Source organism: Dorea phocaeensis (assembly GCF_900240315.1).
In the GTDB taxonomy this organism is placed as follows: Bacteria; Bacillota; Clostridia; order Lachnospirales; family Lachnospiraceae; genus Dorea_B; species Dorea_B phocaeensis.
In genome coordinates, this window is sequence record NZ_OEPZ01000006.1 from 1 (window position 1) to 57,671 (window position 57,671).

Below are 57,671 nucleotides of genomic sequence, written 5' to 3' on the forward strand. Positions count from 1 at the left end.
AAACTCTCGTTAAAAATCTCTTCCTGCTTCAAGCAGGTTAAGTTCAAGTTCGTTCCAGGTCCAAGAAAACTACTAGCTTTCTTATCCCTTTTACTGTTTTAAGGTTGACATTTTAAAATGTCTGTTCCGAATAATTCTCTGAAAGAATTTTCAGGGTTGTTGTCTATTGTTTAATTATCAAGGTTCGTTTTTGTTGTTTGCTCTCTTGCGACAGCCATATTAGATTATCACATTCAGTCGAGCTTGTCAACAACTTTTTTAAACTTTTTAAATTTCTTTGTCTTTCTTATTTAAAAAGCCCACTCGCTTTCCGCGGTGGACTTTTATATTAGCACCTTTATTTTACAGTGTCAAGCACTTTTTTACAAAAAAACTACTTTTCTTTACATTTTCTACACAACTTCTTTTCACATTCTTTTCTATCGTTTTCACACCTATCGAATCAGCATCGCCAGCTTCATAATCGGGTTATACTCATATAATGTTTTCAGGATGTGATTCGTCTCTATCATCTGATACATTCCTCTTCCTGCCGGCGTTGTATAAAGTAATGTAATAATCACAAATGCAGTCCACACAAAAAACAGTGCCCCCACAATTCCTACCGCGCCTCCAGCCAGCCTGTTCAGAAAGCCAAGAACCGGAAGTGACGACACAATATCAAGCGCAAATACAATTGCTCGAAACACAATCGTAATCAACACAAATGTGCAGAGAAATGCAATCAGGTGAATGATGAGTTTCGCCAAATACTTTCCCACATACTGGGCAAACGTCTCCGCCCCTAATTCCTGATACACTTCGCCGTTGTTATTTGCCGACAACAGCTCCTTAAATATCTCCGGAAGCTCCGCCTGTTCAATTGCCTGCATCTGCAATTCTCTTGGAATTTCGGCGTTATTTATCGCTTCTTCCATTTCTTTTGAAGCTTCTCCGCTAAGACCATCTAAGATACTGCCGGATACCCCAAATTTTTCCAAATCTTCACTGGTAATATTTCCATTTAGAATATCATCAACGCTCACTCCATACTGAGCCAGCATGTCCTCTGTAACTCCAGCAGCCTCCAACACCCGCTTAACATTCTCTGCAGTAACGCTTTCTCCTTCCGGATCTGCCGCCATAGATGCCGCCTCATCTGCCATTACGCTGACTACCTCTTTTTGAATCATCTCATCCAGCGGTGTATACTCTGCAATCGCCCCCGCCACATACGGTGTCGCGAAAAACACACACACCAACGTAACCAGTGTCGTCACCAAGGACACTGCAATGCGAATGGCTCCGCGCCAGACTCCGATTATCATTCCGATCACTAATACCGAGCTTACCATTACAAACAACCAGTTCATAGCTTCTCCTTATTTTACAAGCCGTACTTTTTCCATTCCATTTGCATTCATCACAATGTACTTATTCACTCCGGCAATCGGAAAAATTTCCAAAATATTATTGTTCATTTCCCCTTCAAACTTCTGGATTCCATTTTTCATAAAAATACTGCATTTCTTGCCGTCATACATAATCACCTGATTACCGCAGATTTTTACGTGGTTATAGTCTCCTGTGAAATCTTTTGACATAACCATCTTTCCATTGGTATTGTAAAGCCGCAGCTCATATCCTTCTTTCCCTGCATTTTTCAAAACCAGTCCAATATATTTTTCACTATGAAAGACGCTTTTGATCTCTTTCTTTATCGAAACTTTCACCCGTTCTTTCGGTTTGTCGCCCCCTTGATAAATAACCAGACAGTTATCGCCTACCGCCACAGACACAGAATCATTCATATAAAATCCCGCTGCCATAATCGTATTCTCATATGTTTCCACAGCCACCTGGTGATCTGCCTTGTCCTCTCCCGCTTTTCCAAAGTTATAATATACGACCTTGGACGTTATGCTGCCTGCCTGCGTATACAAATACAGCACCTGCATTGTCTCTCCATCCGAAGACAAGGTCACATCCAGTGGATAACCCGTTCCCGAAAGAGACGTTTTGTGTTCCACCAATACATTTCCTGCCGTATCATAGCACATAATTTTGGTTATCCCATCACCTTTTAAAATCGCACTGACAATTCCCTGCTTAGAAACGTTGATCTTCTCAATCGGCATGGTGGTATGAATCTCGCCTTTGGTTCCTTCTTCCTGGAACACAACAATATCATTTCCACCTTTATCTGCTACAGCCGCCGCCTCTTCGCACACGTCAATAACCGGCGTTTTAATCTGATACGACTGGTTCCACTCTTCTTCTCCTTTTTGATTCAGATAAGCAATACCATCACGGCTGTATTTCAACACCCCATCTCCAAACTGAGCATACCCGTTATTTGCCGTTTTGCCATTTCCATAAGTATCTACCGTACGCACTTCGCTGTACGTCTGCAAATTAATCAGCAGATAAACTCCCACAACTGCTGCGATAACCGCTGCTGCAATCAGGATAACCTTCCTTCTGAATTTTATTTTACGTTTTCTGATTTCTTCCTCCATGTCTGGAAGCCTGCCATCCTCACTGTTAAGTTCATCCATAATTCTATCGATAATCTCATCCGTTGGATCTTCTGGTTCCCGTACTACATGGAAATTCCTATTCTTCCGGTGTAACATCTGTATTCCCTCTCAAAGTTTCAAGCCGTAGCTTGGATTGCATATAGCGCAATCATTATACCACAATGCGCAGAAAAGGAAGCACCCGCAAGGGTATTTACTTTTCAAGCTGTGGCTTGCCTGGTATAATCTGTCACGAATGTGGCAGCAAGCCGAGGAATCGGCTTGGATTGCATGTAGTGCAATCATTATACCACACTTCTTTTTATGGTAATAGTAATTTTTGCCCGATATAAATCAGGTTTCCATCTGACAATCCGTTCATCCTGCAGATTGCATCTACATGGGATGCATCCCCGTACACTTTTTCACTGATTCGATCCAGTGTATCTCCTTTGACCACCTCATAATACTCTTCGTCTCCCAGTTGCTCCTGCACCGTCGAAATTTCCGGCACCGTTCCTGTTTTCTGCACACTCTGAGTGTCTTTCTTGCTTTCTTTCCCGGAGAGCGTTTCCGCTTTTTGCTTTGGCTCTGTCACTGTCTGCGACAACGTTTCCAGTGACGTCTGAACCGCTTCCATTTTATCGTAATTGTTCATGGTTGAGATACCCATCGCCAATACTACTACAATCAGCAGTATGCTCGCAGCATATACAAATCTGGAATTTTGATGATGCTCTTTTGCTTCCAGCTGCTCCCTTATGGCACTGCGAAAATCCTTTGCAGCTCGATCCTCAACCACTTCACTGGGTGTCACGCCGATCTGTCGTCTTGCATGAATCATATAATTTTGCATATCGGGATTCTTTTCATAATAAATATAATGTCCGCCCATCTGCATTAGTTCCCCGAACTTATAGGCGTAGAATACTTCCTCATTCTCCACAGCATCCTTGTGAATGAAAATGCTGTTTGCTTTTGCAAAGAAACGCTCGTGAATTCTCGCCGCCTCCTGCTCCTGCCCCATCAGATTACCGCTCTCAATCAGGCACCATCCAATCGTCTGACAGGTTGGAAAATGCTCTTTCCGAAGTTCTTCCGCTCGATCTGACGCTTCAATATCAAACTCCAACTTCCCATTTTCTGTTTTCACTTCTTCCACCCGAACCGCCCCGGATATGTAAACGACTTCCTGCCCTTCCTGCGTCACAATCTCCCCGGCAAGTACCGCCATCACCGGCTCTTTTGCCGCTTTTTCTTTTAGCTGGTTCAGATAGGTATCTACATAATCTTCCACATAGATCTTGGGTTCATCGCTCACATTTCCTATCTGCCTTACATTTTTCGGAAATTGTCTTTCCATATACTATCACCTCATCTGCATATTTTTGCTTATGATAGCATATGACTTTTGCGGAATTTAGCGGTTGATGGAGCCTGTCCATTGGAAATTTACGGCAGAGTCTCTCTATTTTCGACGGCTTGTCTCACAGGCGCCGCAATACTTGTCTGTCAGCGTCGTAATCCATCCTTCTTTTGTCCTCGGCACCCCAAAAAGTGTCACCGGCCACATGTGATTCCGAATAATATCTATTTCTACCGGATTCAAATCAAAAAATTTGCGCGCATTCTGATACGCTTTCTCCGGATGTGTTATGCCATGAAACCGATCGCCCGTCTTCGCCGCATGGGTATGCCAATCATACAAGAACAGATCATGGAGCATCCCGCCTCTTGCCGCCGACTTAGCATCTAATTTCAGGAAGCGGCACCATTGATAATTATAGTACGCTACGTTCATGCAATGCTGATAGCAGTTCGTACTCCCATGATGGGGATAAAGCTTCATCCGAAGCACAACCGGATGCCGTGCAATATCCTTTACTTCCTGATAAAATTCATTCTTCCACGCCTGACGCTTCCGTTTTAACCTTCGCGCCGCAGATAACCGAAATTCTCTTAACATCTTTTCTCTCTTCCCACCTTTGATGCCCCTATTTTACCATTTGATCTCCACTATTGCAAATAGCTGCACCATCCAGCGCATGATTTCGCCGAATGGTGCAGCTATTTTTACACGGATTCCTTGTGGAACCTTAAATTATTTTACGAATGCTTTTACTTTTTCATAAATGCTGTCGCTGTCAAGTCCGTACTTCTTAATCAGCTCTGCTGCTGGTCCAGACTCTCCATATACGTCGTTTACTCCGATTTTCAATACTTTCGCCGGAGCTTTTTCTGCAACCACATCACAAACAGCGCTTCCCAGTCCGCCGATTACAGAATGCTCTTCTGCTGTTACGATCTTGCCTGTCTTTGCTGCTGCTTTGATGACTGCTTCTTCATCTAATGGTTTGATGGTGTGCATATTGATCACTTCTGCACTGATTCCATCTGCTTCCAGCTTCTCTGCTGCTGCTAAGGATTCAGATACGGTAAGACCAGTTGCAATGATTGTTACATCTGTTCCTTCCCGGAGTGTAATTGCTTTTCCAATCTCGAATTTATAATCTGGATGATCATTAATTACCGGAACTGCTGCTCTTCCAAAACGCATATAAACCGGTCCTACATGCTCGTAAGCTACTTTTACTGCCGCTTTTGCTTCGATATCATCACTTGGATTCAGTACTACCATTCCAGGAATCGTACGCATCAGTGCAATATCTTCGTTACACTGGTGAGTTGCTCCGTCTTCTCCTACGGAAATACTTGCGTGTGTTGCACCGATCTTTACATTCAACTTCGGATATCCAATAGAGTTACGTACCTGCTCAAATGCACGTCCTGCTGCAAACATTGCAAAAGAACTTGCAAATGGAACTTTTCCGGTTGCAGCGATTCCTGCTGCCACTCCCATCATATTACACTCTGCGATTCCACAGTCAATGTGACGCTCCGGAAATGCCTTCTTGAACATTCCTGTCTTTGTTGCTGCTGCAAGGTCTGCATCTAATACTACTACATCGTCATGCTCTTTTCCCAGTTCAACCAGAGCATTTCCGTAGCTTTCTCTTGTTGCGATCTTCTTTACTTCTGACATAATGCTTCCCCCACTTTCTCTAAATCTGCCATTGCAGTCTCATACTGCTCGTCGTTTGGAGCAGCTCCATGCCAGGATGCCTGGTTTTCCATGAAGGAAACACCTTTTCCTTTGACTGTCTTCGCAATAATTGCAGTTGGACATCCCTTGGTTGCTTTTGCTTCTTTAAATGCAGCGTCAAGTGCATCAAAGTCATGTCCGTCAACATTGATTACATGGAAGTTAAATGCCTCGAATTTCTGATCAATCGGGTATGGAGAGTTTACTTCATCAATTGCTCCGTCAATCTGAAGATTGTTGTTATCTACGATGACAACCAGGTTGTCCAGTTTACGGTGAGCTGCCAGCATTGCTGCCTCCCATACCTGTCCTTCCTGAATTTCTCCATCACCAAGCAGGGTATATACTCGGTAGCTGTCTCCGGAAAGTTTTGCAGACAGAGCCATTCCTACTGCTGCAGAGATTCCCTGTCCCAGAGAACCACTGGACATATCCACACCTGGAATATGTTTCATATCCGGATGTCCCTGCAGATAAGATCCTACTTTTCTTAAGGTAGTCAGATCTTCTACTGGGAAAAATCCACGGTTCGCTAATGTCGCATAGTATCCCGGCGCAGTATGTCCTTTGGATAATACGAAACGGTCACGATCCGCTTTCTTTGGATCCTTCGGATCAATATTCATTTCTTCAAAATAAAGATATGTATAAATATCTGCTGCAGACAAAGATCCGCCCGGATGACCGGATTTTGCACTGTGAACTGCTGTCACGGCACCCTTGCGGACTTCATTTGCCGCCTTCATCAACTCTAACTTGTTCATGGTGTTCCTCCTAGTTTTATAATTCTATCTCTTTAATATATAGCATAACTTAGCTTTCGTGGCAACTATTCACCAAAAACAGCCTTGTAGTCTGCCTGGAATTTTTCAATTCCTGCATCTGTCAGCGGATGCTCTGTCATTTTCTCGATTACTGCATATGGTACTGTTGCAATATCAGCGCCTGCCAGTGCGCAGTCTGTTACATGCATTGGGTGACGAACGCTTGCTGCAATAATCTCTGTCTTAATTCCTGCAATCTTGAAGATCTCTGCGATCTCTGCAATCAGATCTGTACCTCTTACAGAAATGTCATCCAGACGTCCCAGGAATGGAGATACATAAGTTGCTCCTGCTCTTGCAGCAAGAAGTGCCTGATTTGCAGTAAAGATCAATGTTACGTTTGTCTTGATTCCTTCAGATGTCAGCTGTTTGCAGGCTTTCAGTCCTTCTACGGTCATTGGAATCTTTACAACCATGTTTGGATGAATCTTAGCGATTTCTCTTCCTTCTTTGATCATGCCTTCTGCATCTGTTGTAGTTGCCTTTACCTCTCCGCTGATTGGTCCATCTACGATAGATGCGATCTCTGCGATTACTTCTTCAAATACTCTTCCTTCTTTTGCAATCAGAGACGGGTTAGTGGTTACTCCACAGATTACACCCATATCATTTGCTTTTTTAATATCCTCTACCTTTGCTGTGTCAATAAAAAATTTCATTTTTGACTTCCTCCTCTTATCTTATCTTTTTACGATTTTTTTCAGACATTCCTGTGCAGTCTTCTATGTCTAAAATTATAGTCGTGTAATAAGATTCGGTCAATAGCACCTTGTTTTTATTAGTAATTTTATTTATTAATTTTTCGTATTTATTAATAATTTTCATACCCGTTTTTCAATTTTACTATGGTTTTTTGATTGGTTGAGCATTATTATTAGTAATAATTTTTCAAAACAAATTAATTTTATTTTTTCTTCCTGGTATTTGCCGGTCCCGTAGTCCCCCGTACAATCAGCTTCGGCTCATACTCAACGTGATAGGTACTGATCGGTTCCAGCTCTGAGTATCGGCTGTTCTGGGATGCCATTTTCTTCATAATAATGTCACAGGCATCTCGCCCTTTGAAGATCACGAAATGTTCAATGGTCGTTAGTTCCACCTTATGCATCCGCGCAAACAATGTGTTATCACATCCCATCACCGACACCTCTGACGGCACCTTGATCTTCGCCTCGTGGAGCGCGTCCAGCACGCCAAATGCAATCATGTCGTTTAGTCCTGCGATCGCTGTCACATTCTTGTTTTCCGAAAGCAATTCCTTCGTCAGATCATATCCAATCTTGTACTCAGAATCAATGTGGGCCACATCTAAATCAATTTCCTCATCGGCCGCCTTGATAATCACCTGTTCCTTCAGGCCTGCTTTCTCAAACTCTTTTAAGAATCCTTCTACCCGTTTGGAACGCTGTTTCTGCCGAATGGTAAGAGGCGGAGCTATATAGGCCACCTTCCGGTGTCCCAGCTCCAGAAGATGTCTGGCCATAATTCTTCCAAGCTTGGAATTATCAAGCTCCACAGCATCGACATTCATCTTTTCATTCTGATTATTAACGACGGCTACCGGAATCTGTTCTGCAAGTTCTTCCACCATCCCCATAAAACAATGACTGGGATTACAGGTATAGATAATTCCAAGCGGACGAAGCTCCCACATCATCTTCAGATAGCGTTCTTCCATCTTCAGATCTCTCTGGGTATTGCATACAAAAAGTCCAAAGCCCTGCTCTTTCGCCCTGGACTCAATTCCCTGCAAAAGCATTACATAATATGGGTTTGTAAGATTGGAACAAAATACCACCAGAAGCTTTTCCCGTTTTGCGCCCTTCCTAGTCTTGCGCCCCGGCGGAACGTAGCCCAGTTCTTTGGCGGCTCGTTCCACTTTTTCCACGGTTTCTCTGGAAAATGATACATTATGCCGTTTGTTAAGCACCATGGAAACGGTAGCCTGAGATACCCCTGCCGCCTTCGCAATATCGGTAGATGTCACCTTGTTCTTCTTCATTATAATTCCGTTCTCCCCTCCAGGGCACGCAGAAGCGTCACTTCATCAATATACTCCAAATCGCCGCCCACCGGCACGCCGCTTGCGATTCTGCTGACTTTAATTCCAGTCGGCTTAATCAGCTTGCTGATATACATTGCCGTAGTCTCTCCTTCCAAGCTGGAATTGGTGGCAATGATCACTTCTTCTACATCTCCCTGCAGCCTTGCAATCAATTCCTTCAGTTTAATATCCTCAGGACCGATTCCCACCATCGGGGAAATAGCTCCATGCAGCACATGGTAAACACCATTGTACTGCCCTGTCTTTTCGTAAGCCGCTAAATCTCTCGTATTTTCCACTACCATAATCGTCTTGTGATCCCGAGAAGCATTCTGACAGATCGGGCACAATTCCTGATCTGTCAGGGTATAACATTCTGCACAGTAACGCACATTTTCCCGCGCCTCTACCATCGTCGAAGCAAGACGCTTTACCTCTTCAATCGGCATATGGATCAGATGAAATGCAAGCCTTGCCGCCGATTTTGAGCCAATCCCCGGAAGGCAGGAAAGTTCTTCAATCAGTTTGGTAATCTGATTACTGTAATAATCCATTCCTGTCCACTCCTAAGCTAAAATAATCCCGGCATTCCGCCGCCCATTCCGCCTGTGAATTTAGACATTGCCGAAGCGGAAACTTCATCTACTTTACCCATTGCCTCATTAACTGCTGCCACAATCAGGTCTTCCAGCATTTCTACATCATCCGGATCTACCACTTCTTCATCTAGTTTCACTTTCAGAACCTGCTTGGTTCCGGAGACCGTTACTTCCACTGCTCCGCCGCCTGCGGTTGCAGAGAATTCTTTCGTCTCCATTTCTTTTGCCTGTTCTTCCATCTGACGCTGCATCTTCTGCGCCTGTTTCATCAGATTTGCCATATTTCCCGGCATTCCACCGCCTGGAAATCCACCTCTTTTTGCCATATTTCTTTCCTCCTGTTATTCATCCTCTACGGTAATCTCCATATGAATGAGATTTTCAATATCTACAAAATTATCCTCAAATCTTCTTCCTTCTTCCACCTGCCGCACGTCAATCTCCACTGACTTGCCGATCTTCTCTGCAATCAGCTGCGCGATCTCCGCCTTATGCTCCGGCGAAGCTACAACGCTCGCACTCAGTTCATCCGGCAGCACTACCAGAAGACGGTTTCCCTCGCCCGCACTTAGGCGCGCCCGCTTTAGATACATCCGAAGCATCGGGGAAGCATCATTCGCAATCATACGAAAATCCTTTGCCACTGCTTTGACATCCTCGTTCAGCGCCTGGGGAAGTTCCGGTTTGCTCTGCGGCTTAGCCTCTTCCATTTCATACCCGGCGTCCCCCGCGTATGCGACGGGCTCCATTCTGGCCACATTTTGAAGACCTTCTTCTAACTGCTTTTCAATTGCCCGGATTCGATCAAACAGCGCATCCTGATTCTGATCCATTGCCGGACGGCACAGCTTAATTAAGGTTACCTCCAGAATCACCCGCTTCTGTGCAGCATATTTCAGCTGGCTGGTAAGATCCGAGAAAATTCTAATATAACGGATCAGCGTGTCATTGTCAATCATCTGCGCCTCTTCACGAAGCTGCGCCAAATTCTCACTCGATACGTCCAGCACATCCTCCATATCATCTGAGCTCTTTATCAGCAAAAGATTCCTGAGATACCAGGTAAAATCCGCTGAAAGCTGAGATAACTCCCGGCCCTGCATCACCAGCTCTTCCACCGTCTCAATGACCTTGCGCACATCCATCGAAAGCAGCTCCCGAAGAAGTCTGCTAAACACCGACGTATCTACCGCACCAAGCACTTCCAGCACATGGTCATACGTCAGCCGCTCTCCAATATAAAATGCCACACACTGATCCAGAAGGCTTAACGAATCACGCATAGAACCATCCGCCACCTTCGCAATGTAACGGATCGCCTTGTCTTCTACGTCCCAGCCTTCCTTCTCAATCAATTCTCTTAACCTGGCTGAAATCGTCTCAATGGAAATACGCTTAAAATCATACCGCTGACAACGACTCAAAATCGTAATCGGTATCTTATGAACTTCCGTTGTCGCCAGAATAAAAATCACATATTCCGGCGGTTCCTCCAACGTCTTTAACAGCGCATTAAATGCGCCGATGGACAGCATATGCACCTCGTCGATGATATATACTTTATACCTTCCTTCCGTCGGACGGTATGCGACCTCTTCCCGAATTTCCCTGATATTGTCCACACCATTATTGGACGCCGCATCGATTTCAATCACGTTCATGGACGTCCCCGACGCAATGGAACGGCACATTTTACATTCCCCACAAGGGCTTCCGTCCACCGGGTGCTCGCAATTAACTGCCTTTGCAAAAATTTTTGCCACCGTCGTTTTACCGGTCCCTCTTGTTCCGCAGAACAGGTAGGCATGTCCAATCCGCTCCCCTTTGATCTGATTCTTCAATGTTTTTACTATAGCATCCTGCCCTTTTACGTCCTCAAATTCATCGGGACGAAATTTACGGTATAACGCCGTATATGACATGTTTTACACTCCTATCTGTTACTCCATCTCGGAATCTCCGAAACTGATTCCGGTCCATTTAGCTTCCTTAATAATCTCAGAAGCCGGATTTACATATTTTAGCTTTCCTGCAACTTCTGAAAGCGGAACTCGGACGATATCTCCTCTTCGAACCGCCATCATACAGCCGAATTCTCCATCCAGAATTGCTTCCGCCGCAGCCGCTCCAAGCCGAGTAGCCAGTACGCGGTCATATGCGCACGGAGACCCGCCCCTCTGGGTGTGTCCCGGCACCGTAATCCGGACTTCCTGATCCGTCTTGCTTTGAATCTTCTCTGCCACCTCATATGCCACAGACGGATATTTCTTCTTCGCTTTCTTTTCCTTTAGCGCCTTCTTGGAAAGCGCTGCATCTTCCTTAGAAATCGCGCCTTCTGCAACTGCAATAATCGTAAATCGCTTTCCGGCTGCTTTGCGCCGGTCAATCGCATTCACCACCACATCAATATCGTACGGAATCTCCGGAAGCAGAATGATGTCCGCTCCGCCCGCAATTCCGGCATGAAGCGTTACCCAGCCTACCTTATGCCCCATGACTTCTACAATAAATACCCGACTGTGGGAAGTCGCTGTTGTATGAATCTTGTCGATGGTATCCGTCGCAATATCCACAGCGCTTTGGAATCCGAACGTCATATCCGTTCCCCACAGATCATTGTCGATGGTTTTCGGAAGCGTTACCACGTTCAATCCTTCTTCTCTCAGAAGATTCGCCGTTTTGTGTGTTCCATTTCCTCCCAGCACCACCAGACAGTCAAGATTCAGTTTATGATAAGTATGCTTCATTGCCTCTACCTTATCCAAACCATTTGCATCTGGTACACGCATCAACTTAAACGGCTGTCTGGATGTCCCCAGAATCGTGCCGCCAAGAGTGAGTATACCAGAGAAATCCTTCGCTGTCAGCATCGTAAAGTTTGAATAGATCAATCCTTTATAGCCCTCTTGGAATCCGTAAATTTCTACATCTTCTCGTTTGGAACATAAACCTTTGACAACACCGCGCATCGCCGCATTTAATGCCTGGCAGTCCCCGCCGCTTGTCAGCATACCAATTCTCAGCATAAGTTTCTCCTTTCTTTGCCATCGTTTTCCACGTAGAAATTATAACTTATTTTAGAGAATCCTACAACGGGGGACAGGGGAAATGTCAATCGGGGACGGAGGTTTTTTCATTTGTACACGTCCCAAATGTAATCGGGGACGGAGGTTTTTTCATTTGTACACGTCCCCACTTGACATTCGGTGTATAATATTATCAGAACAATTCAGAAAGCAGGTAAAAATGTGGATAAGTTAGATATAAAATTATGGACTCTGGCCGCCAAAGGCCAAATCGTTCCCGACCGTTCTCTTCTAAAGACGCCGGAACAGATCGCTGCAATCAAGAAAAGTGCCGATCTTAACACAGCCGTGCTAGATCACGTGGCCGCTCACATCCGTCCGGGAATGAGCACCGCCGAGATCGATCAACTGGTATACGACTATACCACGACGCATGGTGGAATCCCCGCGCCGTTAAATTACTGTGGTTTTCCTAAAAGTGTATGCACTTCTATTAATAATGTCGTATGTCACGGAATCCCGGATGAGCATGAAATTCTAGAAGAGGGGGATATCATCAACGTCGATGTCTCTACCATTCTTGATGGATACTATTCCGACGCATCACGTATGTTCGCAATCGGAACACTCTCACCAGAAGCTGAGAAACTAATGCGCGTCACGAAAGAATGTGTAGAACTTGGTCTTGCAGCAGCCAAACCCTGGGGACACTTAGGCGACATCGCTCATGCTATTAATTCCCATGCACAGAAAAACGGCTACTCTGTAGTGGAGGAAATCGGCGGGCACGGAATCGGTCTTGAATTCCACGAAGATCCTTTCGTTAGTTACGTAACACCAAAGGGGTCTGAGATGGTTCTGGTTCCGGGAATGATTTTTACCATCGAGCCAATGATCAACGAAGGCAGCCCGGACTTTTTTATTGATGAAGAAAATGATTGGACCGTCTACACCATCGACGATGGGCTTTCTGCTCAGATTGAGTACATGGTTTTGATCACCGAGACAGGGGTTGAAGTTTTAACAAAATAAATCCCTTTGAAAACGAATGCATATACAAAAAGAGTCGTACGGGATCGACGCATTTGAATAAATGCCCTTTCCTCACGACTCTTTCCTTTTTATAAATATAAATTTTTCTGCATTTAACTTTCATCTATCACCTTCAGCACCAGCGCAGAATGCGCTCCCATATTTACCACAAGATCGCCATTTCTCACCAGATATTCCTCATACTCCATCGTATACCCATCCAGATAAGAATACATCAGACGAACCATGCGGCAGCGCTGCGCAACTTCGGCGCACCATACCGGAACCGTCACCTCTGCCAGCTCACTGCGGTTATTGATAATCACAATAATCGGCTCCTCCAAAAATCTTCCGTAAGCCAGAATATTTTCATCCCAGCAAAGAAGTTTCAAGGATCCCGTCCGAAGCGCGGGGAATTCTTTATGAATGCGGATCATCTCTTTGTGAAACGAAAGCATTTCCTGATCTTCGTGTCCCCACGGATAAGTTCTTCGGTTATCCGGATCTGTAAATCCACACACACCGGCCTCATCGCCGTAATACACCGTCGGCGCTCCGGGCCATGTCATCTGCATCACCACAGCTTCACGCATAACTGCCGGATTCACATATGCCTCTGCCGCTTCCGGGCCAAGGTGTTCCACTCGTCCCACGATGTGGTTTGTCCGGGTCAGGAACCTGGAATGATCATGGTTGGACAACTCATTCATCGCTACCTGCAGAGACGGCGTCAGCATATTCGCCATATGATGCTGGATACTTCCCACAAAATTATCTGCATTTCCAAGAAGCTCCTCTCTTGCTTCATCGCTGTGCTTCTCCATTCCAGTCAAAAACCAGGTGACCGGCTCCATAAATGCATCATAATTCATCACTGTATCCCATTCATCTCCCTGCAGCCATTCTCCCGGATCCCCGTAATGCTCAGCAAGAATCAGCGCATTGGGATTTGCATCCTTCACTGCCTGCCGGAATTTCTTCCAGAAATAATGATTATACTCATTGCTGCGTCCCAAATCTGCCGCCACGTCTAGGCGCCAGCCATCCACATTGTACGGCGGCGACACCCATTTGCGTCCGATCTGCAAAATATAATTTTCCAGCTTCGTAGAATCTTCATAATTTAATTTCGGAAGGGTATCATGCCCCCACCATCCATCATAATTCCCATTGTACGGCCAAGCCCCCGGCTCCTCCTGAAAGAATCGGAAATAGCTCCTGTAAGGACTGTCTGCCGACACATAGGCGCCTGGCTCATATGTGTCCTGCCCTTCGTAAATCCTTTCCCGATCCATCCACTTATTAAAAGAACCACAGTGATTGAATACACCGTCCAGGATAATTTTCATGCCGCGCCGATGGAGTTCCTCTACCAATTGGATAAACAACTCATTACTAGCTTCCAAGTTTTTAAAGCTGCCTGTTCGCCGCTGATATTTTGTCGCCTGTCTATTTTCCGTCACTCCCTCCGGCAGAACCCCTCCGCCATCGTCTACAATCGCGCCGTAGTGCGGATCAATATAATCATAATCCTGAATATCGTATTTGTGGTTGGATGGCGATACGAACAGCGGGTTAAAATACAACACTTCCACGCCCAAATCCTGCAGGTAGTCCAGCTTTTCTATCACGCCCTGTAGATCACCGCCGTAAAATTCCCGAACGCCCATAGCCGCCGGATATTTGTTCCAATCCTTCACCCTGCTGCTATAGCCGCCTATATAATAATACTCTCTGTCTTCTACATCATTGGAAGGATCTCCATTATAAAAGCGGTCTGTAAAAATTTGATACATCACCGCGCCTTTTGCCCAGTCCGGCGTAGAAAAGCCAGGAACAATCCTGAAATCATAAAAGATTTTCCTTTCCTTCGATACGCCGCATCTGCCATAATAACAAAGCTCTTCTCCTTTTTCCACCTGAAAACAATAGGAAAATGGCTCTTCGCCAAGCTTCCAGTTAATTGTATAATAGTCAAATAATCCCCGGGAACTTTCTTTTTCCATATCATACCCCACATTCCCGGTAATTAGACGGACGCAGTCTATATCATCCTTCGCCGTTCGGAACCGGAGACGTACCATCTCCCGCTCCTTTGGCTCTGCCGGAATGACATAGGCTGCGGTTCCATCACAGAATAACGCTTGTTCATTCATGCGCTCTGATTCCTCTCTATTCTTCCTGTATCCGGTCTCCTGCCGCTAAATTAGCAGGATTCTTCCGGAAACAGAGCTTCAAATTCTTCTCTGGAAATTTTTTCTTTTTCCAGCAAAAGTTCTGCACATTCATGCAGCACACCATCATACTTCTGAATAATGGTTTTTGCTTTCTCGTAACATTCATCGATGATCCGCTTTACTTCCTGATCAATCGTTGTCGCCACATTTTCTCCATAACCTCTGGAAGCATGAGCCAGATCTCGCCCGATGAACACTTCATCACTATCGTCATCGTAGTTAATCAGACCAACCGTCTCAGACATTCCAAACTTCATTACCATGGAACGCGCAAGCCCCGTCGCCTGCTTGATATCCTGGGATGCTCCTGTCGTAATATCATCAAGCACTAGCTCTTCTGCTACGCGCCCGCCAAGAGACACGGTAATATCCTGCAGCATCTTCCCTTTGGTATTGAACATGTCATCCTGCTCCGGCAGCGGCATCGTATACCCGCCGGCGCCTCCCGTCGGAATAATGGATACGCTGTAGACCGGACCCACATCCGGAAGGACATGGAACAAAATCGCGTGCCCCGCTTCATGGAACGCAGTGATTCGTTTCTCCTTATCGGAAATAACCCGGCTCTTCTTTTCAGTACCAATTCCCACCTTCACAAATGCCTGGCGGATATCCTGCTGTTTCAGATATACCCGGTCTTCTTTCGCTGCAATAATTGCTGCCTCATTCAAAAGGTTCTCCAGATCCGCCCCGGTAAATCCGGCCGTCGTCTGCGCAATCTGTTTTAGATCAATCTCCTCACTCAAAGGTTTGCCTTTGGCATGTACTTTCAGAATCTCTTCTCTTCCCTGGACATCCGGACGTCCTACCATAACCTTCCGGTCAAATCTTCCCGGACGTAAGATTGCCGGATCCAGAATATCCACCCGGTTTGTCGCCGCCATCACGATGATCCCTTCATTAACTCCGAAGCCATCCATCTCAACCAACAGCTGGTTCAATGTCTGTTCCCGTTCATCATGGCCGCCGCCCATACCGGTGCCACGGCGTCTTGCCACGGCATCAATCTCATCAATAAATATAATGCAAGGCGCATTCTTTTTTGCATCTTCAAATAAATCACGAACACGAGACGCACCTACACCAACAAACATTTCCACAAAGTCAGATCCTGAGATGGTAAAGAACGGAACTCCTGCCTCACCGGCCACTGCCTTTGCAAGCAAAGTCTTTCCGGTTCCCGGAGGTCCCACAAGGAGAACTCCTTTCGGGATTCTCGCCCCTACCTGAATATACTTTTTCGGAGACCGAAGGAAATCAACAATTTCCTCCAAATCTTCTTTCTCTTCTCTCAAGCCCGCCACCTGGGCAAATGTAATCTTCTTGTCCTGCTCCGTGCTCAGACGCGCACGGCTCTTCCCAAAGTTCATCGCCTTTGAATTAGCTCCCGCGCCATTCTGCCGATTCATCAGCATAAAGATTACCATCACACCGCCAAACATCAAAAGCATCGGCATGATCGTCGTCGCAAACCAGTTATCCTGCGGAATATCCGGCATCTGATAATCGACGTCCTTCTTCTTTAAATAATCCTGAATCTCATTGACATCCGATACATACAGATAACGGACATCTCCGTTTTTCGCATCGCCGACTTGAATCTCCAATCGACCAGTCGGAACATTCTTGTTCTGTCTGACAACCACCTCTGTTACGTCTTCGCTTACAATCAGCTTTTCAAACGTATTCCAGGACAGCTGTTTTTCTTTCTGCTCAAACTGATTCGTAAACCAGAGTGCCGCAAACACAAAGATGACGAACATCAACAGCGTCACTCCACTCAGTCCTCTTGTTTTTTTGTCGCCCAATGTCTAGCCCCTTTCTATTTCGCTCCCTATTCTACGCCTTCTACCACTCCGATATATGGAAGATTTCTATATTTCTGTGCATAGTCAAGTCCATAGCCAACTACAAACTCATCTGGAATCTCAAATCCAACATAATCTACCTTTACGTCTCTGACACGTCTGTCCGGTTTGTCAAGAAGGGTACACAGCTTCATGCTCTTCGGATTTCTCTTTGCCAGGATGTCAAGCAGATAATACAAAGTTCTTCCGGAATCGATGATATCTTCGACAACCAGTACATCTTTTCCTTCCAACGTCTCATCTAAATCTTTTGCGATCTTCACAACACCACTTGACGCCGTTCCGTCTCCGTAGCTGCTAACACTCATAAAATCCATAGATACCGGCACGCTGATTCTCTTAGCCAGCTCGCACATAAAGAATACGCCGCCCTTTAATACACAGATCAGATGCACCTGTTTGCCGGCATAATCCTCACTGATCTTCTTTCCAAGATACTCAATTCTCTTCGCAACCTCTGCCTCATCAACCAATACTCTAACGCTCTCTGCCATCTTCTTTTCCTCCGTAAAATGTAATTTCTAAAATATTTTTTGTGTGTTCTGTAATCTGATAATCCTGACTCTGCCGGTATCCTACCACCCACATAATCTTAGAGCCGTCCGCCACAAGCCAGACCCGATCCCTCTCTTCTTTGGGAATCTTCTCATTGATAAAATACTGTTTCAGCTTCTGCCTTCCTCCCATGCGATTCACCGCCAGGGAATCTCCCGGCTTCCTGCGCCTTATTTTTACAGTATTTTTTATTATATCATAATCGAACCATTTCGTGTACTCTTTTTCAGGAAATCTTGTCATATCCGGCGTTCTTTCAAAAACTCGCATAGATACTCTCTTTGCCATCAAAGATTCCGGCATTTCCTCATACACATCAAGCTGTGCTTCTTCGCCCTGTATTTTTTTGCCCCATTTTTCCACTCGAATTCCTTCGTAGCACCGAATCGCTTCCAACTGATACGGAAGCAAAACCCTTCTTCCTACCTGTTTCTCCATCAATTCCTGTACCATTTCCACATGAACCACTTCTATATCTCTGCTCTTTCCCGCCATCCGGCAAAGCACTTGATATACCACCCTCGACTTCAGCGCCTCAGGAACACATTCGTAAATGGATTTGTGCAGGCAGCCTTCCTGGAAACAATTTTCTAAATGTTTTTCCGTCTCTGCCTCAAGATATTCCTCTGCAGCACGAAACTGTTCCATTGCCTTTGCCATGTGCTCCACCGTCTGCCGATTAACCGCATGTTCCAAGTACGGAATTACATGGCTTCTGATCCGGTTTCTGGTATAGGTGTCCTCCTTATTTGTTTCATCCGTACAATAAGATATTCCCCGTTTTTCCAAATATGATTCAATCTCCAGCCGACTAACCGCAAGAAGTGGACGAATCCACACTCCTTCAGCCGGAGCAATCCCTCCTGCCCCCTTTAGTCCGCACCCCCTGCAAAGGTTCCAAAGCAGTGTCTCTGCATTGTCATTTTTGTGGTGAGCAAGTGCAATCTTACTTCCTTCTCTCTCCTTTAAAAGTTCCGTGAACACCTGGCGGCGCACCTCTCTGCCTGCCTCCTCTTCCCCAACGCCCCGCTCCAGCGCATAAGCTCGAATGTCTGCCCGGTGAACATGAAGCACTACGTTCTGCTGCCGGCACAGATTGCGCACATAGGCTTCATCCTCATCTGCTGATTCCCCTCTTAATCCATGATGAACATGAACCGCCTCAAGCTCAATTCCAAGTTCAGCGCGTAAGTTTAACAGCACGAAAAGAAGGCACACCGAATCTGCACCTCCTGACAAGCCCACCAGCACCTTATCGCCCCGGTCAATCATATGATATTTTTCTATATATGCTTTTATCTGCTGTTCCATCTTCCGACTCTTTTTGCCTTTCTCTTCCTCTCTATTCTCTCTGAACTCCTTCTGAGCTCTCTGAACTCCTTCTGAGCTCTCTGAACTTGGTACTTCTTCAGATTCTGCTTTACTAATTTATAACTATATAGAAATTCAGACAAAAAAGCAAGTTTACAGGTTCCAGATTCCCACTGCGATCACCGTCATATCATCCGAAGGCACCTCTCCCGACACTTCCAGAACCCGCCCCAAAATATGATGTGCAAATTCTTTTGGATTCACCATACCGGCTTCCCAAATAAACTGCTTCATTAATTCTTCCTGTTCTCCTACCGGAAGTGCATCCATCACACCGTCCGTCACCATAATCACAAAATCTCCCGATTCCAGCTTAAGTGTCTGACTGTCAATTTCCAATTCCTGTAAAACGCCGATCGGGAGCGTTGATGAGGTAATCTTCTCCACCCCTTCTGCCCGCTTTACAAAAGTAACCGATGCACCGGCTTTCACAAATTCACAGGTTCCCGTATAAAGATCAAACATACTAACGTCAATCGTTGAGAACCGAACTTCCTCCCTCCCAATGGCAAGCGCTGTATTCATCATCTGAATCGCTGTTTTTACCGGAAAGCCCGCTTCTAAAAGTTCCTCCAGCATCTCCACAACCATTTTACTCTCCTGAAGCGCTGCTTCCCCAGAACCCATGCCATCCGAGAGCGCAATCCCTTTCTTCCCGCCTGGCAGATCGGTCATCAAAAAAGTATCTCCCGAAATTTTATCGCACCCCTTCCCAATCTTCGCCACTCCTTGAAGCGTATGAAACCTTGCACTCTCCACACAGGCGATACTGCAGTATTCTTCCCCCACTACCGGACGCTCCCCCTGCTCCGGAACCATGGTTCGTCCTACGCATCTCCCTACAAGAGCCGCCATTTCTTTGGTTGCAATCAATTGGCCTTTCCCTGCCTTTACCGTTAAGTGAATCTCATATTTCCCCTGGGACGTCATATAAAACACCACCGACAGCATCCGCACGCCGGACTTTCGCAGCTGACTCTTGATCCGCTTTTCCAGATGATCATCTGTAAATATTCCCGCATCCAGTTCTCTCGTTGCCCCTTTTATCATCCCTGCCAGACTCATAAGCTGCCCTGCATATCCTTCCCTGTTGCGGACGATTTTCTGGTTCCACATCAGTACCTGCTTACCGCCCTCGAATACTTCCAGTGCCTCTCGAAGAAATCTTGGCGCCAGCAGACATTGACGTTTCAGTTTCCGCTTCAATTCCACATTCAATTCCGCCCCGTATTCTTCTACCTTGCACAAGATCTCATAAAAAATCTGATAGGTATCGATCTTTTTCTCTCCCAAACACTCTTCCCGCCGCTCACACTCACAGCCTCTGCACACCCGATCTGTTGTCCGCTGAAACATTTCTTCGATCTCCTCTTTTGAAAATGTCCCTCGATACGGCTCCAGCTGTACAAAGGTGTTCGACAAATGTACCAATGAATCCGCAAACTTGTCCATCTGAATGACATATGGATTCAAAAACGTCTCTTTTTCTTTTACTGCTTCCATTCTTTTCCCCTTTTCCTGCGGTTTCTTTGACAAATTTTGCCCAGACATTGAAAAAAGCTTTAGGAATCTCTTCCTAAAGCTTATCATCTGTTCTTTATTCCGCCTTAAATATAATCTCATTTTCATGTACAAGACCTAGCTTCTCCTTCGCCACATCCTCTACATATTCATCTGTACCTACATATTCTTCCAGCTCTTCAATCTCTTTCGCACGTGCTTTTTCGTCCTCAATCTTCTCTTTCAGTTCCTCTTCCTGTGCCCGATAATCCCGGTCTTTGGCTTTCAGCGATACGCTATTAACCGACACTACCGCCATAAGAAGAAGGATAACTGCGCTGATTCCGAGAACACTTCTCCGATGGCGCTGCATGCGCTTCCTCTGCCGCTGCATACGGCTTTTCTGCTTCATTTTATTCATTATACTCACCCTTACGCCGGCACCCCTGCCGACTTTTATTATCCCTTATTGTTTTTTATCTTATCTTTTTTTCCTCCCTGAATCAAGTCTTTTGGAGCAAATCCGTTCCCGATAAGTGTAGATTTTTTTATACAGTTTTTCTTCCTGTTTCAAAAACCCCGTCATAAAAAGCGCCCCAACTACAACACCTAGTATAAAATGCCATCGAACGCTACCATCACTGGTATGGTAAATTTGCACAAACACATAAACAGCCGTCCCCATCCAGAAAATCAGGTCCTCAATTCCTATCACTGTCAGATTATGACGTACAATCTGACGGAAACAGGAAATGCATCGGTATACCAAACGGATGATTCCCCCTGAAAGCACTGCCGCCAAAAACACCATAAATTCTTCTCGGATCCCTGTCATTCCATTACCTGAACAATTTAGAAAACAGATTTTCCGACTGCTTTCCAACCGCCTTCATATCTGAATACGCCACACTGTCAATATTTCCCGACAGATCGACTTCCCCTTTTTCCAGACTTAACCGATTCACGTGAAGATCGGACCCTTTCACCATGAGCATTCCTTGCTCTGTCTCCAGCAGGATCTCATTTAAGTCAAAAGACAACACATCATTCACTCCGGTTACCAGACTGGTTTTCCGATTATTAATGACCAGTTTATGATTTTTTGATACTGTTCTTTCTTCCATATCTGCCACACAACCTTTCTTCCTAATCCTATGAAAGGTTGTTCGCGAATATTACAAATATTTGAACAATTCTTTTGCCTCTTCCTTTTTGGTTGTATCCTGAATATCCAGCACCTCCACTTTCACGGTGCGGGTACCAAACTGAATTTCTATGACGTCTCCCGGTTTTACCTTCACGGATGCCTTGGCAACCGTTCCGTTAACCTGTACTCTTCCTGCGTCGCAGGCTTCATTTGCCACTGTCCTTCTTTTAATCAGACGGGACACTTTCAAAAATTTATCCAATCTCATCTCTGAAATCCTCCTGTTTTCAATAATAAAAGTAGGGAGCCAAAAAGCTCCCTATCCTTACACGAACCTTACTATTCTATTCGCATCCACAATTATGCATTTACCGCATCTTTTAAAGCTTTTCCTGCTTTGAACTTTGGTGCACTGCAAGCTTCGATCTTCATAGTCTTTCCTGTCTGAGGATTTCTTCCCTCTCTTGCAGCTCTCTTGCTTACTTCAAAAGTTCCAAAGCCTACTAACTGTACTTTATGATCTTTCTTTAATTCATCTGTTACTACGTCAACAAATGCTTTTAAAGCCTTCTCAGCGTCCTTCTTAGATAATTCTGCCTGGTCAGCAATTGCTGCGATTAATTCTGTCTTGTTCATGGATTTTTCCTCCTCTTGTCTTCGCATAGAATCCTGTATTTATTCTACTCTCTTCTATTATCCTTGACATCTTGCATCAGTCCCCTCTGCAAATGCCTTTAGTTACTGTTATACCGTTTTTCCCTATGTTTGTCAAGGTAATTTTCCCGGTTTTCGCCGTATTTACGGGCTTTTTCCGCATTTTTGCATACGGCTGAAACCTTATTTTCCATTTCTTTACATCATAACATCAATCATTTCCAGAACTTCTTTTCCAAGTGCTTCTGATTTTGCATCTGCGTCTGCAAGAGATTCTCCTTTTACTCCATAATAGAATTTCACTTTCGGCTCTGTTCCTGATGGTCTTACACACAGCCACGCATCATCCGTCAGATCATAATACAGTACATTGGAAGATGGAAGGCCTGTCCCTGTCACTTCTCCCGTCTCAATATCTTTGATCGTATCTGCCTGGTAATCTCTTGCTTTGAGTACCTTATATCCGCCTACTTCTGCCGGCGGATTCTTACGCAGAGTCTCCAGGATCTCCTGAATCTTCTGCAAGCCTTCAATTCCTTTTAACGTAATCGCCTGAATACCATCTTTGTAATAGCCAAAACGTTCATATAAATCAACCATAGCATCCCACAGAGTCTTGCCCTGTGTCTTATAGTAAGCAGCCGCTTCACAAAGCGCCATCGTTGCTACAATCGCATCTTTATCTCTTGCATGGGTTCCAATCAGACATCCATAGCTTTCCTCAAATCCGAAAAGATATGTACCATTTCCTGTCGTTTCAAATCCCAAAATCTGCTGTCCGATAAACTTAAATCCTGTCAGCACCTCGATCAGCCCAACTCCGTAACCTTTTGCGATCGCATCTGCAAGGTTGGAGGTTACAATCGTCTTAATCAGATATCCGTCATCAGGAAGTCCCTTTAATGCTTTTCTCTGACCGATCTCATAATCTGCAAGAAGACATCCGGACATATTACCTGTCAACTCACGGTATTCGCCGGACGCATTATCTTTCACATAAACACCAAGGCGGTCTGCATCCGGATCCGTAGCCAGCACAAGATCTGCATCCACTTCTTCTGCCAGTTTCAGACCCAGCTCAAACGCTTCTTTCGCCTCTGGATTCGGATAGGAAACGGTCGGGAATTCTCCGTCTGGGAGTTCCTGTTCTTTGACCACGTATACATTTTCAAAACCAAGCTCTTTCAGAATTCGTCTTGCCGGAATATTTCCGGTTCCATGAAGCGGACTGTAAACGATCTTTAAGTCTTTTCCAACTGCGTCAATGGCATCCTGATGAATCACCTGCTTTTTCAATTCTGCAATATATCCATCATCCACATCTTCGCCAATTACTTCATAAAGACCTTTGTCTTTTGCTTCCTCAAGCCCCATGGTTTTTACAGTACTGTAATCTGTCACAGCCTTTACTTCATCCATAATTCCTTTATCATGGGGCGGCGTAATCTGCGCTCCATCTTCCCAGTAAACCTTGTAACCATTATACTCCGGCGGATTGTGACTTGCTGTAATATTAATACCTGCGATACAGCCCAGTCTGCGCACTGCATAAGATAACTCCGGTGTTGGACGCAGGGACTCAAATACATATGCTTTGATTCCATTTGCAGCCAAACAAAGCGCTGCTTCATCTGCGAACTCCGGAGACATCCGGCGAGAATCATACGCAATGGCAACACCTTTTGCCTGTTCCTCTTTCTTTATAATATAGTTTGCAAGCCCCTGAGTTGCCTTTCTGACGGTATAGAGATTCATGCGGTTCGTACCAGCTCCGATGATTCCTCTAAGTCCTGCCGTTCCAAACTCAAGATCTTTGTAAAAACGCTCTTTGATTTCCTTATCATCTTCTGCAATCCCCTGCAGTTCCTTCTTTATAGCCTCATCAAAATATGGGTTATTCAACCATTCTTCATATCTTTCACGATATTCCATAATTGCACCTCCTGTCATTAATATCATTATTATACAACAGGATGCTACAAATGAAAAGAAAATATCTCCTCTAAAAACCGGCGTTTTTCTTCCGTCTGCCGAATTGCCGTGGAAAGCTTTTCGATATTTTTCACCGAAACCCATGCTTTGTTGGAATGATAATAGGAATTGGCGATCTTCCAGATTTTCTCCGGATAGGACAAACGATTTCTCAAGTATTCCATCTCCACATCCGATATTGGGCGGACGGCTGAATAGGCATTGATCATATTATCACCAAGCCTGGTTTTCCAGCCGGTCTTTTCCATTACTTTTCTCAGAAAATAATACAAGTCTTCTACCTGTACATCATACTTGAATTTTTCAAAGTTGGTCACTGCAATCTCCGGCATTTCCACCCGCGCAGGGCGCGCTGTCGGAAGCATCAGAATATTGTGGTAATTGTATTCTCCATGAACGAGGCAGTGCCCTTCCACACTTTCTTTATAAAGTGTATCATAGCCTGACTGTTCCAATTCCTGAAGCGAAGCGGATGCCCACTGATACATTTGATCAAAACATTTTAAAAAGGCAATTTCAAATTCTCCTTTGGGCGAAAGCTTTCTCATATATTTCCGCACCTTTCTCAATTCCCGATTGTGACGTGCGTACTCTTCCTTCAAATCAGTCCCTGTCCCCGCCGGAAGTTCCAGCTGATGCTGCATCAGTAAATGTAATTTTGCAAGGCTGGCTGTTGCCTCCAGAAGTTCCGCCGGTCGGTGCAGATCACATTCCCGTCCGGGGAACCAGCGCTTCAGTATGTATCTTCCTTCCCCCTCTAATGCGGACACACTGTCCCCCTCTTGATTCAAAATGATTTCATCCGTATTCTCTACTCCTTGCTGCCGGAGGTAATCGTGCAGCTCCCACACAACCGGTATTCGCTTCTCCTGCCCGGTGACGTCTTTTAGCAGAAGAAGTCCCTGGTCCGTATCACATAGCACGGCGCCCCTGGTTTTCCGCGTACTGATCACTTTTATATTGTACTGTTCTAATACTTTCAACTCATATTCCTGCATATCCATCCCCTACATTTTCCGTTATTCTCTCTAACGTATGTCCGATGGGGAGAAAATATGAATGGGGACGGAGGTTTTTGAAAAAACCTCCGTCCCCATTCATATTTTTCCCTGTCCCAAATTGACTTTCCCCCGTCCCAATTTGTCTTTCACGTTCTAACGAATTATATGTGCAGAGTTTTCAACAATGCTTCTTTCGTGTTCTTTTCTGGGTTTATGAGTACTATCCCCAACATTTCCTCTAACTTATCCCCAATTTCCTTGCCAGGCTTCATCCCGGCTTCTATCAAATCCTTGCCAGTCACTGCAAGATCTTTCAATGACACACATTGTTTTTTTTCTAAGATTTCACAATATAATTTTTCAATTGCATCTAAATTAGATAACTTTTCTTCTCTTTGATACAGACTCTGCGCTAAAACATCCGCCCGACGCACTTCCATATAATATGGGAATAGATCTTCCCCTATTTTATTCATCGCCTTACGAACATTAGCTGCCTCTGCCGGCATACGATAGTCATGATAACAAACAAGTTTGCACACTTTATGCAGTGTATCATTATCAAATTTCAACCTGCGCAGCACATTTTTCGCAATACTCTCACTCTCTACTGCATGTTTTTTAAAATGCGCCCGACCGTTTGCATCTATCGTTTTCATCTTCGGCTTGCCCATATCATGCATTAACATAGTTAAACGCAAAATTTTATCTGCTCTTATATTTTCCATTGCATGTAGTGTGTGTTCTCCCACATTATACATATGATGCGGCGTTTCCTGATCCGTTTCCATCATTTGATCAAATTCCGGCAAAAATTGCTTTGTAATTCCCAAATCATAGGCATCCTTCAACAATCCTGGCCGTTTCGAAGTCAGCATTTTTATTAACTCTATCTGAATTCTTTCAGCACTGATATTTTGAAGTGTATCCGCAAGCTCGCGCATCCCGCTTCTTGTATCCTCCTCAATCTCAAATCCCAATTGTGCCGCAAATCTTACTCCTCGCAGAATTCTAAGGGCATCTTCCGAAAATCGCTGTCTTGCATTGCCCACACATCGTATTACTCCTGCCTCTAGATCGTGCATTCCTCCAAAAACATCGACCAGCCCATCTTTTTCGTTATACGCCATCGCATTAATGGTAAAATCACGCCTCAATAAATCTTCTCTCAAATTTCTAGTAAATGTAACTTCTTTTGGGTGCCTGTTATCTTCATAGTCTCCATCTACCCGATATGTCGTAACTTCAAACCCTTCATGGTCCAGCAAAACCGTTACTGTTCCATGCTCAATCCCCGTATCAAATGTCCGATGAAACAGCGCCTTTGTTTCTTCTGGTGTTGCAGATGTTGTGATATCCCAATCCTCTGGCTTTCTCCCCAAAGCTGAATCCCTCACACAACCACCAACAGCATATGCCTCATATCCATGTTCCTGCAAAACTTTTATAATTTCATTTACCTGCTTCGGCAAATTAATTTTTAACTTATCCATATCTTTTTCCTCCATTTACTAACACCATGGTTATAATATCATATTTTCATTCGGGACGGAGGTTTTTTCAAAAAACTCCGTCCCGAATGAAAATATCCCTGTCCCTTTTGGTTATCTCATTCTCATTTCTTCCCTTAATAGTTTCTGAAGCTTTTTTGCCGCACGTTTTGAAATTTCAAACTGATTTGCAATAATACTTTCAAACAAATTTCTCATGTCACACCAATCCAAAATCTCTTCCTTGGAAAGTTCAAAATCTTTCGAAATATTCTCGAGAAACATCCTTGCAATTTCTTTTTGCTGCATCAATTCCTCCTCTGGAATATCCGCAAAAACCTTTGAACTTTCAATCCGATGAAACTCTTCAAAGGCTTTCGTGCCATCCAGTAATCCCACGTTCATATCATATCCTTCACTACTTAAAATACCCTTCTTGTATTTTGCCGGATCAAAATATTCTTGTGCACTACTATAACGATAACTTTGTACATTCTTACACATTTTTGCTTTTAATGGATTTAAATGAATATATCGTAGACAATTCCAGAAATGTTCTTCACTTTCGATACATTGGCTATGAAATCGTCCCTGAAAGACGTAACCAACTCTTTTATGTTTATAATTATAATATTTTGCGTATTCAGCCAGAATCTTGGCCATGAAAGATGATAAATCCTCTTTTTCTGATTTCACCAACAAGTGAATATGATTTTGCATGATACAATATGCAAATATTTTGACATTGAATTTTTGATAGTTTTCTCGAATGATATTAAGAATTCTAGATTTTTCTCGATTTTCATTAAAAATCAGCTCTTTATTCAACCCTCGTGTCGTTACATGATAATATCCTGTTAGACTTTCCTGTCTCGGTTTTCTTGGCATATAATTCCCCCTTTGACGGAGAATGAGCTTCTTAAAATTTAGGAACAGGGTATTTTCAATTTCAATTTGGGACGGAGGTTTTTTCAAAAAACTCCGTCCCAAATGAATTGCAAAAATTAGTAGGATTTTCCCCAATATGCCATATGTTTTGCAGGTTTTCCACACCAGATACATTTATCTGAAATCATTTCTTCATCCTCGATCAGACATCTGGTTGCTGCTCCTCCTGTTGCATACTTCACTTCGCCTTCACACTCCGGATCTCCACACCAGCATGCTTTTACAAATCCACGATTTGCTTTAAACTTCTCAACCATTTCATCCATCGTCACGGCTGTATCGATATGGCTGTCCAAGAATTCTTTCGCTCTGTCGTACATATCCTGCTGCTCCTGCTCTAAGATTTCACGCAGTTTTGTAGCAATTTCATCCAGAGATACCACAATTTTCTCACGTGTATCACGGCGAACAACAATAACCTGATTGTTCTCAATGTCTTTTGGTCCAATCTCAATACGAGTTGGAATACCAAGAATCTCCTGTTCAGAGAACTTCCATCCCGGACTCTTATCGGAGTCGTCAATCTTCACTCTATATCCAGCTTTTTTCAGCTCATCTAACAATGCATACGCTCTGTCAAGCACGCCCTCTTTATGCTGTGCAATCGGAATAATTTTACATTCAACAGGTGCAACATGCGGTGGCAGAACAAGTCCGTCATCATCACCATGAACCATGATCAATGCTCCGATACTTCTGGTAGACCATCCCCAGGAAGTCTCGTATACACTGTGAGGCTCATTGTTTTTATCAATATACTTGATACCAAATGCATCTGGGAATCCGCTTCCAAAGAAATGGCTTGTTGCAGACTGAAGTGCCTTTCCGTCATGCATCAGCGCCTCTACTGTGTAAGTATCCTGCGCTCCAGCAAATTTCTCATGCTCTGCCTTTCTTCCAGACACATATGGAATCGCCATCGTTTCTCTATAGCAATCCTCGTATACATGGAACATCTGAATCGTACGTGCTTCCGCCTCTTCATATGTTGCGTGAATTGTATGTCCTTCCTGCCACAGGAACTCTCTAGAGCGAAGGAACGGTCTTGTAGTCTTCTCCCAACGAAGCACAGAATTCCACTGGTTCCATACCTTCGGAAGATCACGATAAGATTTTACTGTTCTTGCCCACAGATCGCAGAATAACGTCTCTGAAGTCGGACGAATACATAATCTTTCCTGCAGTCTTTCCATACCACCATGTGTTACCCATGCAACTTCCGGCGCAAATCCTTCAATGTGATCAGCTTCTTTTTCAAGCAAGCTTTCCGGAATCAAAAGCGGTAAAGATACATTTTCTACTCCTGTTTCTTTAAAACGTCTGTCAAGGTCCGCCTGAATCAGTTCCCAAATCGCATACCCATTCGGTAAATAATTCAGACATCCTTTTACGCTTGAATAATCACACAACTCTGCCTCGCGCACAACGTCTGTATACCACTGTGCAAAATTTTCATCACGAGGTGTGATATTTTTTACTAATTTTTCCTTTGCCATGTTTCTCTTCTCCTTTTTCTTATTCTGACGAGGCCCTTGCCCCACACTCAAATATATCGGGAAACGTATTATTTTTCACAAAGAAAAAGCCAAGCCTTACGTCCCCGCTAAAAGGGACCGAAAAGCTCGGCGGTACCACCCTAGTTAACTGCAACCCATTCGCAGTTCTCTCATTTGCCATTAACGCTGGCAGACGCTGCACTTTCATGCAGTGGCTCCAAGGCGGGTTCCATGTAGTTCAAAGCAGAGATCTCCCACCATATGATCTCCTCTCTGGGGCTTGCTTTCATGTACTAATCCTCTTCATTGCCAAAAATTCTTGAGTTAACTGTGATTTTAATCTATCATTTTGCATTTGTCAAGGCAGAAATTTCCACACCCAAGCCCTTACTCTGCTTCACCATTTCCTCACATGTACAAAAGTCAGTAATATTACACCTTTATCCACCTTCCTTTCCATTTATATTTGCATATTCAGATACTCTATGTTTAAATGATAAAAACAAACCACTTCAACATTAAGGAGAATCAACAATGAATACCAAACCTCTTAATATTCTATACGAAGATACGCACATTCTGGTGTGCGTCAAATCGCACGGCATTGCAACTCAAAGCAGAAAACTTGGCTCTCCAGATATGGTTTCTCTTCTTAAAAATCATATCGCCCACTCCAACCACAGCAAGGGTGAACCTTATCTGGCAGTCATTCATCGTTTAGATCAACCGGTATCCGGAATTTTGGTCTTTGCAAAAACTCCCTTCGCTGCCAAAGAACTAAACCGCCAGCTTACCTCCCATAGCTTTGGGAAATATTATCGCGCCCTCGTTGATAAAATGCCACCTGCGGAAAGTGGCACCCTTGAAAATTATATGGTCAAAGACCGCAAAACAAATATCTCTCAAATCTGCACTCCCGATACACCTGGTGCAAAACTTGCCCGTCTGCATTACGAAACCGTTCAAAAGGGACAGGGGATTTTTCATTTGGGACGGAGTTTTTTTCATTTGAACACGTCCCCAATTGAGCTTAACATCCACCTCGATACAGGAAGGCATCACCAAATCCGAGTACAGCTAGCAGCTCTTGGCTGTCCTATTCTCGGAGATTCCAAATATAATCCACAACCTGTGGAAAACGGCACCTGGCAAACAACCTGCTTATGTGCCTATCGATTAGATTTTCATCATCCTAAGACCCAAAAGCCCTTACATTTTGAATTAGAACAGGATGATTGTTAGAACGGGACAGGCGCACAACGTAATCGGGGACGGAGTTTTTTTCAAAAAACTCCGTCCCCGATTAATTACTCTTCTACCTCTTCGTTCAGCGCTTCCTCATACTTTTCAAGGATAATATTTTGAATTCTCTCTCTCGTCCCCGAATTAATCGGATGTGCAATATCTCTATATTCCCCATCCAGCGCCTTCTTACTCGGCATTGCAATAAACAGACCTTTTTCTCCTTCAATCACTTTAATATCATGTACTACAAATTCCTCATCCATAGTAATTGAAACTACCGCTTTAAGTTTCCCCTCTTTTGCGACTCTTCTCACACGTACATCTGTAATCTGCATATTCCTTTAGCCCCTTTCTTCCAAGCTGCACTCCTGTTTACAGTGCATACCTCTCGTTCTTTTCCACAACTACTTTTACACCATTTTCTCCAACATGACGCGTATTTGCTCTGATCGTATCACGACTTTCAACAATACAATTTTCAATATAAGTATTGTCTCCCAGATAAACATCGTTCAAAATAATAGAATTTTTGATCACGCAATTATTGCCGACAAACGTCTTTTTAAAGAGAACTGAATTTTCCACTGTTCCATTGATAATACTTCCACTCGCTATCAGGCTGTTCTTAACCACTGCGCCCGGATTATATTTTGCCGGTGGCAAATCACTAACCTTAGAGTAGATCTCTGGCTGCTTTTTGAAAAAATACTCTCTGACTTCCGGTTTTAGGAAATCCATATTTGTCTGGTAATAAGCATCCACTGTCGATATGCTGCTCCAGTAATCCTTTATCTTATAACCGTAAATCTTCTTCACATTTTTGTATCTGATCAGAATATCGGTTACAAAATCATGCCTGTCATCTTCCGCGCACCGTTCAATCAGATCGATCAGCTGGCGTCTTCTAATCACATATATTCCCGTTGATACCGTATTGGATGTTGCCACAAGCGGCTTCTCCTCAAATTCTTCTATTCTCATAGAATCATTCATCTTCACCGTTCCAAACCGGCTTACATCCTCATTTGAATCCATTTCTTTACAAACCACTGTAATATCTGCTTTTTTTGCAATGTGATATTCCAGCACTTTGTTATAATCCATCTTATAAACAGCGTCTCCAGAAGTAATAATCACATAAGGCTCATGGCATCTTTTCAGAAAATCTAGATTTTGATAAATCGCATCTGCAGTTCCTCTGTACCAATAATCATTATCCGCCGTAATTGTCGGCGTAAACACGTACAAACCACCCTGTTTTCTTCCGAAATCCCACCATTTAGAAGAATTCAAATGTTCGTTGAGTGACCGTGCATTATACTGTGTCAGCACGGCAACCTTCTGAATGTGTGAATTAGACATATTGCTAAGCACAAAATCAATTGCTCTGTAGCTTCCCGCCACCGGCATTGCTGCCACCGCACGTCTCTGTGTTAATTCACGCATCTTATTACTGTTTCCACCTGCTAATATAATTCCAACAGCTCTCATACACGTTCACCTGCCTTTATCAATGTCTCTCCACTGTCTAATACGCCATTCGGATAATCTTCTTTGGAAGTCACTCCACTGATCGCTGTATTCTTTCCAATCTGCACTCCGCTTGGCACTACTGAATTTTCCCCAATGGTTACAAGGCCAAAGGAATAAATTGCTGGTTTCAACTTATTTGGCACGTCACTTCCAATTCCCAATGTAACGTTGTCACCAATCTTACATTTCTCTGCAATAATAGACTTGTCTACTACACAGCCTTTTCCAATGGTAACATCCTTCATAATAATAGAATCCCGGACAACCGTTCCTTCTTCAATGGTTACTCCTGAACCAATCACACTGTTATGAACTTCTCCATAAATCTCAGAGCCATTTCCTATAATACTTCTCTCAATCACCGACTGTGAAGATATGTACTGCGGCGGAAGGATTTCGCTGTTTGTATAAATCTTCCAGAATTCTTCATACAGGTTAAACTCCGGAATAATATCAATCAATTCCATATTCGCTTCCCAATATGATCCCAGCGTTCCTACATCCTTCCAATATCCATTATATTCATAGGCAAATAACCGTTGTCCCTTTTCATGGCAATATGGAATAATATGTTTTCCAAAGTCGCACCCCGGCTCATTTTTCAGAGCAAGCAGTGCTTCTTTTAATACCGGCCAGCTGAAAATATAAATTCCCATAGAAGCCAAATTGCTCTTTGGCTGCGGCGGCTTCTCCTGGAACTCTGCAATCCGCCCTTCCTCTTCGGTAACTACAATTCCAAAACGGCTCGCTTCTTCCATTGGCACTGGCATTGCCGCAATCGTAACGTCAGCATCATGCTCTTTATGGAAATCCAGCATAACCTCATAATCCATCTTATAAATGTGATCGCCTGACAAAATTAATACATAATCTGGATTAAACGTCTCCATATACTCCAGATTCTGATAAATAGCATTTGCCGTTCCGGTATACCACTCACTGTTGCTGCTCTTCTCATACGGCGGTAAAATAGTCACGCCTCCGAAATTCCGGTCTAGATCCCACGGAATTCCAATACCTATATGTGCGTTCAGCCGAAGCGGCTGGTACTGGGTCAATACTCCGACCGTATCAATTCCTGAATTTATACAGTTGCTGAGTGGAAAGTCGATAATCCGATATTTACCGCCAAATGCAACCGCTGGTTTTGCGACCTTAGCAGTAAGAACTCCAAGTCTGCTGCCCTGCCCTCCTGCCAACAGCATCGCTATCATTTCCTTTTTTCTCATGTCATCACCCCTCCTCAGTAATATTATAGTTCTGATTATACCATAGTTTTGATTTTCAGAGAACAAATTTTACAAATAAATCGTATTTTTTCTAAACTTTTTATTAAAATATAACAAAAACTTACGGCTTGGTTTTTTTGCCATATATGTTTATAATAATATGGACAGATAGATAGATTTATGACAGTTATTTTAATTAGATTCACGCAATTGAACAGAAAGGTGATTGATCAATATGTATAAAATTAATTTTTCTCAGCCTGTACACGTACACTTCATCGGTATCGGCGGTATCAGCATGAGTGGTCTTGCAGAAATTCTTCTGAAAGAAGGATTTACGATCTCCGGCTCTGACAACAAGGAGTCCGCTCTGACCCAGCATCTAGCCTCACTCGGTGCAACCGTGTTTTACGGGCAGAAAGCATCTAATATGATAGAAGGAATCGATCTGGTTGTATATACTGCCGCCGTTCACGAAGACAATGAAGAATATATGGCAGCTGTACAAAAAGGTCTTCCTATGTTAAGCCGGGCAGAACTTCTCGGACAGCTGATGAACAACTACGATATGCCGATTGCCATTTCCGGAACCCATGGGAAAACGACAACGACATCCATGCTGTCCCACATCCTTCTCGCCGGAGAACTGGATCCAACAATTTCTGTAGGCGGCATTTTAAAAGCTATCGGCGGAAATATTAAAGTCGGAAATTCCGAAATTTTCTTGACAGAAGCCTGCGAATATACCAATAGCTTTCTTCATTTCTTTCCAAAAATCAGTGTGATTCTTAATATTGACGAGGACCACCTGGATTTCTTTAAAGATCTGGAAGATATTCGCAATTCATTCCGCAAATTTGCAGAACTCCTGCCAAAAGACGGTTCACTGATCATCAACGGTGAAATTGACCGTTTAGGCGGCATTACCGATGGTTTAAAATGTAATGTCATTACCTATGGAATGGACAGCTCTTTTGATTACGCTGCCGTTAATATCACACACAATCAAACCGGAGCAGCTTCCTTTGACCTGGTAATCAGAGGAATCTTCGTTTCACGGATTTCTTTGTCCGTCAGCGGCGACCACAACGTCTCTAATGCTCTGGCATCCATTGCCGTTGCAGACAAACTTGGAATTCCAATGGAAACAATCCAGACCGGACTCCATGATTTTCACGGAACAAACCGTCGTTTTGAACATAAAGGCGAAGTAAACGGCATTACTATTATTGATGATTATGCACATCATCCAACAGAAATTGCAGCCTCATTAGACGCTGCCCATCACTATCCTCACCAGGAGCTCTGGTGCATCTTCCAGCCCCATACCTACACACGTACCAAGGCGCTGTTTGATGAATTTGTAGAAACGCTCCAAAGGGCCGATCATATTATTCTGGCCGATATTTACGCCGCCAGAGAAACGGATACCCTTGGTGTTTCTTCTCTTGACCTTGCAAATGCACTGAAAGAAAAGGGCTGTGATGCCTATTATTTCTCTAGTTTCGGAGAAATCGAGGACTTCTGTCTCAAGATGTGTCATAAAGGGGACTTGTTGATAACTATGGGCGCGGGAGACGTTGTAAACATTGGCGAAAACCTGTTAAAACGTTAGTTATCCACATTTTCCACAGGTTTTTATCCACAAAAAACCTGATTTTTCAAGCAAAAATTTCTTTTTTCCCTGTCCTTCTGATGCTATAATAACTCTACACTAAACGAGCAAGAGGAAGGACAGGCGTACTGATTATGAAAAAATTAACCCTTACAAATTACGTACAAGGCACTACTACCGTGCTGGAAAATGAATTTATAGACCGTTATATGCCCACGGCAAACGGAGAATATGTAAAGGTGTATCTTCTGATTTTGCGCCATCTTTCCAACGCTTCTGGCACACTTTCCATCTCTGCGATGGCAGATCTGTTAGACTGCACGGAGAAGGATGTGTTAAGAGCACTAAAATACTGGAAAAAAGAAGGACTTCTTGATTATGACGATCCGGATGATACTACACAGCTAACACCGGAAGATCCTGTTTCTGGCACAGCCAATCAGCAGGCCGGCGCATCTGCTATCCAGACCGCTTCGACACCTTCTATGTGCAAAGAATCCGTGCCAAAGGCGTCCTCAGATGAAGTCAACAGCGTTTCTAATATTCAGCAGTATCGTAGCCGCAAAGAGCGGAAAGAATTTAAAGAGCTGCTCTTTGTTGCAGAACAATACTTGGGAAAAACTTTATCTTCTGTTGACATCGATATGATTACATACTTTTTTGATTCTCTCCATATGTCCGCAGAGTTGATTGAATATTTGATTGAATACTGTGTGGAAAACGGGCACAAGAGCATGCGATACATCCAAAAAGTCGCACTTTCCTGGAGCGAACAGAATATTACCACTGTAGAAGCCGCAAAATCCAGTTCTCTTCAGTATAATAAAAATTGTTATTCCATTTTAAATGCATACGGAATTAAGGGACGAGCCCCTGCCTCTTCTGAAATTGCTTATATTCGTAAATGGAATGAAGAATATGGTTTTACACTGGACATTATTTTAGAGGCATGTGACCGCACTATGAACGCGATCCATCAGCCAAGCTTTGAATATACCGATCGAATTTTAGAAAACTGGCATGAAAAAAAAGTACGTGCATTTAAGGATATTTCTGCACTGGACGCCCATTATCTAAAAGAAAAGGAACAGAAAAAGAAACAAAAGCAGACTGCTTGCTCTTCTCCTGCTCCAAAAACAAATAAATTCAACAATTTCGACAACCGTTCCTATAATATGGATGATTTGGAACGCAGACTTGTTCAGCAATAAAGGAGAGTTTGATCCATGGCATTATCGAATTCACAGTACGAACAAATTATGCGTACTTATGAACAACGACAATTGGATAACGAATACCAGCTTCGGGAACGCTATAAACGCGCTTATTCTCTGATTCCGGAACTGGAAGAGCTGGATCACGCCATCTCTTCTCTAAGCCTTGAGAAGGCAAGGAAACTTTTAGATGGTGACGAGACCGCTCTTCTTTCTTTAAAGCAGGAACTTACCTCTCTTACTTTACAAAAACAACGGCTATTAGAATCTCACGGATTGCCTTCTGACTATCTGGAACTTCATTACACTTGTCCAGACTGTCAAGATACGGGCTATCAGGGCACCCAGAAATGCCACTGCCTGAAAAAAGCAATCGTAGATCTTCTCTATACACAATCGAATCTGCATGAAATTCTGGAAAAGGAAAACTTCCATACCTGTTGCCTGGATTTTTATTCCAGCAACCATATCGACCCGCTGACCGGGCGATCTTCATTAGAATCCATGCAGACAGCTCTGAAAACCTGCCATGATTTTGCAGCTCATTTTTCAGAGAACTTTCAAAATATTCTGCTCTATGGAGACACAGGAGTTGGAAAAACATTCCTCTCGCACTGCATTGCCAAAGAGCTAATTGACCAGGCTTATTCCGTCATTTACTTTTCTGCAGCGCAGTTGTTTGATCTTTTTGCCCGCCATACTTTTGGGCGAAAAGAAGAACAAGACCAGGAAGAGCCCGAATATATTTATAACTGTGATCTGCTGATCATTGATGATTTGGGAACGGAACTTTCCAATTCCTTTACTACATCACAGTTATTTGTTTGTCTAAACGAACGCATCCTGCGTCAGAAATCCACTGTTATCTCTACCAATCTAGCATTGGAAGATATAAAATCTATTTACTCGGAGCGGATCTTTTCACGAATCAGCAGTAATTATACTATGCTGCGGTTGACTGGAGACGACATCCGTATCCAAAAAAAATTATTAAACCTGGGAGGTACAAAAGATGCTACGTCGTACTGATCGTACTCTTGACAACATACCGGTTGGTGCTCTGGGGATCATCGCACTGGACGGTTGCAACGAAATGGGTAATAAAGTAAATGATTACCTAGTGCAATGGCGCAAAGAAGACAATCACGCCCCCAAAAATGATATCGTGTTCAATGGTTACGAAAAGGATACTTATCTGATTGATGCCAAAGTTCCACGTTTTGGTTCCGGAGAAGCAAAAGGTATCATCAACGAATCTGTTCGCGGTAAAGATCTCTATCTTATGGTGGACGTATGTAACTACAGCCTGACCTATTCTTTGACCGGTCATGTAAACCACATGTCACCAGATGACCATTTTCAGAATTTAAAGCGAGTGATTGCTGCTGTTGGCGGAAAAGGACGCCGCATCAACGTCATTATGCCATTTTTATACGAAAGCCGTCAGCACAAAAGAAGCGGACGCGAGTCTTTAGACTGCGCACTCGCTCTTCAGGAGCTTGTTCGCATGGGTGTTGACAACATCATTACATTTGATGCACACGACCCACGAGTTCAAAATGCAATTCCTTTAAACGGCTTTGAAACAGTTCGTCCTACTTATCAGTTTGTGAAAGGACTGCTCCGTCATTACAAAGATCTGAAGATCGACAGCGAACATATGATGGCAATCAGCCCGGATGAGGGTGCTACCGGACGTGCAATTTACCTTGCCAACGTTCTAAACCTTGATATGGGTATGTTCTATAAGCGTCGTGACTACACCAAAATCGTGAATGGACGCAACCCTATCGTTGCACACGAATTCCTTGGCTCTTCTGTAGAAGGAAAAGATGTAATTATCCTGGATGATATGATTTCCTCCGGAGACAGTATTTTAGATGTTGCACGCCAGCTGAAACAGCGCAAAGCAAAACGTATTTTTGCTGCTGCAACTTTCGGACTCTTCACCAACGGACTTGAGAAGTTTGATCAGGCATACGAGGAAGGACTCATTGACGCAATCCTCACCACCAACCTGATCTATCAGACACCAGAGCTTCTGGAGCGTCCTTACTATATCAACTGTGACATGAGTAAGTACATCGCTCTGATGATTGATACGCTGAACCACGATGGTTCCATCAGCAGTATTTTAAATCCAAGCGAACGTATTCAGGCGGTCATCGAAAAATACAACCGAGGCGAAGAGATTTAATATCGATCTTTAATTTCTCTTTATTAAAACAAAATATCCCGGAAGAAAGATTTCTGCAGTCTTTTCAAACAAGCACAAATCCCTTTCTTCCGGGATTCTTATTATTCTTTTTCATCTTTTATACAATAACCTTGTGGAACGCAATTCCCCTCTCCAACAGGACCTGTTCTTCTCGCTTCTGACAGGTAAAAATCAAAACCTGTTTCCTGTTCTTTACCAACCACTGAAGGGTTCTCTCCAAACGCTCATCATCATAATTCACGAATGTATCATCTAAAATAACCGGCATCTCCTCCTCTAAAAGCATCTCTCCAGCTGCCATCCGAAGCGCAAAATATGCCTGTTCCAAAGTTCCTCTGCTAACTCGCTCAACCGGCACTCTCTTTCCTTTCGACAATAGTACCAGATGCAAATGATCTTCTGCTAAAAGACGATCATAATGTCCATTTGTAATTTCCTGAATGATCTGCGATGCCCGCTGATTCAATCTAGCTTCCAACTGTTCCTGCATTGTCTGAGACAAAGCTTTTAATCTCTCCTGAGCAAGCACGAATGCTTCCCGCTTCCTGTCCCACTCTTGAAATTCTCCGCTGATTTCATCCAGTTCTGCCAACTGCTCCTGAAGATTGTCATACTGAATTCTTTTTTCTTTTAAGTCGGCATCAATTCGTTCAATTCCCCATGCCAATTTTTTCAGCGGTATTTTTTCTTCTTCTGGCGTAATCTCTTCTAAAATCAACTCAGGTTCCGTTTTTTCTTGTTTTTTCCCCACCTTCATCCGATTCCAAATATATAATCCACAAGCAAGGAATATGACAATCGCAACCAGATAGTTCCAGGGACGGGGAATCAAGGCAAAAGAACCAATTACCAGCACAATAAACAAAATAATTTCCAGAGGATGAACCCTCCATTTATCTGCCCGTAGCTCTTCCACTACACTATGTCCATTCTGACTGCTGTTTTGCTCTTTTTCTCGCTCCTGTTCCTTCTTTTCCCGATAATGCAGTTCCTCATCCAGATGTTCCCGTTCCATCTCCAAACGATGAACATCCCTCCACACATAAGAAGACTCCTGTTCAATCCTCTCCCTTTTTTCCTGTCGTTTTTCCATTTCCTGACGAATCTGCTGATCTAAGCTTTTTTGTTTCTCTCGCAGATAATTAAGGGCTGCTTCCAGATTAATTTCTTCTGCTCCCGACTGATAGTAGTTCATTGCATAATTACGAAACTCCGCATCCAGCGACTGTCCCGTCTCAACTTTCATCTGCCCGATAGAAACCGTATTGTCAAACCCAGAGGAACTCAATCCCCCCAGCAGCATATCCAAATCCCCTTCTTCCACAGACAGCTGCTCTCCATCCGTCTCACACACTAAATCCGCCTTTTTCGTATGGCGGTCAAAATTTCGCTCTATCCAGAAAATTTTTCCGCCACTCTCCAAACGAAGTGCCCCCGAATAATAAGCCGCATTGTCCCATGGTTCATACATCATGTAAGTATCATTCACAGATGCTCGGCCACGCCCTCTCTCTATTCCATAAAACATCCCCCTGATAAAAGAATGCAGAGTCGTTTTTCCCGACTCATTCTTCCCATATAGAATGTTGATTCCCTCTTTTAATTCAATCTCTCGTCCTTGGAATTTGCCGAAATTTTTCAGCAAAAGGTTGCAGATTTTCATACTCTATCCTCTTCTCGTCTCTACCAAAGCCTCTACTCCTGCACACAAGGCCTGATATTCAATGCTGTCTTCTTCGCTATCCTTCAAACTTTGAATAAACCGGCCAAGCAGGTTCTCGCCATTTTGTTTCATCAATTTCTCATAATCATAAGCCGGACGGGTCTCATCTTTCAGTTCTACAATATTACCATACGGATCCATCGCGCTCAAATCATACAGCGTCTCTGGACTTCTCTGCCCTGTAATCCGAATCTTATAGAGATTCCTACATCCACATCCGGCAATCGCTTCTTCAATTTTTCCACGCAGTTCATATCCGGTCGTCTCTTTATCCACCACAATCTCCATAGAAATGTACTCTCGCAAAGCAGATTTGACAAATTCAAACTGGCATCCCTGTTCCGTTAATTCCCCTTTGATATAACCGTGTTCCCCCATATCATTCTTGTCTATGGGCTCCAGCGCTCCTGCATATGCCATAGGATAAGGTTCAAATATTTGTGGCTTATGAATGTGCCCAAGTGCAACATAGTCATATCCAAGAGAAACCATATCATTTTTTTTGATCGGAATATGCTTCTCATCACCACCATGTGCCAACAAAATCTCATATTTCTGGCAATGTTTTGCATAAATCCCCTGATATTTTTCCTCTGCAATTTCTCTGCTATAATAACTGCAGCCATAAACAGCCAGCTCAAGTTCCGGCAGTTCTACACAGGAAATTTCTTCACTCAAAATCATATGTACATTCGGCGCCCAGGCAAATGTATGGTAATAAGAATCCTTTTTCAGATAATCATGGTTTCCGGCAATCAGTATTACCTGCGTCTCTTCCATCGACGCAAATAAATAATTAACCTCTTTTAATTCTCTCAAAAGTGGCTGCCGGTGGAACAAATCCCCTGCCACCAACAGAACGTCCACCTTTTCTCCCCGGCAAACTTTCGTCACTCGTTCAAGCGACTCCCACATTTCTCGTCCGCGCGTGTCCTTACCTGCGCTTCCTGCGTCCGGATTTGCCCCCAAATGTATATCTGCGATGTGTATAAATTTCATCTGTTACTCCCTCTTCGTCAGCCTTTCCTGGCAATGTTACAATAAACTGTGTAGAAATATCATCACTTTTCGCGCGAATCATGCCGCCGTGCAACTCTACAATTTCTTTTGCAATCGCAAGACCTAATCCCGCTCCTCCGGTTCCGCTGGATCTGGAACCATCTACACGATAGAATTTTTCAAATATTGTCTGAAGCATTGCTCCTGGAATTTTATCTCCCTGATTGCTGAATATAATCTCAATATCCTGATTTTTCATCTGGGCTTCAATCCGAATTTTCGTATGTGGATAACAATATGCAATTGCGTTTCTTAAAATATTATCAAAAACTCTCGCCAACTTATCTGGATCTCCGTAAATCATCAAATTTTCTTCTACATTCACCTCACAAGTCAGCTGCTTTTCCTGAAGCACTCCATAAAGCTCATCTGCCAGCTGCTCCAGCATCAAAGAAAGATTGATTTCAACCGGTTCCAATTCAATATTCTGTAGATTATAGCGGGTAATATCAAAAAACTCGTTAATCAATTCCCCCAGACGAATCGATTTTTCCATTGCAATTCGGATATATTTTTCCCGCTGCTCCTGCGGCATATCCGGATGGCTGTCCAACATACTCAGATACGCAACAATGGACGTCAGCGGTGTTTTCAAATCGTGTGCCAGAAAGAGTACCAAGTCATTTTTCTTCTTCTCTCCCTCTTCCGCTTCCAGTTCTTGACGCTTCAGTGTCGCTTTGATCTCATTTAAGCGGATTTCAATCGGTTTTAATTCCGTAATCAAATGAATCGGCTCTGTAGAATCCGAAACAATGTTCTCAATACCATCCCCGATCTGATCCAAATACTTTGTCATCTTGGAGAGCGCGACGTAGAAAAACAGCGCAAAAAGAAGCAAAAAGCCAACAACCATAAAAAAGGTTTTATTGTCTCCCAGCCATCTCCAATATAAATCAATTGCCGTTTGCTCATCTACCTGAAAAGACATTAGGACTTTTACAAAAATTTTCCCAAAACTATCATTGTAAATTCCATCAATGACATAATTCAGCAGAAAACCTCCGACCAGCACCGTTACGGCTGTAACAAACACTGTCTGCAAAAGAATACTGAATTTCAATTTGCGATAATTATTCTTCAACCTTATACCCAACTCCCCACACTGTCTTAATGAAATCAGATTTCCCGGTTGGGCCGCTCATTTTCTCACGAAGATGACGGATGTGCACCATAACCGTGTTGTTGCTGTTCTTATAATACTTTTCGTTCCAGACTTTTTCAAACAACTCTTCTGAACTGATCACTTTACCGCGGTTTTCACAAAGAAGCCAAAGAATATCAAACTCTATCGGAGTCAGGGTAAGTGGAACTTCATTATATACGCACTCATGGGATGTCCGATTCAATACTAGACCTCCAAAATCAATTACGTCACCCTCATCCTTGGTTCCTTCATTATATTGTGTGTATCGGCGAATTTGAGCCTTTACTCTTGCAACCAATTCCAACGGATTAAAAGGCTTCGGTATATAGTCGTCTGCTCCTAATGTCAGTCCTGTAATTTTGTCCATATATTCCGTCTTCGCTGTCAACATAATCACAGGAAACGTATAACGCTCCCGAATTTGTTTCAAAATCTGAAAACCATCAATGTCCGGAAGCATAATGTCCAGAATCGCAAGGTCAATCTTCATTGTCCGAATACAATTTAGCGCATCCTGTCCATTGTAAAACTTGTATACATTATACTGATCATTCTGCAAATACAACTCAATAATGTCAGCAATCTCTCTTTCATCGTCCACAACTAAAATGTTCATAATTTGTCCTCCTATTCATCGGGGACGGAGTTTTTTTCAAAAAACTCCGTCCCCGATGAAAATATCCCTGTCCCTTTTGGCAATTAAAATTATCCCCATTTACCACATTTACAGGTCACAATTATTCACAGTTCTTGGGAACGGAATCACATCACGGATGTTGCCCATTCCTGTCAAATACATAATACATCTCTCAAATCCCAGACCAAATCCGGAATGTCTCGTTGAACCATACTTTCTTAAATCCAAATAGAACTTATAATCTTCCTCAGCAAGTCCCATTTCTTTCATTCTCACAAGCAGCTTCTCATAATCATCCTCTCTTTGGCTTCCTCCGATGATTTCTCCAATTCCCGGAACCAGACAGTCAACTGCTGCCACTGTCTTTCCATCCTCATTCTGCTTCATATAGAATGCCTTGATGTCCTTCGGATAATCTGTAACAAAAACCGGACGTTTAAACACTTCCTCTGTCAGATAGCGCTCATGCTCCGTCTGAAGATCTGTTCCCCAGGATACCTTGTACTCAAATTTGTCATTGTTCTTCTCCAAAAGCTCTACCGCCTCTGTGTAAGTAACTCTTGCAAATTCAGAAGACACCACATTATGAAGACGATCTAAAAGTCCCTTATCCACAAATGAATTAAAGAAATTCATTTCCTCTGGTGCATTTTCCAACACATAATTAATCACATATTTCAGCATTGCTTCTGCCAGCATCATATTATCATCCAAATCTGCAAATGCCATCTCTGGCTCAATCATCCAAAATTCTGCTGCATGACGGGTCGTATTGGAATTCTCTGCCCGGAATGTAGGACCAAATGTATAAATATTACGAAATGCCTGAGCATACGCTTCTCCATTTAACTGACCGCTTACAGTAAGGCTCGTCTCTTTTCCAAAGAAATCTTTGCTATAATCCACCTTTCCCTCATCCGTCTTTGGCAGATTTTCCATATCTAATGTCGTTACCCGGAACATCTCACCTGCACCTTCGCAATCACTTCCTGTGATCAGCGGCGTGTGCACATATACAAATCCTCTCTCCTGGAAAAATTTGTGAATCGCATAAGCTGTCAGGGAACGGATGCGGAACACTGCCTGGAAGGTATTGGTTCTCGGTCTTAAGTGAGAAATTGTTCTGAGATACTCAAAACTATGGCGTTTCTTTTGAAGCGGATAGTCCGGAGCAGACGCACCTTCCACCTCTACCGTATCTGCCTGAATCTCAAATGGCTGTTTTGCCTGCGGTGTCGCCACCAGCGTTCCTGTTACGATAACTGCAGCTCCTACATTTAACTTGGAAATTTCCTCAAAATTATCCATGGTATCATGGTACACAATCTGCAGTGGCTCAAAAAATGTACCGTCATTCAATACAATAAATCCAAATGCTTTTGAATCACGAATACTGCGCACCCATCCCCCCACAGTAATTTTCTGATCCAAATACTGATCTTTGTTCTTATATAATTCTCTGATTGCAATTAAATCCATATCTATCTACTCCTTTTTCTAATCGCTTACGTCTCACGGACAGTTTGAAAGTATTATAACATATCCACAAAATTTTTGAAAGGGGCGAAGCGAAATCCCCGCCGTCACTAATCTAGTGCAAAGACCTTCTCCTGCCTTGCTTTTATTGGCTTTTCATGCTATACTAACTCACGTTGCAGAGCCCGCAAAAACAAGGTCTTAATGGGCTCACCGCCGATTCCCGGCGTAAAATGAATCGAGTGTTCGCGACCTTCCACTCGTAAAACAAAACTAAAGGAGAACAAAATATGAAAAATCAAAAAGTAACATTCATGACACAGGCAGCCATGATCGCTGCTATCTACGTGGTGCTAACTTTCGTATTCGCACCATTTTCTTTCGGAGAAGTACAAATTCGAATTTCAGAAGCACTTACCATACTTCCCCTATTTACACCAGCGGCTATTCCCGGGTTATTCACAGGATGCCTAATCGGAAACATCCTAGGCGGCGCCATTCTCCCAGATATTATATTTGGCAGTCTTGCAACTTTGATTGGCGCATTTTTCACGTATCAGCTGCGCAGTAAAAATCCATTTCTTGGACCACTGCCACCAATCATCGCCAACGTTTTCGTTGTTCCATTCGTACTTCGCTACGGCTATGGCGTTGCACTGCCAATTCCTTTTATGATGTTGACAGTGGGAATAGGTGAAATTATTTCCTGTGGATTATTGGGATTAATCATTTATTATGCTTTAAAAAAATATAAAAATGTACTTTTTCGTCCAATTTGGGACAGGGTATAATAACATTTGGGACGGAGTTTTTTGAAAAAAACTCCGTCCCAAATGTTATCCTATATACGTATTTCCACTTCCCGCAGTCATCTGATCCATCTCTTCGTATGGCACACTTCTGCGCTCGCCGCTTGCCACATCCACATATGTCACGCTGCTATCGTCATATCCAACCAAAATAACCGCATAAACGGAATCCAGCATAGCAACTACCGGTCGACCCCTTCCTATCAGATACAATAATTCTTCCGTGCTGCACCCCGTCAGATCCATATAACTTCCGCCATTTATCTCTTTCATAACTTCTGCCGGCGGCTGCTGCGCTGCAAGCTTTGTTCGTATTCCTTCTATAATCTCCTCCTTATCACTGATTGTATGCTGAAGGTTTCGATTTCCACGTTCCCACACATACGTCTGATCTTCCGCCACCACCACTCCGCTGATGGCATCTGCTGCCCGCACCGCCTCACCGGCTTTTCCGTAACTTCCTTGCAGTTCTCCATGCCCATATACGAAATATTTCTTCTTCGGCTCCGACTCATCAAATGTTACCACCGATGGGGTCTCGAACAATACCTGCTTTGGTTTCAGGACTTTTGGCTCCTTATCAGAAATACCGTTTTCAAAAGTCAAACGTCTCTGCGTTTCCTTCAATTCTGTGGCATAGGACTCCAAATAAATATTACTTTCTTTCTTTTCTTTGTTGTTAGTAATGTAATCCGGCGCTGTTTTCGTATAGGTTTCTCCATTCTTCGTCGCACGATTCAGTGTAATCATATTATCTTCAAACTCTGCGCTCAGAACAAAAATGCCTTCCACTTCATAAGTCTTGATCACCTTACTTTTTTCATCTTGAATCTCAACTTTATACATTGGAAGCGTCCGCTCTCCAAATACGGTTTTTCCCATATCTTCAGCCTTCGCAACACCATAGACAAAGTCATTCTTCACAAAGCCCAGAGGCTTCAAATATTCCGAATCCTGACAGGTGACTTCTCGTTTCTTTCCATTATCAAGATTCAGCACTTCCAGCTTCTTCGCGCCGTTTTCATCTCCTTCTTTCTGATAAGCGGCCATATGCCCGTTTTCCGAAATCGTATACTGACTGTCATCTAACCCTTTCACCAGCACAGTCTGTTCCTCTTCAGAAACCTGATACTCATACAAGGTTCCCTCCAGCATAACATACAACGTATCCTGATCCACATTATAATAAGCCAGCTTATTGAGAGACTGAATCACATTTCCATAAGATATATCCGTAGAAATAAATACCTTCTCTTCCACAGAATTCGTCTCTATATCATAGCAGTATACGGCAACTCCGGTCTCACCCTCATGCTCTCCCCGGTTCATATAGCCGTACACGGCAAATGTTGTATTCCCCTTTCCATCCATTTCAAGAAGTTCCAACTGATGCTGTGCAACCAGATTGCGCCCGTCTGTATTCTCTGCAGCTGAAAAACTAAATACCAGGGAAATTTCATCTGTATTTTTATTATAGTTCCACAGTTCTTCTCCCACAATAAACGATACAATAGAACCGTCTTTATTGACTTCATAAGGAATATTTTCCGACTGAATTCCAAGTAGGGTTCCTTTCTCATTCAACACCACTTTTGTCGGATCAAACAGCTGATCCATTGTCCGATCGTAATCCAAAAGATATGTTTTATTTACCTCTGGAATATGACGAACACGAAAAAATTCCTTCACAGTATAAAGATCCGTCTCATTTTCTTCTCCCTTGCAGCGGACGCGATACTCCAACTGCACCGAAGTCGAAGAACTATTCATCTCCTTAATGTACCAGCGTTCTCCCTGCTCTACAACCGGTTCCAGCTCCCCCCAGGATACATGATCATAATCAGAATGAATCGTCACATGTCCAAAGGTCGTATTATCTCCCTCTTCACTCGGCTCAATCGCAGCGCCAACTCCCGCTCCTTCTACTTTTCCCAGGGCACTTTCGTGGAAGTTGCGAATATAATCCAGGCACTCCAGCATATGCGCATCGGTGCCATTTTTTATCCGGGTATAAAAATGTACCAATTGATCCTTCCCGAGGTTAAGAGTCAGCTCCAACACCCGCTCCTCTGTCAAAAGGCCCTCTTGATCAAACTCCAGAGCAATCTCCTCGCCCGGCTTTTTCACGGTCTCATCCAACAATTTTTCTTTTCCGTTCAGCGAAAAAATCCGATATCTCAGACTCTCTATTTTATTTCCATACTCCTGAACAGAAAGATTCAAACACCCGTTTACCACTGGCGTAATAGAATCACGCATAGACACAATATCCATCCGTTTCGCATAACCACTCAGTGTATTCAGACTATACCCATCATAAGAAAAGGAAACCTGGGGGTAGGTAGCCGCCCCCATGTCCGCTGTCATATCGTCATTTCCTTTATTCGTCAAATATCCAAAGAATAGCACTGCTACCACAAATACTGCCGATAAAATCCCGATATTTAACAATCTTTTTTTCCAACTCATTTAAACTTCCCCTTCATGGTCTAACAGCCATCCCAGCGTCGGCGCTACTCCAAGCGCCTGTTCGCAGCGGCGAATTGCGTCTTCATTCTCCCCTTTGCGCCCTGTTCTTACTGCACGGATTAATATATTCTTTGGCGTGTGTTCCATATCAATAAACTCCAAAATCTGCGCCTCATAACCTTCCCGTTCCAAATATTGAGCACGGAGTCCATCCGTTACCAACGCTGAAATACGTTCTTTCAACAAGCCATATTTTAAAACCGGCGCTAGATCCTCATTTTTAATCTGACGATTCAACTCATGCTGGCAGCACGGCACTGAAAGAATTACCTTTGCATTCCAGTGCACCGCCTTTGCAAGTGCAAAATCCGTTGCCGTATCACACGCATGCAAGGTTACAACCATATCCACCTCATCTACTCCCGTGTAATCCGCAATATTTCCCTCCAGAAATTTGAGTTTCTCATACCCATACCGCTGGCTCAGTTCATTACAGTGCCGAATCACATCTTTTTTCAAATCCAGTCCAACAATCCGAATATCGTAGCGCTTCAATTCATGCAGATAATAGTACATAGCAAATGTAAGATAGGATTTTCCGCAGCCAAAATCCAAAATTGTAAGTTCACGATCTTTTGCAAGCTGAGGCAGAATATCTTCTATAAATTCCAGAAAACGATTAATCTGACGGAACTTGTCAAACCGTGCACGCACAATCTTTCCCTCTGCTGTCATTACTCCAAGATCTACGAGAAACGGAACCGGAATTCCTTCTTCTAACACATACCTTTTCTTCCTGTTATGAGACAGATCCACTTTCTTTGCCTCTCCCTTATGAAGCTTTCGCTTGATCGTTGCCTTCCCTTTCTTACTTACCAGCACATTGTAATCCGCACACTGCGTCTCCATCTGCATCTGCTTCATATTCTCCATCGCATGAGCCAAAAGCTCGCTTGCTTCTATCTTATCCACATTCCGGTGAAAAGCCTGATTATTTTCAAAGGTTTCCAATTGGAAGAGCAACTGGTCTTTCTTCATAATTGGGCGTACTTTCACCTTGGATGGACCATCCTTTTTCCTTGGGTTACTGAGAACGGCCGAAATAAAGTCTATATTTAAATTTTCCTGTAAAAGTTTTCTTAATTCATCCATAGCATTTATTATAATAATGTTTTTTCCACAATCCTGCAAGAGGGACAGGGGAAAATTAATTGGGGACGGAGGTTTTTGCAAAAACCTCCGTCCCCAATTAACAAATCGGAAAGCTCACTGTAACTCTAAACAGATCTCCATCCACATAAATCTCGAATTTTCCACCTTGTATTTCCGTCAATGTCTTTGCAATGGAAAGCCCCAATCCGCTTCCCTCGGTACTTCTCGAAATATCTCCGCGAATAAATCTTTCCGTCAGTTCATCTGCCGAAATATTAAGACGTTGTTCAGATATGTTTTTCAAATTAAATACTGCCCAGCCATCTTCCGCTTTCAGGTCCGCATAAACTCTCGTTCCCCTTAACGCATATTTCGCTGCATTATTGTAAATATTTGCGGTCACCCTCCACATTCTTCGTCCATCTGCCCGTATGATCAATTCCTGATCCGGAAGCGTTAATATCTCCTGTAAATCTCTCGCTTGGAACTTCTCCGCGAACTCGCCGCTGGTCTGCTGAATCATTTCCACAAAATTGATATTCATGTATTCTAAGCTAATATTCCCGGAGCTCACTTTTGAAGCTTCTACCACATCCTCTGTCAACGTCTTCAAGCGCTGGGACTTCTGTTCTAGAACCTCCAGATAGCGCTGTATTTTAGGATCTTCAAAATTTTCCTGCTTTAAAAGTTCCACATAATTAATAATCGAAGTCAAGGGCGTCTTAATATCATGCGAAACATTCGTTATCAAGTCTGTTTTTAAGCGCTCGCTCTTCATATTTTCTTCCAATGCAGAATCTAGCCCTTCACCAATGGAGTTGATACATTCTGCAATCACTCTCTGCTCTCCGTAAAGCTCTTCCGCAGAAATCTGATAATCAACTTCTCCTCCGGCAATTTTCTCAATTCCCTTTTTTATCTTCTGCTTTCCTATCGCCTGGTAAATCAAATAGACAAATGCCACCAAATCTGCGCCAAACACTAACACGGCAAATAGATAGCTTCCACTGGTAATTACCAGCATCCAGTGGAGAAGAAGAAAAACACCAAATATTAGGATTGCCCGCCATACGCATTGAATATGACTATAAATTTTTCCAATAAATTTGCCAATACTTCTAAGCACACTGTTTTTCCAAAGTGTTTTCCGTTTTATACGTCTTACCAGGCTCAAATAGCCAATCAAAAACCACGCACAGGTATAAACTGCCATCACTGCAATATATGCAATATACGGAATTGCTTCACGAACATAATCGTATCCATTTTGCCCTTCTTCAAACAGATATGGCGTCACAGACTGAACGGCCGGGAAGAAAATATCCGATGCCACCGCAATTGCAAAGGCCAACGGCCCTATCCAAAGTCCAATTACCAAAACAGCGGCTAGTTCTGTTTTAATCTTATCAAACCAATTTAAACATACTTCCTGCGTCCGGTTACTGCGGCCTGCAGTTACCGTAAGCCAAATCAAAATCAGAAGAAAAAATACCCCCGACACCGCGGCTGTTACTGCAAGAATCTGTGCATTTCCCCCATATTTCTGATACAATTTTGCTTCATTATAGAAGGTGTCATGAATCGGATAGGCCGTATCTACCGCCACAGCGTATACAAAACTATCTTCATTTGGGCCACTAAATTTAATATGATTCCTCCAGCTTTCTTCATCAATCTCTTGAATATTCGTATCAAAATCTTTTAATTTCGGATGAATCACCGCGTACTTTCCCATTGCCTGGACGCTCTTAATGCTATTTTCCAAGTTTGTGTAATCTGAAAACGCCTCACAATTCGTATAAATCCGTTTATTTCTTTGATCTGCATAGAGATAAACCAGATTCGTATCCCCTTCTTTATAATATTCTTCCTTATTCAAATAACTGGAAAGCTCATCATAAATTCCAAAAATTGCATCATGTAACATCTCATACGCTTCATTCAGCCTTCCGTTCCAATACGGATTATTGTTTGCCACATCCACTACACTCTTTGCATTCAATGGCGGAACTTTTTCCTTCATTACCTGCCCGTCATAATTCCAGCAATCAATATAGGAAATCTTCCCGTCTTCACTTTGCAGTCCGCGGAATCCCACACGATCAGCATTTCCCTCATACAATTCTGACGAATGAAGCATCGCTAAAAGATCGTCTTCTGAAGTGGATTCATCTTCCGTAACTACAAATTGAAGCTCTCCACTGTCGATCATATTTTTAAATTCTTCATAAGAATAATAATGGTAAGAACCATCTGGCTTCTTGCAAACAATAATTTTGTAATATTCACTATCTCCATCAACTGCTTCCGCCGGTCTTTCTTCTGCCGCATTATAAATCACGCCTCCCTCGCCAGTGCTATAATACTCTTGCGCCCACTGGTAAAGGTCTTCCAAGCGGTAAGCCAAACCATGCTCATCCTCTCCGGACAAACTATGCGTGTCTCTATAAGTTTCAATGTCCACAATCTTCTGCGGATCATAATTTCCGTCTGTCTCAAATTCATCTACATTACGGATTCCATCCATTACGGTATTGGAGGCCTCCCATATCAATGTAGAAAACGCAGCTGTATCCTCATATTTTTCTGCTGGTTTTCCATGCAGAAGCTCACTTCCCATCACTGGATAACAATATAATAAAAGAATACATCCTACCATAACTGCCACCAATATATGCTCCGCTGCAATTAGGAACGCTTTTGTAATCGGTGACTGATACCATTGCTGTTTCATAGATCCTCCTTTCTAAATTTTTTCTATTTTATATCCAACTCCCCACACTACTTTTAAATAACGGGGCTCTTTGGGATTGATCTCGATCTTCTCACGAATATGCCGGATATGTACTGCCACCGTATTATCTACACCAATCGCGTCTTCATTCCAGATACTTTCATAAATCTGATCAATAGAAAAAACTTTTCCCTGATTTTTCACCAACAATAACAAAATATTATATTCAATCGGAGTCAATTTTACGATCTCACCATCAACAGTTACTGTTTTCAGATCATCATTGATGGACAATCCACCCGTTTCATAAACCTCCTGATGCTCTGACTCCACGGTACTTCCAAGCTGCGTATATCTCCTAAGCTGCGATTTTACTCTCGCTACCAATTCCAATGGGTTAAACGGCTTGGTCACATAGTCGTCTGCTCCCACATTTAATCCGAGAATCTTATCCGCATCTTCTGATTTTGCGGAAAGAATAATGATCGGCATGTTGTTTTTCTCCCGAATTTTAAGGGTGGCTCTGATCCCGTCCAGCCTTGGCATCATTACATCAATTACAAGGAGATCTACTTTCTCCTCTTTCAATACTTTCAGGGCTTCTTCTCCATCGTATGCCTTCAGTACATCATACCCTTCCTGCAGCAGATATATTTCAATTGCTTCCACGATTTCTTTATCATCATCACATACTAATATTTTAGCCATTTTCATCACCTCCCTTATACTATACAAGAATAACAGGGAGTTTTTAAGAGAGATTGGGGAATTTATTAAGATATTTTAAAGAATTTTTCCGCTTCTTTTAGAATTTCAACATACTTTGGACATAATTTCCATGTATACTAAATGTCAGATAGTTGAAGAGCACATCAACTATCTCCCCCCTCATAAAGTAAAACACCGGGCGTAACCTTCCCGGTGCACACTTTACTCTCATTCCTTTAAATAACTATAGTAACAACGAACCCCGCTAACCTTTGGTTAGCGGGGTTTCGCTGTATAATAAAGATTTCTGTTATTCAACATAAGTTCGATACCAAAGTGTACCGCCATATGTAAGCACATACCTCTTGTGCTGCTCTGCTAATTCTGCATTCCCCATTGCCTCTGCCGCCCGATAAAGATGAAACTGTCTGACCACCTCCGCAAGTCTGGAGTGTTGCCTGTTTCCAGTCTGCTGCCATATGTGATAAAGTTCTTCATACTGTCCACTCTTCTCAAGCTGTATTAGCATCGGATATCTCAATCGATCCTGATATAATGTCCAAAGCTTTCCTTTGGGCTTTACCATCATTTCCAGCTGTCTTAACCGATCACAGGACCTTTGCAGCTGTTGCTCGTTATTCTGCTCAAACGCAATTGTCATCCGAAGGAGTTCGTACTTGAACTCCCCGGATGCATCTGGACAATATTTTACAAATAGTGGAAAGATTTTCTCTGCATCTTCTCTTCTACCAGCGTAAAACAAAGTAATCCCCACATTATAGAAATGTCTACTCCAAAGGTTACTTTTCACACACGACGTTTTCGGCAAAAGCGCCCATAAAACAGAAAGTTCCTTTCCCGGATTACACTCCTTAAGCAGGAAATTTTTCCATTTTTTTGAATATTTTACTCGATACCCGATATAAATTGCCATACTTGCAAGTGCCAGAAAATAGGTCGGAACCATCAGCGCACTGGTAATTCCAACAAGACCCATAACATTTGCCAGGATCACGCTCACAAGCGCTACCAACGTAATCCCTTTCCAAATATGACACCATTTCCAATAGCGATCGACTTCTTTCTGAGCCTTAGGAAATACATGAACCGGTACATTTTTTTCCAAATCTAAATATTGCTGTGTCATATTCGTCTCCTCTTCCTAGTCTTTCAGTTTCTGCGCGCTCTACCCTTCCCACTCTTCTCTTAATGGGAACTCTCCAAAAACTTTTTTGCAAGACTCACAGCACCATGCATCAGAACACTCCTTCATATTGGTATAAGCCGGCGCATAAACGCCCAACAACCTTTTCATAATCTGTCTTTTCTCCTTGACAGGAGTATCGTTATCACTGACAAACCTCTGTTCAAAAAATGTACCGTTGGAATCAATATGTATCATTCCATGTATCATTTCATTTCCGCAATAGGGACATTTCATAAATTAACGGTCCTCCATACGCACATATTCACGATGTGCTGCCAAAGGCTTATAAGCCGGACGAATAATTTTGTCTACATTTTTCAACTCTTCCAAACGATGCGCACTCCATCCAACAATACGAGCTGCCGCAAAAATCGGCGTATATAGAGATGACGGAAGGTCTAACATACTGTACACCAAACCACTGTAGAAATCTACATTTGCATTTACTCCTTTGTAAATCTTACGTTTCTCTCCAATTACTTCCGGCGCAATATGCTCAACAGATTCATAGAGCGCATACTCTTTTTCACGTCCCTTTTCTTTTGCAAGCTGTTTTACAAAACCTTTGAAAATATCTGCTCGCGGATCGGATACTGAATAAACGGCATGACCCATTCCGTAAATTAATCCCTTCTTATCAAAAGCACGTTTCTCCAGCAAATCTACCAAGTACTGGCGAACTTCGTCCTGATCCTCCCAATCGGATACATGCTCTTTCATATCCTCAAACATCTGTGTCACTTTAATATTTGCACCGCCATGCTTAGGTCCCTTTAACGATGCCATAGCTGCTGCCATAGTAGAATAAGTATCGGTTCCTGAAGAGGTTACAACATGTGTCGTAAACGTGGAGTTGTTACCACCGCCGTGATCCATATGAAGCACCAATGCCATATCCAGAATTTTCGCTTCCAATTCTGTATATTTACGGTCTTCTCTTAACATCATCAGAATATTTTCCGCCACAGACAGCTTTGGCGACGGAGCATAGATGAACAAATCATCTCCCATCCGGTAATTATACGCATGATATCCGTACACCATCATCATAGGGAACTGACTGATCAAATTCAGACACTGACGAAGCACATTCGGAATAGAAGTATCATCTGCTTTTGCATCATAAGTATACAAGCTCAAAATAGAACGGGACAAACTATTCATCATATCCCGGCTCGCAGCCTTCATAATCACATCTCTTACAAAAGTAGGCGGTAGAGTTCTGCGCTCTACCAATGTCTTTTTATAAGCCTCCAGCTCCTGCTCACTTGGCAATTCCCCAAACAACAACAGATAAGAAATTTCCTCAAATCCAAAATGTTTATCATTTAAAAATCCACGGACAAGGTCTTTGATGTTATAGCCGCGATAGTAAAGATTTCCTTCGCATGGAACCTCTTTTCCATCCACAATTTTCGTAGCACATACATCAGATATATTCGTCAAACCGGCAAGAACACCTTTTCCGTTCAAATCACGAAGCCCACGCTTTACCTCGTACTTCGCATACAGTTCCTTCTCAATCGCGTTATTTTCCTCACACAATTTTGCCAGATGCTCAATCTCCGGTGTGATTTCAAACAATGCATACTCTACTCTTTTTTCTGCCATAGCCATCATCCTTTCTGCCCGTAATTATTTTCAATCTGTACTTTATATAATCATCGCTTCTGATAATTATCCCTGCTCATGTCTGCTTTCGCTTAAAATATCGCTCAGCCTTGCAAATTCTTCCAACGTCAGCGCCTCTCCTCGGATACTTGGCCCCTTCCCAAGTTTTTCAACCGCTTCGGCAATCACTTCCTTCGGATATGATAAACGACTGGAATTGTTTAATCCATTTGCCAAAGTCTTCCTTCTTTGATTAAAAGAAGCTCGAATAATCTCAAACATCAGCCCTTCATCTTTCACCTGAACCGGCGGGGTATCGTGTCTGGTCAGCCGAATCACCGCCGAACCAACCTTAGGACGCGGCATGAAACAATTTGGCGGTACATTTGCCACAATATAAGGTTTTGCATAATACTGTACTGCCAGCGACAGCGCACCGTAATCCTTGCTTCCCGGTCCCGTCTGCATCCGATCCGCCACTTCTTTTTGCACCATAACCGTAATGCTCTCCACCGGAACTTGTCCTTCAAACAATCCCATAATAATAGGTGTTGTAATATAATAAGGAAGATTCGCTACCACTTTAATCGGCCGCCCCTGATTTTCTTCCTCCGCTAGTTTCCGAATATCCAATTTTAATACATCTTCGTTGATAATCCGAACATTATCATACATAGACAGCGTCTCTGACAGAATCGGTATCAAATTTCTGTCAATCTCCACAGCAATCACCTTACCGGCAGCCTCCGCCAGATACTGTGTCATGGTTCCAATTCCCGGACCGATCTCCAATACCATATCTTCTTTGGTAATCTCTGCCGCCCGGATAATCTTATCCAGCACATGTGTATCTATTAAAAAATTCTGACCAAATTTCTTCTGAAATGAAAATTGGTATTTTTGCAATATTTCAATCGTATTTTGTGGGTTTCCCAGTGTTGGACCGTTCATTTTCCCCTCCTTGAATTCAGGTATTTTCGATTATTATACAATAATTTCACGAGATATGATATAGAAAAAATTTAAACAAAGATTAAATTTTTCTAACGATTTTGCGGGCTTTGCTGGCATTTTTGTTGTAAACGTGTTGTAAACAGAGCGTTCTTTTCAGAAACTCTTCGATACTCTCAGCTAAAAAAGGAAGACATTTTCACGGAATATTCCCGGCAGTTTTTAGGCTGCCGGGAGTTTGTCTATTATATTACTCTCCCGTCCTTGTCAAATACGTACTTCTTCCCGCCGATTTCAAGCGTCTCGTCCTTGGCCATCTTGCCGTCATCTTTCAGGTAGTACTTCCCAAGCCAATGGTTACGCATCATGCTGCCAAGAGGCTGGCACTCTTTCCCCTCGTTCAGGTAATACCAATCCCCATCGATCTGTTTCCAGCCAGTGATCATAGCCCCTTCTGGCGATCCATCGCCCTTTGGAATACAGTAATAGGTGTACCGACCTCCATCCTCTACAAACCCGCTTCGCATAGACCCATGCGGGTGATCTTTATCCTTCTGTTTCTCCGGCGTCAGGTAATACCATTTTCCACCGATCAGCTGCCAGCCTGTCAGCATGTCTCCGTTGCTGCTTAAGTAATACCAACGGTTATCAATCAGACGCCAACCTGTCAGCATCCGGCAATCATCATTAAAATAATACCAGCGACCACCAATCAGCTGCCAGCCCGCAACGGCATAGCCTTCCGCATCAAACCAGTACCAACTGTCCAAGTGCAGCCATTCACTGCGTGGATAGCTTCCGTCTGCCCGCTTGTACCACCAACCTTTAGAGTCTTTAATCCAGCCGCCTGACGGTGAAGAAGAGATTCCAAATGCAGATAGAATGCCTCTTGCAAGTTCGTCCATTTTCGTATTAAACGTTGTAATATCTCCTGCGTTCGTGATAAATCCGCATTCTAACAAGCGATAATTAATCCCCCGATTTGCAGCACGATTGACATTAGCAAGATTATTACGTCCAACAATAAGATTTGCTCTACCCGGCATGAATGATCCGATAAAGTTAGCCAGTGCATTATCACAAGAGTCTGGGCTATACCCCTGTTTAATAATTACATGTCCACCCCTTGCAGATGCTCCAGCACTATCCATGTGCAATTCCAACACACACCAGTCTTTCGGGATATTAAGTGTGTTAATCAAACCGCTTCGATACCAGTCCCGTGAGGTGTCACCAATAGTAACATTTCCACCACCAAGAGCCGACAACCTTCCTGCCAGGGCTCTTACTCTTTCCGCTTCTGTATATCCATGTCCTACTGCCCCCGGGTCTCCTGCTCCGTGTCCTGCGATTACAAATAAATGTGCCATAGACTTTCTCCTTTCCTACATTGACGCTTCTGCATATACTGCTTCTGCAAGAATTACAAGCTCTGCGTATTCATCGTCAGATATTCTACTCATTGCAAAATAGACATCTAGCTTTGCGACTGCATCGTCTTTTGTAGCGTAATACTTCTTATTAATAAGGTTCGTCATAAGTGTTACAATCA

General features: G+C 43.2%; 52 protein-coding genes and 1 other annotated feature (1 of these 53 running past the window's edge). Of the genes, 7 read left to right on the plus strand and 45 right to left on the minus strand.

Annotated features, from left to right (window positions below; translation table 11 throughout):
* Window positions 1–434: 434 nt before the first annotated feature.
* The 12 genes from C0979_RS10930 to C0979_RS10985 all read right to left on the minus strand — a co-directional run bounded on the left by C0979_RS10930 (window position 435) and on the right by C0979_RS10985 (window position 12,094).
* Complete coding sequence (locus C0979_RS10930; RefSeq protein ID WP_101696024.1) at window positions 435–1,352, minus strand: CvpA family protein; 918 nt, start codon at window positions 1,350–1,352, stop codon at window positions 435–437.
* Window positions 1,353–1,361: 9 nt separating this feature from the next.
* The gene (locus tag C0979_RS10935) at window positions 1,362–2,615 is read right to left on the minus strand and encodes a DUF5711 family protein (protein ID WP_101696025.1); all 1,254 of its coding nucleotides are present in this window, start codon (window positions 2,613–2,615) and stop codon (window positions 1,362–1,364) included.
* Window positions 2,616–2,820: 205 nt separating this feature from the next.
* Window positions 2,821–3,861 carry a LysM peptidoglycan-binding domain-containing protein gene (locus C0979_RS10940; protein ID WP_101696026.1) on the minus strand — a complete coding sequence of 347 codons (1,041 nt, stop codon included), beginning with the start codon at window positions 3,859–3,861 and terminating at the stop codon, window positions 2,821–2,823.
* A gap of 105 nt (window positions 3,862–3,966) precedes the next feature.
* Window positions 3,967–4,464: an HDIG domain-containing metalloprotein gene (locus C0979_RS10945; RefSeq protein ID WP_101696027.1), complete on the minus strand. Its 498-nt coding sequence runs from the start codon at window positions 4,462–4,464 to the stop codon at window positions 3,967–3,969.
* Between the two features lie 135 nt (window positions 4,465–4,599).
* Window positions 4,600–5,541, minus strand: a complete 942-nt coding sequence (locus C0979_RS10950) for a transketolase family protein (RefSeq protein ID WP_101696028.1) — start codon at window positions 5,539–5,541, stop codon at window positions 4,600–4,602.
* Window positions 5,529–6,365 (minus strand): transketolase, encoded by an 837-nt coding sequence (locus C0979_RS10955; protein WP_101696029.1) that lies wholly within the window; start codon window positions 6,363–6,365, stop codon window positions 5,529–5,531. Before C0979_RS10955 ends, C0979_RS10950 begins: the two co-directional genes overlap by 13 nt.
* Before the next feature lie 65 nt (window positions 6,366–6,430).
* Window positions 6,431–7,084, minus strand: coding sequence for a fructose-6-phosphate aldolase (fsa, locus tag C0979_RS10960; protein WP_101696030.1), 654 nt, complete (start codon window positions 7,082–7,084; stop codon window positions 6,431–6,433).
* A 245-nt stretch (window positions 7,085–7,329) separates the two neighbouring features.
* Entirely contained in the window at window positions 7,330–8,427 is a 1,098-nt protein-coding gene (locus C0979_RS10965) for a LacI family DNA-binding transcriptional regulator (protein WP_101696031.1), read from the minus strand.
* Window positions 8,427–9,023, minus strand: coding sequence for a recombination mediator RecR (gene recR, locus C0979_RS10970; protein ID WP_101696032.1), 597 nt, complete (start codon window positions 9,021–9,023; stop codon window positions 8,427–8,429). The genes C0979_RS10965 and recR overlap by 1 nt, the downstream gene beginning before the upstream one ends.
* A gap of 17 nt (window positions 9,024–9,040) precedes the next feature.
* On the minus strand, window positions 9,041–9,394 hold the full coding sequence (locus C0979_RS10975) for a YbaB/EbfC family nucleoid-associated protein (protein ID WP_101696033.1): 354 nt from the start codon (window positions 9,392–9,394) through the stop codon (window positions 9,041–9,043).
* A 15-nt stretch (window positions 9,395–9,409) separates the two neighbouring features.
* Complete coding sequence (dnaX, locus tag C0979_RS10980) at window positions 9,410–10,990, minus strand: DNA polymerase III subunit gamma/tau (protein WP_101696034.1); 1,581 nt, start codon at window positions 10,988–10,990, stop codon at window positions 9,410–9,412.
* A gap of 18 nt (window positions 10,991–11,008) precedes the next feature.
* Window positions 11,009–12,094 (minus strand): 6-phosphofructokinase, encoded by a 1,086-nt coding sequence (locus tag C0979_RS10985; protein ID WP_101696035.1) that lies wholly within the window; start codon window positions 12,092–12,094, stop codon window positions 11,009–11,011.
* A gap of 222 nt (window positions 12,095–12,316) precedes the next feature.
* Between C0979_RS10985 and map the strand changes: the two genes are divergently transcribed.
* On the plus strand, window positions 12,317–13,126 hold the full coding sequence (gene map / locus C0979_RS10990; protein ID WP_101696036.1) for a type I methionyl aminopeptidase: 810 nt from the start codon (window positions 12,317–12,319) through the stop codon (window positions 13,124–13,126).
* A gap of 113 nt (window positions 13,127–13,239) precedes the next feature.
* Here the strand turns inward: map and C0979_RS10995 are convergent, their stop codons facing one another.
* The 15 genes from C0979_RS10995 to proS form a co-directional block, all read right to left on the minus strand.
* Window positions 13,240–15,282, minus strand: a complete 2,043-nt coding sequence (locus tag C0979_RS10995; protein WP_101696037.1) for a glycoside hydrolase family 13 protein — start codon at window positions 15,280–15,282, stop codon at window positions 13,240–13,242.
* A 50-nt stretch (window positions 15,283–15,332) separates the two neighbouring features.
* Window positions 15,333–17,171: an ATP-dependent zinc metalloprotease FtsH gene (ftsH, locus tag C0979_RS11000; RefSeq protein WP_101696038.1), complete on the minus strand. Its 1,839-nt coding sequence runs from the start codon at window positions 17,169–17,171 to the stop codon at window positions 15,333–15,335.
* A 26-nt stretch (window positions 17,172–17,197) separates the two neighbouring features.
* The gene (gene hpt / locus C0979_RS11005; protein ID WP_101696039.1) at window positions 17,198–17,725 is read right to left on the minus strand and encodes a hypoxanthine phosphoribosyltransferase; all 528 of its coding nucleotides are present in this window, start codon (window positions 17,723–17,725) and stop codon (window positions 17,198–17,200) included.
* Window positions 17,709–19,097: a tRNA lysidine(34) synthetase TilS gene (gene tilS / locus C0979_RS11010; protein WP_101696040.1), complete on the minus strand. Its 1,389-nt coding sequence runs from the start codon at window positions 19,095–19,097 to the stop codon at window positions 17,709–17,711. Before tilS ends, hpt begins: the two co-directional genes overlap by 17 nt.
* A 153-nt stretch (window positions 19,098–19,250) precedes the next feature.
* Window positions 19,251–20,660, minus strand: a complete 1,410-nt coding sequence (locus tag C0979_RS11015) for a SpoIIE family protein phosphatase (protein WP_101696111.1) — start codon at window positions 20,658–20,660, stop codon at window positions 19,251–19,253.
* 94 nt (window positions 20,661–20,754) lie between these two features.
* Complete coding sequence (locus C0979_RS11020; RefSeq protein ID WP_101696041.1) at window positions 20,755–21,078, minus strand: septum formation initiator family protein; 324 nt, start codon at window positions 21,076–21,078, stop codon at window positions 20,755–20,757.
* Between the two features lie 60 nt (window positions 21,079–21,138).
* Complete coding sequence (yabQ, locus tag C0979_RS11025; protein WP_101696042.1) at window positions 21,139–21,492, minus strand: spore cortex biosynthesis protein YabQ; 354 nt, start codon at window positions 21,490–21,492, stop codon at window positions 21,139–21,141.
* Window positions 21,493–21,496: 4 nt separating this feature from the next.
* Window positions 21,497–21,781, minus strand: a complete 285-nt coding sequence (gene yabP, locus C0979_RS11030) for a sporulation protein YabP (protein ID WP_101696112.1) — start codon at window positions 21,779–21,781, stop codon at window positions 21,497–21,499.
* 51 nt (window positions 21,782–21,832) lie between these two features.
* The gene (locus C0979_RS11035; protein WP_101696043.1) at window positions 21,833–22,072 is read right to left on the minus strand and encodes an RNA-binding S4 domain-containing protein; all 240 of its coding nucleotides are present in this window, start codon (window positions 22,070–22,072) and stop codon (window positions 21,833–21,835) included.
* Between the two features lie 92 nt (window positions 22,073–22,164).
* The gene (locus tag C0979_RS11040; protein ID WP_274602442.1) at window positions 22,165–22,467 is read right to left on the minus strand and encodes a non-specific DNA-binding protein Hbs; all 303 of its coding nucleotides are present in this window, start codon (window positions 22,465–22,467) and stop codon (window positions 22,165–22,167) included.
* A gap of 189 nt (window positions 22,468–22,656) precedes the next feature.
* Window positions 22,657–24,390, minus strand: a complete 1,734-nt coding sequence (locus C0979_RS11045) for a phospho-sugar mutase (RefSeq protein ID WP_101696045.1) — start codon at window positions 24,388–24,390, stop codon at window positions 22,657–22,659.
* Between the two features lie 44 nt (window positions 24,391–24,434).
* The gene (locus C0979_RS11050) at window positions 24,435–25,448 is read right to left on the minus strand and encodes a CotS family spore coat protein (protein WP_101696046.1); all 1,014 of its coding nucleotides are present in this window, start codon (window positions 25,446–25,448) and stop codon (window positions 24,435–24,437) included.
* Window positions 25,449–25,612: 164 nt separating this feature from the next.
* On the minus strand, window positions 25,613–26,944 hold the full coding sequence (locus tag C0979_RS11055; RefSeq protein ID WP_101696047.1) for a CCA tRNA nucleotidyltransferase: 1,332 nt from the start codon (window positions 26,942–26,944) through the stop codon (window positions 25,613–25,615).
* A 111-nt stretch (window positions 26,945–27,055) separates the two neighbouring features.
* Window positions 27,056–27,829, minus strand: coding sequence for an REP-associated tyrosine transposase (locus tag C0979_RS11060; RefSeq protein WP_159459878.1), 774 nt, complete (start codon window positions 27,827–27,829; stop codon window positions 27,056–27,058).
* 116 nt (window positions 27,830–27,945) lie between these two features.
* Window positions 27,946–29,385, minus strand: coding sequence for a proline--tRNA ligase (gene proS, locus C0979_RS11065; protein WP_101696049.1), 1,440 nt, complete (start codon window positions 29,383–29,385; stop codon window positions 27,946–27,948).
* A 109-nt stretch (window positions 29,386–29,494) separates the two neighbouring features.
* Window positions 29,495–29,701 (minus strand) — a binding site (T-box leader).
* A 218-nt stretch (window positions 29,702–29,919) separates the two neighbouring features.
* Between proS and C0979_RS11070 the strand changes: the two genes are divergently transcribed.
* Entirely contained in the window at window positions 29,920–30,627 is a 708-nt protein-coding gene (locus tag C0979_RS11070) for an RluA family pseudouridine synthase (RefSeq protein WP_101696050.1), read from the plus strand.
* A gap of 65 nt (window positions 30,628–30,692) precedes the next feature.
* Here C0979_RS11070 and spoVG read toward each other — a convergent pair whose 3' ends face one another.
* From spoVG to C0979_RS11085, 3 genes are read right to left on the minus strand one after another with little or no spacing between them, the layout of a single operon-like run.
* Window positions 30,693–30,965, minus strand: a complete 273-nt coding sequence (gene spoVG / locus C0979_RS11075; protein ID WP_101696051.1) for a septation regulator SpoVG — start codon at window positions 30,963–30,965, stop codon at window positions 30,693–30,695.
* Window positions 30,966–31,002: 37 nt separating this feature from the next.
* Entirely contained in the window at window positions 31,003–32,121 is a 1,119-nt protein-coding gene (gene glgD, locus C0979_RS11080; RefSeq protein ID WP_101696052.1) for a glucose-1-phosphate adenylyltransferase subunit GlgD, read from the minus strand.
* On the minus strand, window positions 32,118–33,392 hold the full coding sequence (locus C0979_RS11085) for a glucose-1-phosphate adenylyltransferase (protein ID WP_101696053.1): 1,275 nt from the start codon (window positions 33,390–33,392) through the stop codon (window positions 32,118–32,120). Before C0979_RS11085 ends, glgD begins: the two co-directional genes overlap by 4 nt.
* 235 nt (window positions 33,393–33,627) lie before the next feature.
* Between C0979_RS11085 and murC the strand changes: the two genes are divergently transcribed.
* The 4 genes from murC to C0979_RS11105 all read left to right on the plus strand — a co-directional run bounded on the left by murC (window position 33,628) and on the right by C0979_RS11105 (window position 38,418).
* Complete coding sequence (murC, locus tag C0979_RS11090) at window positions 33,628–35,007, plus strand: UDP-N-acetylmuramate--L-alanine ligase (RefSeq protein WP_101696054.1); 1,380 nt, start codon at window positions 33,628–33,630, stop codon at window positions 35,005–35,007.
* Between the two features lie 134 nt (window positions 35,008–35,141).
* The gene (locus tag C0979_RS11095) at window positions 35,142–36,218 is read left to right on the plus strand and encodes a DnaD domain protein (RefSeq protein ID WP_101696055.1); all 1,077 of its coding nucleotides are present in this window, start codon (window positions 35,142–35,144) and stop codon (window positions 36,216–36,218) included.
* A 15-nt stretch (window positions 36,219–36,233) separates the two neighbouring features.
* Window positions 36,234–37,250, plus strand: a complete 1,017-nt coding sequence (locus C0979_RS11100) for an ATP-binding protein (RefSeq protein WP_101696056.1) — start codon at window positions 36,234–36,236, stop codon at window positions 37,248–37,250.
* Window positions 37,234–38,418, plus strand: a complete 1,185-nt coding sequence (locus C0979_RS11105) for a ribose-phosphate pyrophosphokinase (RefSeq protein WP_101696057.1) — start codon at window positions 37,234–37,236, stop codon at window positions 38,416–38,418. Before C0979_RS11100 ends, C0979_RS11105 begins: the two co-directional genes overlap by 17 nt.
* Before the next feature lie 118 nt (window positions 38,419–38,536).
* Here C0979_RS11105 and C0979_RS11110 read toward each other — a convergent pair whose 3' ends face one another.
* The 5 genes from C0979_RS11110 to asnS form a co-directional block, all read right to left on the minus strand.
* Window positions 38,537–40,102 carry an ATP-binding protein gene (locus C0979_RS11110; protein WP_101696058.1) on the minus strand — a complete coding sequence of 522 codons (1,566 nt, stop codon included), beginning with the start codon at window positions 40,100–40,102 and terminating at the stop codon, window positions 38,537–38,539.
* A gap of 3 nt (window positions 40,103–40,105) precedes the next feature.
* Entirely contained in the window at window positions 40,106–41,161 is a 1,056-nt protein-coding gene (locus tag C0979_RS11115) for a metallophosphoesterase family protein (RefSeq protein ID WP_101696059.1), read from the minus strand.
* Window positions 41,097–42,302 carry a sensor histidine kinase gene (locus C0979_RS11120; RefSeq protein ID WP_101696060.1) on the minus strand — a complete coding sequence of 402 codons (1,206 nt, stop codon included), beginning with the start codon at window positions 42,300–42,302 and terminating at the stop codon, window positions 41,097–41,099. Before C0979_RS11120 ends, C0979_RS11115 begins: the two co-directional genes overlap by 65 nt.
* Entirely contained in the window at window positions 42,292–42,981 is a 690-nt protein-coding gene (gene vanR, locus C0979_RS11125; RefSeq protein WP_101696061.1) for a VanR-ABDEGLN family response regulator transcription factor, read from the minus strand. Before vanR ends, C0979_RS11120 begins: the two co-directional genes overlap by 11 nt.
* A gap of 108 nt (window positions 42,982–43,089) precedes the next feature.
* A complete protein-coding gene (gene asnS, locus C0979_RS11130) occupies window positions 43,090–44,481 on the minus strand; it encodes an asparagine--tRNA ligase (protein ID WP_101696062.1) in 1,392 nt (463 codons plus the stop codon).
* A 287-nt stretch (window positions 44,482–44,768) separates the two neighbouring features.
* Here asnS and C0979_RS11135 point away from each other — a divergent pair, with 287 nt between their 5' ends.
* Window positions 44,769–45,269 carry a QueT transporter family protein gene (locus tag C0979_RS11135; protein WP_101696063.1) on the plus strand — a complete coding sequence of 167 codons (501 nt, stop codon included), beginning with the start codon at window positions 44,769–44,771 and terminating at the stop codon, window positions 45,267–45,269.
* A gap of 45 nt (window positions 45,270–45,314) precedes the next feature.
* Here the strand turns inward: C0979_RS11135 and C0979_RS11140 are convergent, their stop codons facing one another.
* The 10 genes from C0979_RS11140 to C0979_RS11185 all read right to left on the minus strand — a co-directional run.
* Window positions 45,315–47,756, minus strand: a complete 2,442-nt coding sequence (locus C0979_RS11140; RefSeq protein WP_101696064.1) for a hypothetical protein — start codon at window positions 47,754–47,756, stop codon at window positions 45,315–45,317.
* Window positions 47,757–48,908 (minus strand): methyltransferase, encoded by a 1,152-nt coding sequence (locus C0979_RS11145; RefSeq protein WP_101696065.1) that lies wholly within the window; start codon window positions 48,906–48,908, stop codon window positions 47,757–47,759. It lies immediately after the preceding gene.
* A gap of 97 nt (window positions 48,909–49,005) precedes the next feature.
* Window positions 49,006–51,642, minus strand: a complete 2,637-nt coding sequence (locus C0979_RS11150; protein WP_101696066.1) for an MFS domain-containing histidine kinase — start codon at window positions 51,640–51,642, stop codon at window positions 49,006–49,008.
* A gap of 12 nt (window positions 51,643–51,654) precedes the next feature.
* Entirely contained in the window at window positions 51,655–52,350 is a 696-nt protein-coding gene (locus tag C0979_RS11155) for a response regulator transcription factor (RefSeq protein WP_101696067.1), read from the minus strand.
* A gap of 310 nt (window positions 52,351–52,660) precedes the next feature.
* Window positions 52,661–53,497 (minus strand): ECF transporter S component, encoded by an 837-nt coding sequence (locus tag C0979_RS11160; RefSeq protein ID WP_101696068.1) that lies wholly within the window; start codon window positions 53,495–53,497, stop codon window positions 52,661–52,663.
* Window positions 53,498–53,536: 39 nt separating this feature from the next.
* On the minus strand, window positions 53,537–53,791 hold the full coding sequence (locus C0979_RS11165) for a PF20097 family protein (protein WP_101696069.1): 255 nt from the start codon (window positions 53,789–53,791) through the stop codon (window positions 53,537–53,539).
* A gap of 3 nt (window positions 53,792–53,794) precedes the next feature.
* Window positions 53,795–55,168: a citrate/2-methylcitrate synthase gene (locus tag C0979_RS11170; protein ID WP_101696070.1), complete on the minus strand. Its 1,374-nt coding sequence runs from the start codon at window positions 55,166–55,168 to the stop codon at window positions 53,795–53,797.
* A 66-nt stretch (window positions 55,169–55,234) separates the two neighbouring features.
* On the minus strand, window positions 55,235–56,119 hold the full coding sequence (rsmA, locus tag C0979_RS11175; RefSeq protein ID WP_101696071.1) for a 16S rRNA (adenine(1518)-N(6)/adenine(1519)-N(6))-dimethyltransferase RsmA: 885 nt from the start codon (window positions 56,117–56,119) through the stop codon (window positions 55,235–55,237).
* 245 nt (window positions 56,120–56,364) lie between these two features.
* Window positions 56,365–57,489: an N-acetylmuramoyl-L-alanine amidase gene (locus C0979_RS11180; protein ID WP_101696072.1), complete on the minus strand. Its 1,125-nt coding sequence runs from the start codon at window positions 57,487–57,489 to the stop codon at window positions 56,365–56,367.
* A gap of 15 nt (window positions 57,490–57,504) precedes the next feature.
* On the minus strand, window positions 57,505–57,671 hold the 3' portion of the coding sequence (locus C0979_RS11185; protein WP_101696073.1) for a hypothetical protein. The gene runs 13 nt beyond the window's last position; only the last 167 of its 180 coding nucleotides appear in the window; its start codon lies off the right edge, out of view — the gene reads right to left on this strand; it ends in the stop codon at window positions 57,505–57,507.

What these genes read in the sequence shown, in the direction of transcription:
- C0979_RS11105 (WP_101696057.1), top strand. Translation starts at nt 37,234, where the DNA reads ATGCTACGTCGTACTGATCGTACTCTTGACAACATACCGGTTGGTGCT.
- C0979_RS10930 (WP_101696024.1), bottom strand. Translation starts at nt 1,352, where the DNA reads ATGAACTGGTTGTTTGTAATGGTAAGCTCGGTATTAGTGATCGGAATG.
- C0979_RS11050 (WP_101696046.1), bottom strand. Translation starts at nt 25,448, where the DNA reads ATGCAGGAATATGAGTTGAAAGTATTAGAACAGTACAATATAAAAGTG.
- vanR (WP_101696061.1), bottom strand. Translation starts at nt 42,981, where the DNA reads ATGAACATTTTAGTTGTGGACGATGAAAGAGAGATTGCTGACATTATT.
- C0979_RS10940 (WP_101696026.1), bottom strand. Translation starts at nt 3,861, where the DNA reads ATGGAAAGACAATTTCCGAAAAATGTAAGGCAGATAGGAAATGTGAGC.
- yabQ (WP_101696042.1), bottom strand. Translation starts at nt 21,492, where the DNA reads ATGACAGGGATCCGAGAAGAATTTATGGTGTTTTTGGCGGCAGTGCTT.
- C0979_RS11085 (WP_101696053.1), bottom strand. Translation starts at nt 33,392, where the DNA reads ATGAGAAAAAAGGAAATGATAGCGATGCTGTTGGCAGGAGGGCAGGGC.
- C0979_RS11100 (WP_101696056.1), top strand. Translation starts at nt 36,234, where the DNA reads ATGGCATTATCGAATTCACAGTACGAACAAATTATGCGTACTTATGAA.
- C0979_RS10975 (WP_101696033.1), bottom strand. Translation starts at nt 9,394, where the DNA reads ATGGCAAAAAGAGGTGGATTTCCAGGCGGTGGAATGCCGGGAAATATG.
- C0979_RS11040 (WP_274602442.1), bottom strand. Translation starts at nt 22,467, where the DNA reads ATGCGAAGACAAGAGGAGGAAAAATCCATGAACAAGACAGAATTAATC.
- C0979_RS11020 (WP_101696041.1), bottom strand. Translation starts at nt 21,078, where the DNA reads ATGAATAAAATGAAGCAGAAAAGCCGTATGCAGCGGCAGAGGAAGCGC.
- C0979_RS11180 (WP_101696072.1), bottom strand. Translation starts at nt 57,489, where the DNA reads ATGGCACATTTATTTGTAATCGCAGGACACGGAGCAGGAGACCCGGGG.
- C0979_RS11165 (WP_101696069.1), bottom strand. Translation starts at nt 53,791, where the DNA reads ATGAAATGTCCCTATTGCGGAAATGAAATGATACATGGAATGATACAT.
- C0979_RS10965 (WP_101696031.1), bottom strand. Translation starts at nt 8,427, where the DNA reads ATGAAGAAGAACAAGGTGACATCTACCGATATTGCGAAGGCGGCAGGG.
- spoVG (WP_101696051.1), bottom strand. Translation starts at nt 30,965, where the DNA reads ATGCAGATTACAGATGTACGTGTGAGAAGAGTCGCAAAAGAGGGGAAA.
- C0979_RS11135 (WP_101696063.1), top strand. Translation starts at nt 44,769, where the DNA reads ATGAAAAATCAAAAAGTAACATTCATGACACAGGCAGCCATGATCGCT.
- C0979_RS10935 (WP_101696025.1), bottom strand. Translation starts at nt 2,615, where the DNA reads ATGTTACACCGGAAGAATAGGAATTTCCATGTAGTACGGGAACCAGAA.
- C0979_RS11155 (WP_101696067.1), bottom strand. Translation starts at nt 52,350, where the DNA reads ATGGCTAAAATATTAGTATGTGATGATGATAAAGAAATCGTGGAAGCA.
- C0979_RS11070 (WP_101696050.1), top strand. Translation starts at nt 29,920, where the DNA reads ATGAATACCAAACCTCTTAATATTCTATACGAAGATACGCACATTCTG.
- C0979_RS11035 (WP_101696043.1), bottom strand. Translation starts at nt 22,072, where the DNA reads ATGAGATTGGATAAATTTTTGAAAGTGTCCCGTCTGATTAAAAGAAGG.
- fsa (WP_101696030.1), bottom strand. Translation starts at nt 7,084, where the DNA reads ATGAAATTTTTTATTGACACAGCAAAGGTAGAGGATATTAAAAAAGCA.
- C0979_RS11055 (WP_101696047.1), bottom strand. Translation starts at nt 26,944, where the DNA reads ATGGATAAGTTAAAAATTAATTTGCCGAAGCAGGTAAATGAAATTATA.
- C0979_RS11095 (WP_101696055.1), top strand. Translation starts at nt 35,142, where the DNA reads ATGAAAAAATTAACCCTTACAAATTACGTACAAGGCACTACTACCGTG.
- C0979_RS11045 (WP_101696045.1), bottom strand. Translation starts at nt 24,390, where the DNA reads ATGGAATATCGTGAAAGATATGAAGAATGGTTGAATAACCCATATTTT.
- hpt (WP_101696039.1), bottom strand. Translation starts at nt 17,725, where the DNA reads ATGGCAGAGAGCGTTAGAGTATTGGTTGATGAGGCAGAGGTTGCGAAG.
- C0979_RS10945 (WP_101696027.1), bottom strand. Translation starts at nt 4,464, where the DNA reads ATGTTAAGAGAATTTCGGTTATCTGCGGCGCGAAGGTTAAAACGGAAG.
- C0979_RS11115 (WP_101696059.1), bottom strand. Translation starts at nt 41,161, where the DNA reads ATGAAATTTATACACATCGCAGATATACATTTGGGGGCAAATCCGGAC.
- C0979_RS11110 (WP_101696058.1), bottom strand. Translation starts at nt 40,102, where the DNA reads ATGAAAATCTGCAACCTTTTGCTGAAAAATTTCGGCAAATTCCAAGGA.
- C0979_RS11170 (WP_101696070.1), bottom strand. Translation starts at nt 55,168, where the DNA reads ATGGCAGAAAAAAGAGTAGAGTATGCATTGTTTGAAATCACACCGGAG.
- C0979_RS11140 (WP_101696064.1), bottom strand. Translation starts at nt 47,756, where the DNA reads ATGAGTTGGAAAAAAAGATTGTTAAATATCGGGATTTTATCGGCAGTA.
- C0979_RS10950 (WP_101696028.1), bottom strand. Translation starts at nt 5,541, where the DNA reads ATGTCAGAAGTAAAGAAGATCGCAACAAGAGAAAGCTACGGAAATGCT.
- C0979_RS10985 (WP_101696035.1), bottom strand. Translation starts at nt 12,094, where the DNA reads ATGCTGAGAATTGGTATGCTGACAAGCGGCGGGGACTGCCAGGCATTA.
- proS (WP_101696049.1), bottom strand. Translation starts at nt 29,385, where the DNA reads ATGGCAAAGGAAAAATTAGTAAAAAATATCACACCTCGTGATGAAAAT.
- yabP (WP_101696112.1), bottom strand. Translation starts at nt 21,781, where the DNA reads ATGGAAGAAAGAACAGTATCAAAAAATCATAAACTGGTCATTAATAAT.
- C0979_RS11160 (WP_101696068.1), bottom strand. Translation starts at nt 53,497, where the DNA reads ATGACACAGCAATATTTAGATTTGGAAAAAAATGTACCGGTTCATGTA.
- recR (WP_101696032.1), bottom strand. Translation starts at nt 9,023, where the DNA reads ATGGATTATTACAGTAATCAGATTACCAAACTGATTGAAGAACTTTCC.
- C0979_RS10995 (WP_101696037.1), bottom strand. Translation starts at nt 15,282, where the DNA reads ATGAATGAACAAGCGTTATTCTGTGATGGAACCGCAGCCTATGTCATT.
- C0979_RS11015 (WP_101696111.1), bottom strand. Translation starts at nt 20,660, where the DNA reads ATGGAAGCAGTAAAAGAAAAAGAGACGTTTTTGAATCCATATGTCATT.
- C0979_RS10955 (WP_101696029.1), bottom strand. Translation starts at nt 6,365, where the DNA reads ATGAACAAGTTAGAGTTGATGAAGGCGGCAAATGAAGTCCGCAAGGGT.
- glgD (WP_101696052.1), bottom strand. Translation starts at nt 32,121, where the DNA reads ATGAGAGCTGTTGGAATTATATTAGCAGGTGGAAACAGTAATAAGATG.
- tilS (WP_101696040.1), bottom strand. Translation starts at nt 19,097, where the DNA reads ATGGAACAGCAGATAAAAGCATATATAGAAAAATATCATATGATTGAC.
- asnS (WP_101696062.1), bottom strand. Translation starts at nt 44,481, where the DNA reads ATGGATTTAATTGCAATCAGAGAATTATATAAGAACAAAGATCAGTAT.
- dnaX (WP_101696034.1), bottom strand. Translation starts at nt 10,990, where the DNA reads ATGTCATATACGGCGTTATACCGTAAATTTCGTCCCGATGAATTTGAG.
- C0979_RS11145 (WP_101696065.1), bottom strand. Translation starts at nt 48,908, where the DNA reads ATGGATGAATTAAGAAAACTTTTACAGGAAAATTTAAATATAGACTTT.
- C0979_RS11060 (WP_159459878.1), bottom strand. Translation starts at nt 27,829, where the DNA reads ATGCCAAGAAAACCGAGACAGGAAAGTCTAACAGGATATTATCATGTA.
- rsmA (WP_101696071.1), bottom strand. Translation starts at nt 56,119, where the DNA reads ATGAACGGTCCAACACTGGGAAACCCACAAAATACGATTGAAATATTG.
- murC (WP_101696054.1), top strand. Translation starts at nt 33,628, where the DNA reads ATGTATAAAATTAATTTTTCTCAGCCTGTACACGTACACTTCATCGGT.
- C0979_RS11150 (WP_101696066.1), bottom strand. Translation starts at nt 51,642, where the DNA reads ATGAAACAGCAATGGTATCAGTCACCGATTACAAAAGCGTTCCTAATT.